The sequence below is a fragment of the Zobellella sp. An-6 genome, assembly GCF_052487945.1.
Map to the genome: position 1 here is coordinate 506489 of NZ_CP199259.1, position 56504 is coordinate 562992.

The following is a 56504-nucleotide window of genomic DNA, read 5'->3' on the forward strand; positions in this document are numbered from 1 at the left end:
CGTCCGCCTGGTGCTGGCCGGCGCCACCTTGTCCAGCCTGCTGCTGGCGCTCACCTCCCTGCTGCTGCTGTTCGACCAGCGCACCGCCGACGAGATCCGCTTCTGGGTCATCGGCAGCGTGGCCGGGCGCAGCCTGGATCATCTGTGGCAGATACTGCCGTCCCTGGCCCTGGCCCTGGCGCTCACCCTGGTGGTGGTGCGCCCGCTGGCGGCGCTGGCCCTGGGGGAGAACGTGGCCCGGGGCCTGGGCCACAAGCCGGGGCGGGTGCGCCTGCTGGCGGTGCTGATCGTGGCGCTGCTGGTGGGTTCGGCCACCGCCGTGGCCGGGCCCATCCTGTTCGTGGGCCTGGTGGTGCCCTTTGTGGCCCGGGCCCTGGCCGGGCCCGATATCCGCCGCACCCTCTGGCTCTGCCTGCCGCTCGGCCCCATTATCGTCATCGCCGCCGACACCCTGTCGCGGCTGCTGGTGGCGCCGGCGGAGCTGCCCATCGGCGTGCTCACCGCGCTGATCGGCGCCCCCGTGCTGCTGGCGGTGGTGCGCGGCCGGCGCCGGCCTTCTTTGTGATCGAGGTGTTCCATGACCCTGCCATCCCGGCCCCTGCCGCTCCATGATCACTGGCCGCTCCGCGGGCGGCTGGGCGGGCGCGAGTTCAGCCTGCTGCTGTCCCGCCGCGGCCTCTGGGTCAACCTGGTGCTGCTGGCGTTGCTGGCCGCCGCCGCCACGGCGGCGCTCGGCCTCGGCAACGTCAGCCTGAGCCCGGCCGAGGTCTGGGCCGCCCTCCGGGGCGAGGCGCCGCCCCTGCACCGGCTGGTGGTGCAGGAACTGCGCCTGCTACGGGTGCTGGCGGGCATGGCCACGGGCGCGGCCTTCGCCCTGGCGGGCTGCCTGATGCAGACCCTGGCGGGCAACCGCCTGGCCACGCCCGGCATCATCGGCATCGACAACGCGGCCACCGCCTTCGCGGTGGCCTCGGTGGTGGGGGTGGCCGGCTCGCTGGCGCCCTCCGCCATGTCCCTGGTGGGCGCCGTGACCGCCACCGTGCTGGTGTTCGGCCTGGCCGGCGGCAGCGGCACCCGGGGCTATCGCTTTATCATCGTCGGGTTGGGGGTGGGCGCCATCGCTGGCGCCGTCACCCAGCTGATGCTGAGCCGGGTGGCCATCGACCAGGCCAACGTCGCCTTTCCCTGGACGGTGGGCAGCCTCAACGCCCGCTCCCCCGAGGCCACGGCCCTGCTCGGCGCCGGCCTGCTGCTGGGCCTGGTGCTGGCGCTGCGGCTGGCGCGGGCGCTGCAGGTGCTGCAGCTGTCCGAGCCGGTGGGCATCGGCCTCGGGCTCAGGCTCAAGGTGGTGCGCGGCCAGTGCCTGGCGCTGTCGGTGGGGCTCACCGGCCTGGCGGTGGCGGTGGCCGGCCCGGTGGGGCTGGTGTCGCTGCTCGGCCCCGAAATCGCGCGCATGCTGTGCCGCCACCGGGGCGTGCCCCTGCTGGCCTCGGCCCTGGCCGGGGCGCTGCTGATGCTGCTGGCCGACCTGGCCGGGCGGCTGCTGCTGGCGCCGCTCGAGATCCCGGTCGGCATCGTCACCGCCGTGGTGGGCAGCCCCTATCTGTTGTGGATGTTGTTGAGTCCTTCCTTCAGGAGTCGTTCTTGATGAATGCTGCCGTCCCCCTGCAAACCCTGCTTGGCCATCAACAGCAGGCCACCCTGTCGGCCCATGAGCTGGTGGTGGCCCACGATCGCCAGGTGATCATCGACGGCCTGGCGCTGCGGCTGGCGCCGGGCCAGGTCACCGCCATAGTGGGGCCCAACGGCTGCGGCAAGTCGACCCTGCTCGGCGCCCTGGCCCGGGTGCTGCGCCCGCGCGGCGGCAGCATCTTGCTGGACGGGGCCGACATCCATCGCCGGCCCGGCCGGGAGATCGCCCGCCGGCTGGCGCTGCTGCCCCAGCACACCTCGGCGCCCGAGGGCATGACGGTGCTGGATCTGGTGCGCTTCGGCCGCCAGCCACACCAGGGCTGGCTCAGCCAGTGGTCGGAGGAAGACCAGCACATAGTGGCCGAGGCGCTGGCGGCGGCGGATCTGGCGGGGCTGGAGCAGCGGGTGCTGGATCAGCTCTCCGGCGGCCAGCGCCAGCGGGCCTGGATCGCCATGGCCATCGCCCAGTCCACCCCGCTGCTGTTGCTGGACGAGCCCACCTCGGCGCTGGATCTGGGCCACCAGATAGAGGTGTTCGAGCTGATCCGCGCCCTGGCGGGCCGGGGCAAGACGGTCGCCATGGTGGTGCACGATCTGGCCAGCGCCTGCCGCTATGCGGACCAACTGGTGGCCATGCGCGACGGCCGCATCGTCGCCCACGGCCATCCCCGGGACATCCTCACCCCGGCCCTGGTGCGCGAGCTGTACGGGGTGGAGTGCGACATCATCCAGGATCCGGCCAACGGCAGCCCCATGCTGGTCAATGTGCGCCGAGCCCGACGCTGACCGTCACCGGCGTCAGAGCGCCTCGGCCACTTCCTCCAGCTGCAGGCGCAGGCTCTGCAGGCCGCCGCCGGACAGGTACCACAGGGCCGGCGACAGGTAACCCAGCTTGACCGACTCGCCGCCCGCGGCGTCCAGCTCCCCGCGCAGGGCGGCCGGGTCGAGCGCCCCGGTGCCGATGGCCGCGCTGCGATCCACCACCAGCAGCACATCCGGCGCGGCCTGGGCGATCTGGGCCGGGGTCAGGGGGGTGAAGGTACGGTTGCCGCTGCTGCGGCTCTCCACCCCGGCGGGCAGCGCGGGGGCCTCGAGCCCGAGCAGCCCGCTCACCACGGGATCGTTGCGCAGCGAGTACCTGCCGTCGTTGTGGGTCACCACCAGCACCCGGGAGTCGGTGTCCATGCCGTTGCGCAGCTCGGCGATATCCCGCTCCAGCTCCGCCAGCGCCTGGTCGGCGGCGGCCGAGGCCTCGAACTCACCGGCCAGGGTGCGCACCTTGTGGCTGAAGCCCTCCCAGTAGCCCTCGCCGGCCAGGCTCATGTCCCGCACCGGGGCCACCGCCTCGAGCCGTGCCTGCAGGTCGCCCTGGCGGCCGGTGATCAGGATGAGGGAGGGGGCGGCCGCCGTCAGCGCCGCGAAGTCCGGGGAGCGCAGGCCGCCGATGTCGACGTAGCCGTCCGCGGCATAGCGTGCGAGATAGCCGGGCAGGGCCTGCTTGGGCACCGCCACCACTTGCTCACCCAGGCCAAGGGCGTCCAGGGTATCCAGGCTGCCGTGATCGAAGCTCGCCACCCGCTCGGCGGCCAGCGCCATCTGCCCGGCCAGCAGCAGGCCGGTTGCCGACAGTACTTTTATCAGATCCATTTCGTTCTCCTTTGCGTTGATCTTGCGTTATCGAACAATCAATAACGATTCTCATTATCTCATGGATCGCCGGAGGCGGCGCCGGCTGCCGGTGGTACATGATGTTGCAAAAATGGAACGGGATGGGTATCGGCCGGGCCGCAGGCCAGCCGGTTTGGGGCGCAAACATGGGGCCATCGACCGACAAATCCTCGTGGTTCTCCGTAGTCACTCCCGCCATGGCGGAGCCCGGTGCACTATGTCCTGGATCTCCGCCGTCGGCGATGGCGGCAGTGAAGCACCGGTGGTCCAGGGGAATGGCCGGCGAATAAGCAGGGGACGACTGTGTCAGCCGTCTGGAATGGGGCTTTAGGCCCCATTGTTCGTGCCTGTCATTCCCCGGGCCACTGATAAACCCCCCGGTTGAGGCCGTCGCGGATGGCCGAGATCACCTTGCCGGTGTGCAGGGTGGCGCCGGTGTAACCGTCGAGGTCCGTCACCACCCGCTCCGGCTGGTAGAGATCGAAGAACTGGTGCAGCGGTTTGCCGGTCAGGTAGTCGGCCACCTGCCGGTACTGGCGGGTCACCGGATAGAGGGGGGCGTCTTCGGCCAGGGCCAGGTAGTCGACGCCGCCGTAGGCCAGGTGACGGTATTCCAGGGCGGCCAGGTGGCCGTCGCGCAGCTCGAACTGCACCGCCACCTGCATTTCCCCCCTGTCCAGGAAGCTGCCCCGGTAGCGTCCGTCCAGGTAGGTGCCGGGCGCCAGTCCGAGCAGCAGCCTGCCGTCCGGGAGGGCGGCCGTATCGATGGGGGCCGGCGGCATGCCGGGCTGGGGAGCCGCCATGCCTTGCAGCTCGCCGATCAGGTAGCCGGCCAGCAGCCGGGAGGCGGCGCCGCTGTGGGCCACTCCGGGCCGCTTGTTGTGCCAGCCTTCGCTGGCGTCCTTGCCGCACCAGGCCAGCACCACCTCCTCCCGGCTGGGATGGTCGGGGATATAGGCGGTGATGTCGTACACCTTGCCGTCGATGGCCTTCCAGCAGCTGTCGCGGCTGTTGTGCCGGGCCAGCTCTTCCCGGCTGATGGGCGCGGCGCGGGGCGGCTCGCTGGCGCCGGCCCGGGTGCCGCTCAGGGCGTGGCTGATCACCAGGGTGGCGATGGCGGCGCAGAAGGCGACCAGGGCGGTGTAGGCTATCTTGTTGAGGTTCATAGGAAATCGAAGGCCTCCGTATGGATGTGGGCGCGCGGCACCCCGGCCCCGGCAAGCAGCCGGAGCAGGTGGTGGATCATGGGCGGCGGGCCGCAGATCAGCAGCTCCCGCTCCCGGAAATCGGGGCACTGTTGCGCCAGAAAGCCGAGCTCGAGCGGGCCCTGCTCGGAAAAATAGTGGGGCACCAGGCGCAGGGCGGGATGCCGGGCGGCGATCCCGGCCAGCTCCTCCAGGTAGTAGGCGCGCTCGGGGCGGTTGGCCAGGTAGCAGAGCACCACCTCTTCTTCTTTGCCGGGGTCGGCGGCCAGTTCCCGGGCGGCGGACACGAAGGGGGTGATGCCGATGCCGCCCCCCAGCCAGAGCTGTTTCCGTCCGGGGGCGGCCTGCTCGAAGAAGGCGCCGTAGGGGCCTTCCAGCAGCACCCGGCTGCCCAGGGCGACGGACTGCAGCGCCCGGCTGGCATCCCCCAGGGCCTTGATGCCCAGCTTCAGTGCCGGTGCTCCCGGGGCCGAGGACAGGGTATAGGGATGTTCCTCGCCCCGGCCTGCGGTGAGGCCGTCATCCAGGGGGCTGAGGTAGACGAACTGCCCGGCCCGGTGGCGGAGCGGGCGGCGCTCGGGGCTGAGGGCGAGCTCCACCACGTCGGGCGCCAGGGATCTGACCTCGGTGACCCGGTAGGGCCTTCTCGCCAGCCGGGGCGAGAGCCCCTTGCGCCAGAGCAGGGCCAGGGCCGCCAGGGCGGCGAGCAGCCACCAGGGCCAGGGGCTGGCCAACGGGGGCAGGGTGTGCGCCAGGGCCAGCGCCAGGGTGGGGACGGACAGCAGATGCAACCGCTTCCAGCTCTGGTAGCGGATGGGCCCGAAAAACTGGAAGGTGGGGGCCAGGAAGATCACCAGAGCGAGCAGGGCCAGCCAGCCGGTCCAGGTGAGCCAGTCGGCCGGGGGCGGAAACAGCAGGGCCACCGCCATGGCGAGGGAATGGGGCAGGGCGGCGAAGGCGAGCAGCAGCACGTGCAGCAGGATCAGCATAAAGGCGCCGAAGCCCAGCCGGCGGTGCAGCCGCCACAGCCGGGGCAGGCCGCCGAACCCGGTGTCCAGGGCGGGCAGGCGGACGCTGAGGGCGGCGGCCACCAGCATCATGGCCAGCCCCAGTATGCCGCAGATCCGCCCCGCCAGGGCCAGGCCACCGGCCCAGCCGCCGGTATAGCCGCTCCACAGCCGGGGCAGGGCAACGGCCAGGGGCAGCAGTATCAGGGCGAGGGCGAGGAGTTCGCCGGGGGCAAGGCGCTGGCGCATGGTCGGGATTTCCTGTCCGGTGGTGCCGTGGGGCGTGGCCGGCGCCCGGGGAAGCTAGATATAACCATAGCATTTTCAGGGAGAAGCGGGTTCAAGCGGGATCTGGAAATGCTGGTGTCTCGCTTGCTCTCTTGTCTCGCCTGGGCGATGCCCCGGGTCTGCCAGCAAGCAGAGAGTAAAAACGCCCGGCACCTTGCGGTGCCGGGCGTGTTCTTGGCGTTAACGGCGGCGTCTTAGCCGTTCAGGGCGGCCAGGTCCTGGTTCAGGGTGGCGCTGGGGCGCATCACCTTCTCTACCGCGGCCGGGTCCACATGATAGTAGCCTTCCAGCCCGGCGGGCTTGCCCTGGACCGCGTTCAGCTCTTCCAGGATCTTGGCTTCGTGCTCGCCCAGGGCCTTGGCCAGGGGCGCGAAGTGGGCGGCCAGTTCGGCGTCGTCGGTCTGGGCGGCCAGTTGCTGGGCCCAGTACAGGCCGAGGTAGAAGTGGCTGCCGCGGTTGTCCAGCTCGCCGGCGCGGCGGGACGGCGACTTGCCGTTGTCCAGCAGTAGCTCGGTGGCCTTGTCCAGGCACTTGGCCAGGATCTTGGCGCGCGCGTTGCCCTCCTTGATGCCCAGCTCTTCCAGCGACACGGCCAGGGCCAGGAATTCACCCAGGGAGTCCCAGCGCAGGTGGTTTTCTTCCATCAGCTGCTGCACGTGCTTGGGCGCGGAGCCGCCGGCACCGGTCTCGTACATGCCGCCGCCGGCCAGCATGGGCACGATGGACAGCATCTTGGCGGAAGTGCCCAGTTCCATGATCGGGAACAGGTCGGTCAGGTAGTCGCGCAGCACGTTGCCGGTGACGGAGATGGTGTCCTGGCCGCGCTTCATGCGCTCCATGGAGAAGCGGATGGCTTCGTTGTAGGACATCAGGCGAATGTCCAGGCCGTTCAGATCGTGCTCCTGCAGGTAGGCTTCCACCTTCTTGCGCAGCTCGTTGTCGTGGGCGCGCTCCTCGTCCAGCCAGAACACGGCCGGGGTATTGGAGTTGCGGGCGCGGGTGACGGCCAGCTTGACCCAGTCGCGGATGGCCGCGTCCTTGGTCTGGCAGGCACGCCAGATGTCGCCCTTCTCCACCTGGTGCTGCATCAGCACCTGGCCGTTTTCATCCACCACGCGCATGGTGCCGTCTTCGGCCAGTTCGAAGGTCTTGTCGTGGGAGCCGTATTCCTCGGCCTTCATCGCCATCAGGCCCACGTTGGGCACCGAGCCCATGGTGCGCGGATCGAAGGCGCCGTTGGTCTTGCAGAAGTTGATCACTTCCTGGTAGATGCGGGCGTAGGTGCTCTCGGGCATCACCGCCTTGGTGTCTTTCTGCTTGCCGTCGCGGCCCCACATCTGGCCGGAGTTGCGGATCATCGCCGGCATGGAGGCATCGACGATGACATCGCTCGGCACGTGCAGGTTGGTGATGCCCTTGACGGAGTCCACCATGGCCATTTCGGGGCGGTGCTCGTAGCAGTCGTGGATGGCCTGCTCAATCTCGTCCTGGGTGGACTGGGGCAGGGTCTTGATCTTTTCCAGCACGCTGTTCATGCCGTTGTTGGGGTTGACGCCCAGCTCGTCGAACAGCTCGCCGTACTTCTCGAATACCTCGCGGTAGAACACCTTGACCGCGTGGCCGAATACGATGGGGTGGGACACCTTCATCATGGTGGCCTTGACGTGCAGGGACCACATCACGCCGCTTTCCTTGCAGTCCTGCAGGGTCTGCTCGAAGAAGTCGCGCAGCTTGCTGCTGCTCATGAACATGCTGTCCAGCACTTCGCCTTCCTGCAGGGCCAGTTCTTTCTTCAGCTCGACCTGGCCGGCCTGGTTGACGAATTCGATGCGCACGGTCTGGGCCTTGTCCATGGTCACGGACTGTTCGCTGGAGAAGAAGTCACCGCCGTTCATGTAGTCGGCGTGGGAGCGGGAGGCCTTGCTCCAGGCGCCCATGGAGTGGGGATACTTGCGGGCGAAGGCCTTGACCGCGGCCGGGGCGCGACGGTCGGAGTTGCCCTGGCGCAGCACCGGGTTGACCGCGCTGCCGAGGATCTTGGAGTAGGCGTCGCGGATGGCTTTTTCTTCGTCGGTCTCGGGGGCCTCGGGGAAGTCGGGCACCGCATACCCCTGGGACTGCAGCTCCTTGATGCAGGCGCGCAGCTGGGGTACCGAGGCGCTGATGTTGGGCAGCTTGATGATGTTGGCATGCGGATCCTGGGTCAGTTGGCCCAGTTCGGCCAGGCCGTCGACCACGCGCTGCTCCGGGCTCAGGCGCTCGGGGAAGGCGGCCAGGACACGGCCGGCCAGGGAGATGTCGCTCAGGGTGACCTTGATGCCGGCGGCGCTGGTGAAGGCGCGCACGATCGGCAACAAGGAGTAGGTTGCCAGGGCCGGGGCTTCGTCGGTCAAGGTGTAGACGATGGTCGATTCTTTCGTTGTCATTATTTCGCTATTTCCCTGCTTGATAGGTGGGGGATCAACGGCTCGGCGCGGGCACCCACTTGTGGTGGGCACCGGGCGCCGGCCAACGCCGCTGGATTGAATTTCCGACCGGCATTGTATGACGTTCGCGCACAAGACTTAAGGGGGTTGCGTGAATTCTGTCGACTTGTTCGACTAATTGATGGTTGCTTAAGCAATATAAAGGCATTTTTATGCACCCCTTGCGGGGGTATCACGCTGCTCCGCGCCGGCTCCGTGCCTTCCGTCGCGGCCAGGCAGACCCGCTCCCTTCCCTCGGCCCTGGCCGGGCAGAGGGCGGCATCGATCCTTTGCAGCAGGGCTGCGACGCCGTCCGTCGGTTCGGCGGTACCGGCCCCGGTGGTGCGATTTATCTGAGGTAGGGCAAGGTTCTGCTCTGGGGTTCGTATTATCATCCCCCGCCTCGTCATGGCGCCGGACGGCAATAGGGCCGGGGGCTCCTTGAGGGGAGGGGGCAAGATGCGGAATTGGGGATGTTGTTCAGGGTGATAAAGGCGGAGCCGATGAGAAAAACCTGGTGGCCGCTCTGGCTGTGGCTGCTGTGCGTACTCCTGATCCTGGTGTGGGGCCGGCCGCTGGTGCGGCACGAGTTCGAGCGCAGCCTGGGGGAGAGCATGATGGCACTGGCGGCGGGCATGGCACGCCAGCTGGTGCTCGGCCGGGAACAGGTGGCGGAGCTGCTGCCCCTGGATTATGCCGCGCTGCAGCAGCATCCGCTGAACCGGGCATTCGAGCGGGATGCCCGCGAGCTGATGGCGCTGGCCGATATCCGTTACATCTATGTGGAAGTGGCGCTGGGGGCTGCGACACCGTTCCGGGTGGAGCCGGGCGAGGAGGCGGTATTCAATGCCGCCGCCGGCACCCCGCTCGATATCCTCTATCTGCTCGATGCCGTGACCGAGGAAGAGGCGGTGCGGCAGGAGCGGCCTTTCCCGGAGAAGGAGAGGTACGGCCTGCTCGGCGAGCGGAACAGATCGCTGTTTGCCGGGCGCAAGCCCGGCTGGCTCGTCAGCGAGGATCGCTGGGGCAAGTACATCACCGCCTATGTGCCCCTGCACCTGAGTGACGGCGATTTCCTGGGCATGCTGGGGGTGGACTACGACTACGGCAGCTACAACCGGACCCTGCTGCTGTACGAGTCGGTGCTGCTGCTGCCCCTGCTGCTGAGCGGTGGCGTGCTGCTGTTCCAGTTGTTCCAGTTGAAAAGCAGCATCAGGGCCGAAAAACAGGCCCGGGGAGAGGCCCTCCAGGCCTACAGGGATACCCTGACCGGCATCTGGAACCGGCGCGGGATCTGGCGGCTGCTGGAGCGGCAGTGGCGGCTGGCGCGGGCGCACCATCACGGCGTGACCCTGCTGCTGGTGGACGTGGATTACTTCAAGGAATACAACGACAACTACGGCCATCCGGCCGGTGACCGCATGTTGCAGGCGGTCGCCGGCATGCTGGCGGAGCTGGCCGGGGAGTACCAGGGGGTGGTCGGGCGCTACGGCGGCGACGAGTTCATGCTGTTGTTCGCCAACCTGATCCCGGGGGAAGAGCACAAGCTGGGCCAGGAGATCCTGGCCCGCTGCCGCACTTTGGCGATTCCCCACGCCTTTTCCCCCATCTCCGACCGCCAGACCCTGAGCGTGGGCGCCGTCACCCTGGCGCCCGGACAGGAGGTGGCGATGGACACCCTGGTCGAGCTGGCGGACAGGGCGCTTTACCAGGCCAAGCGCCATGGCCGCAACCGGGCCTGCTGCCATCAGGAGCCGAAACGGCGGGCCGGCTGAACGGCCCACCGGGATCAGCGGTACAGCCAGTGGGCGATGCGCGGCACCAGCCGGGGCATGACCAGGTAGATCACCAGGCCGACGATGACGCCGGCGCTGATGGCGTGGCGGATGCCCCACAGGCCCAGGGGCGGCACCTGCTCGAACAGGGGCGACAGCACCGGCGGCACCACCATGGTCAGCACCCAGATCACCAGGCTGGTGACCAGCCATTGCTTCCAGCGGGTCGGCTGTTTGGGCGGCGGGTTGAGGGGCTGGAACCAGTTGTCGATGCCGGAGGAGATCTCCACCTGGTCCGGCAGCTCCAGATAGTGCTCCGCTTCCTCGAGCAGGGCCTGGCGCTCGCGGGACTGCACCCAGGCCTCGGCCTCCGCCCGGCTGGCGAAGCGCACCGCGATATCGTACTGGGTATGGCCGCAGGTCGGCTTGAAGATATTGACGCCCTGGTGGCCGGAAAAGCCGGCGGCCACGTCGATGGTCTTTCTCAGCCAGTGCTCGTAGTCACCCAGCGCCTGCGGGCGCACCCGGTGGCGGATCAGGACCGACACGCCGGCCGGTATGGTATGGGGTTGTTCCGTCATGCCGTGCTCCTTCTTCAGGGCAGCTCGGGTGCCTGCAATGGCTCTCCGTCGTAGCCCTCGACCTTGCCGAAGCGTTCAGCGCCCGTGTTCCAGTCGGCCAGGGCCCGGGCGATGTCGTCCCTGCTGTGGCCGACGAAGTTCCACCAGATGTAGATGTCCTCGTCCAGCGGCTCGCCGCCCACCAGCAGCACCCGGGCGCCGGGGGCCAGGGTCAGGGTGACCTGTTCCCGGTGCAGGCCCAGGTAGGCCAGCTCGTTCTCCGCAAAGTTTTCTGCGCCGAGCGCCAGCTGGCCTTCCAGCACGAAGAGGCCGTATTCGAACTCCGGGCGCAGGGGGAGGCTCAGCTCCGCCCCCCGGGGGCTGTGCAGATCCATGCCCAGCAGGGGCGAGAAGCTGAGGGTGGGGGCCTTGTGGCTCAGGTAGTCGCCCACCAGCAGGGTGAAGTCGACGCCGTCCTGCGACCAGGCGGGCAGCCTGGGGTAGTGGTCGAAACGGGGCGGGGTGTCCTTGTCGGCCTCGGGCAGGGCAATCCACAACTGGGCGGCGTGCAGCCGGCCCTGGCCGGGCACCGACTCCTCGGTATGGGCGATGCCGTGGCCGGCGGTCATCAGGTTGACCTGGCCGGGGCGGATCACCTGCCGGTGGCCCAGGCTGTCCCGGTGCAGCACCTCGCCTGCCAGCATCCAGGTAAAGGTCTGCAGGCCGATGTGCGGATGGGGCCCCACCCGCATGCCGGGCTCGCCCGGGGCGAAGTCGGCGGGGCCGGCGTGATCGAGGAAGCACCAGGCGCCGATCAGCCGCCGTTGTTTGGACGGGACGGCGCGGGCCACGGGGATGCCGCCCACGTCGGCGAGGCGCGGCGCGATGCGCTGTATCTGGCGCTCGCCCTCCAGCAGCGGGCAGTCGCGGGAAGAGCCGAAGCTCGCCGACCATTGGATGTTGCTCATGGGACCTCCGGAAAGGGGTTGGTCAGGGTGCGTTGTCACCGGTCCGATAAGGTTAGCGCCTTATCGGGCCCATGACCGATTATGGCCGTGTCGCCGCGGCTAATACCAGTCGCCGCTGTCCCGGATCTCGCCAATCAGCGCCAGCAGCCGCGCCCGCACCGCCCGGGCCGCCACGCTCAGGGGCTTGTGGCGGGCATGGGCCAGGTAGATGCGGCGTTCTATTTCCGGCTCGGTGATCGGCAGCGAGGGCAGGGGCTGGGGTGCGTCGGCCACCCGCCGGGACAGCACCGAGTAGCCGGCGCCGGCCTCGACCAGGGCCTTGATCTGGTCCAGGGCGTCCATTTCCAGCACCACCCGCAGCGGGCGGTGCAGCAGCAGGGCCGCGCTTTCCAGCTCTTCCCGCAGGCGGTGGGGGCGGCCCGGCAGGATCAGCGGCAGCGCCAGCAGCTCGGCCAGGGGCAGGCGGTCGCGCCCGGCGAAGCGGTCGTCGCCGGGCGGGAAGATCAGCCGCAGCCGCTCCCGGGCGACCTCCTCGGCGGCCAGGCCCGGGTGCCCCTCGCAGTCGAACAGCAGGCCGAGATCCAGCTTGTCGTCCTGCAGCCATTCCTGCATGTGGCCCGAGAGCCCTTCGGTCAGCCGCAGCTGTACCTCGGGCAACCGCTGGCGCACCTGCAGCGCCAGCGGCACGCTGAGCAGGGGCCCGAGCGAGGTGGGAATGCCGACCACCACGGGCCCGGAGGGGCTGGCCTCGATGCCGCGCACCTCGTCGCGCAGCCCGGCGGCCTCGGCCAGCAGCGCCTTGGCGCGCCGCACCAGGTGCCGGCCGCTGTCGGTGGGGCAGATGCCCCGGGCCGAGCGGACCAGCAGGGCGCAGCCGAACTCCTCCTCCAGCTCCCGCACATGCCGGCTCAGGGCCGGCTGGGCCACGTACAGCAGCTCCGCCGCCCGGGAGAAGGAGCCCGATTCCACTATGGTCACGAAATAACGCAGTTGCCTCAAATCCATGGCGAGCCAGATCAAATTGTTAACTCTCGTATACCAATTATATCTTTTTAGTCTGGCGATAAATGCGACAAGCTGGGCAGAACAGGGACAGACAAGGAGAACGGCAATGCGACCCATGACATGGGAAGACCCCTTTTTACTGGATGAACAGCTGACCGACGAGGAGCGGATGATCCGCGACGCGGCCCGGCACTACTGCGAGGAGCGGCTGGCGTCCCGGGTGATCGCCGGCTACGCCGAGGAGAGTTTCGACCCCGAGATCCTGCGGGAAATGGGCGAGATGGGCCTGCTCGGCGCCACCCTGCCGGTGGAATACGGCTGCGCCGGCGCCAGCCACGTGGCCTACGGCCTGGTGGCCCGGGAAGTGGAGCGGATCGACTCCGGCTATCGCTCCGCCATGAGCGTGCAGTCCTCCCTGGTGATGCACCCCATCTTCACCTTCGGCAGCGAGGAGCAGAAGCAGCGCTTCCTGCCCCGGCTGGCGAGCGGCGAACTCATCGGCTGCTTCGGGCTGACCGAGCCGGACGCGGGCTCGGATCCGGGATCCATGCTGACCCGGGCCCGCCAGGTGGACGGCGGCTACCTGCTGAGCGGCCAGAAGATGTGGATAACCAACAGCCCCATCGCCGACCTGGCGATCGTCTGGGCCCGCTCCGACGCCCACGAGGGCAAGATCAAGGGCTTTATCGTGGAGCGCGGCACCAAGGGCTTCAGCGCGCCCGCGATCAAGGGCAAGTTGTCGCTGCGGGCCTCGATCACCGGCGAGCTGGTGCTCGACGACGCCTTTGTGCCGGACGCCAACCTGCTGCCCGGGGCCAGCGGCCTGGGCGGGCCCTTCAGCTGCCTGAACAAGGCCCGCTACGGCATCGCCTGGGGAGTGATGGGCGCCGCCGAGTTCTGCTGGCAGGCGGCGCGCCGCTATACCCTGGACCGCAAGCAGTTCGGCCGCCCCCTGGCCGCGACCCAGCTGGTGCAGCTGAAGCTTGCCAACATGCAGACCGAGATCGCCCTGGGGCTGCAGGCCGCCCTGCGGGTGGGGCGCATGATGGACGAAAACAGCTGGTCGCCGGAGGTGGTGTCCCTGATCAAGCGCAACAACTGCGGCAAGGCGCTGGACATCGCCCGGGTGGCCCGGGACATGCACGGGGGCAACGGCATCTCGGAGGAGTTCCAGGTGATCCGCCACATGATCAACCTGGAAACGGTGAACACCTATGAGGGCACCCACGACATTCACGGCCTGATCCTGGGCCGGGCACAGACCGGACTGGCGGCGTTCTAGCGCCGGCGGCAAGGAGGCGTGATGAACGCATTGCACGGACTGAAGGTACTGGACTTGAGCCGGGTGCTGGCGGGGCCCCTGGCCGGCCAGCTGCTGGCCGACCTGGGCGCCGAGGTGACCAAGGTGGAACGGCCGGGGGAGGGGGACGACACCCGCCGCTGGGGCCCGCCCTTTCTCTCCGATGAAGACGGCGCCGCCACCCCGGAGAGCGCCTACTACCTGAGCGCCAACCGGGGCAAGGCGTCGGTCACCATCGACCTCACCCGGCCCGAGGGCCAGGCGCTGGTGCGCCGGCTGGCGGCCGGCTCCGACGTGGTCATCGAAAACTTCAAGCGCGGCGGCCTGGCCCGCTACGGCCTGGACTACCCGGCCCTGAAGGCGCTCAATCCCCGGCTCGTCTACTGCTCCATCACCGGCTTCGGCCAGGACGGCCCCTACGCCGACCGGCCCGGCTACGACCTGCTGGTGCAGGGCATGAGCGGCCTGATGAGCATCACCGGCGAGGCGGACGGCGAGCCCATGAAGACGGGGGTGGCGATCACCGATCTGTGCACCGGCCTCTACGCCGCCCTGGCCATACTGGCGGCCCTGGCCCACCGGGAGCGCAGCGGCGAGGGGCAGCACATCGACCTGGCGCTGCTCGACGTGGCCACCTCCCTGCTGTCCTACCAGGCCAACAACTACCTGGTCGGGGGCCGGGTGCCGGCGCGCATGGGCAACGCCCACCCGAGCATAGTGCCCTATCAGGTGTTCGCCACCGCCGACGGCCACCTGCTGCTGGCGGTGGGCAACGACGGCCAGTTCAGTGCCTTCTGCGAGGCGGCGGCCTGCCCCGGTCTGGCGAGCGACGAACGCTACGCCGGCAACCGCGCCCGGGTGGCGCACCGGGAGGAACTGATCGCCCTGCTGGCGACAGTGCTGCGCGGCCGGACCACGGCCGACTGGCTGCACCGGCTGGAGGCGGCGGGCGTGCCCTGCGGCCCCATCAACACCGTCGACCAGGTGTTCGCCGATCCCCAGCTCCGCCACCGGGGCATGGTGCTGGAGCTGGACCACCCCCTCGCCCCGGGCCTGCGGCTGCTGGGCAACCCCATCCGCCTGTCCGGCACCCCGCTGGCCTGCCGGCGCGCGCCGCCCCGGCTCGGGGCCGACACCGGCCGGGTGCTGGCGGAGCGGCTCGGACTGGACGAGGCCGAAATCCGCCGCCTGCGGGCGGAGGCGGTGATTTGAGGCATGGCGCGGGCCGGCATGGCCGGCCGCCGTTTTTGGGATTGAAACCGAGGTATTGCGATGAAAGTACTGGTAACCGTTAAGCGGGTCGTCGATTACAACGTCAGGGTCCGGGTCAGGCCCGATCACAGGGGCGTGGAGCTGGCCAACGTCAAGATGGGCATGAACCCCTTCTGCGAGATCGCGGTGGAAGAGGCGGTGCGGCTCAAGGAGCAGGGCCTGGCCCGGGAAGTGGTGGTGGTATCGGTGGGTCCGGCCCAGGCCCAGGAGCAGCTGCGCGCGGCCCTGGCGCTGGGCGCCGACCGGGCCCTGCTGGTGGAGGCGGACGCCGAGCCCGGCGCCCTCGCCCTGGCCCGGCTGCTCAAGGCGGTGGTCGACCGCGAGCGGCCCGATCTGGTGCTGCTGGGCAAGCAGGCCATCGACTCCGACAACAACCAGACCGGCCAGATGCTCGCCGCCCTGGCCGGCCTGCCCCAGGGCACCTTCGCCTCGGCCCTGGCCTTCGCCGACGGCAAGGTGCGGGTGACCCGGGAGGTGGACGGCGGCCTGCAGACCCTGGAGCTGGCCCTGCCGGCGGTGATCACCACCGACCTGCGGCTCAACCAGCCGCGCTACGCCTCCCTGCCCAACATCATGAAGGCCAGGAGCAAGCCCCTGGAGGTGCTCGCCGCCGCCGGGCTCGGCGTCGAGCCGGCATCCGGCCTGACCACCCTCAGGGTGGAGCCGCCGGCGCCGCGCCGGGCCGGAGTCCGGGTAGGCAGCGTGGCCGAGCTGGTCGACAAACTCAAACACGAAGCAAAGGTGATCTGATGGCTATTCTGGTTATTGCCGAACACAACCATCGCCGGCTGGGCGAGGCGACCCTCAACACCCTGGCGGCCGCCCGCCAACTGGGCGACGACCTCCAGGTGCTGGTGGCCGGGGCCGACTGCCGGGAGGCGGCCGAGGCCGCCGCCGGGATCCCGGGGGTGGCCCGGGTGCTGCTGGCGGACGCGCCCTGGTACCGGCATCCGCTGCCCGAAAACCTGGCGCCGCTCGTCGCCGGGCTGGCCGGGGACTATTCCCACCTGCTGGCGCCGGCCAGCGCCAACGGCAAGAACCTGATGCCGCGGGTGGCGGCGCTGCTGGGGGTGGATCCCGTGTCCGACATCACCGCCGTGCTCGACGCCGAGACCTATCAGCGACCCATCTATGCGGGCAACGCCATCGCCACCGTGCGCTCTAACGCCGCCGTCAAGGTGATCACGGTGCGCGCCTCGGCCTTCGAGCCGGTGGCGGCACAGGGGGGCGACGCCGCCATCACGGCCATCGACAGCCCCGCCGACAGCGGCCTGTCGCGGGTGATCGGCGAGGCGCTGAGCCGGTCCGAACGGCCGGAGCTGGGCGCGGCCCGGGTGGTGGTGGCGGGCGGGCGCGGCCTGCAGAGCCGCGACCATTTCGAGCTGCTGTATCGCCTGGCCGACAAGCTGGGGGCCGCGGTCGGCGCCTCCCGCGCGGCGGTGGACGCGGGCATGGTGGCCAACGATCTGCAGGTGGGCCAGACCGGCAAGATAGTGGCGCCCCGGCTGTATATCGCGGTGGGCATTTCCGGTGCCATCCAGCACCTGGCGGGCATGAAGGACTCGGGCGTGATCGTCGCCATCAACAAGGACGAGGAGGCGCCCATCTTCCAGGTGGCGGACTACGGCCTGGTGGGCGATCTGTTCGAGCTCCTGCCCGAGCTGGAGCGGCTGCTGTAGGGGGCTGTAACACGACGAGCCGGATGCCATCGGCCAAAGCGCACAACTCCGCCGGCACGCCGTAAATCCATCCATGGAGGCTCCGCCGCGCCCTCCCTGGCGCGGAGGGCCGGCGGAGCTGCACCCTTTGTCCTCCTCAACACATTAATGTCGCCTGCTCTGTCTTCGCCGGGCTCTGAACCCGTGAAGATCATGAGCAGCTGTTAAGACGGCACAGAACAACAGGGAGAGCGGTATGCAACGGGAGTTTATGGAATTCGATGTGGTCGTGGTGGGGGCCGGGCCGGCGGGGCTGGCGGCGGCCTGCCGGCTGGCGCTGGACGCCAGGGCCGAGGGCCGCGCCATCAGCGTCTGCGTGGTGGAGAAGGGGGCCGAGGTGGGCGCCCATATCCTGTCGGGGGCGGTATTCGACAGCCGGGCGCTGGACGAGCTGTTCCCGGACTGGCGCGAGCGGGGGGCGCCGCTGCACACCCGGGTGGCGGAAGACGATCTCTACCTGCTGCGCGACGCGCGCCGGGCGCGGCGGCTGCCCGCCGCCCTGGTGCCGGAGTCCATGCACAACGGCGGGCACTATATCGTCAGCCTGGGCAACCTCTGCCGCTGGCTGGCGGAGCAGGCCCAGGCGCTGGGGGTGGAAGTCTATCCCGGCTTTGCCGCCGCCGAGGTGCTCTACCGGGAGGACGGCGCCGTGGCCGGCATCGTCACCGGCGACATGGGCCGGGGCCGGGACGGCGAGCCCGGGCCCGGCTTTATGCCGGGCATGGAGCTGCGCGCCCGCTATACCCTGTTCGCCGAGGGCTGCCGGGGCCACCTGGGCAGGCAGCTGATCGCCCGCTTCGGCCTGGACCGGGGCCGGGATCCCCAGCACTACGGCCTGGGGCTGAAGGAGCTGTGGGATCTGGACCCGGCCAAATACCGGCCCGGCCGGGTGATCCACGGCGCGGGCTGGCCGCTCGGCGGCGAGGCCGGCGGCGGCTTTTTCCTCTACCACGGCGAGGGCGGGCAGGCGGTGGTGGGCCTGATCGTCGACCTCGACTACCGCAATCCCTGGCTGAGTCCCTTCGAGGAATTTCAGCGGCTCAAGACCCACCCGCTGCTGGCGGCGCAGCTGGAGGGCGGCCGGCGGGTGGCCTACGGTGCCCGGGCCATCGCCAAGGGCGGCTTCAATTCACTGGTGAAGATGACGATGCCGGGGGCCCTGCTGATCGGCTGCGACGCGGGCACCCTGGACGTGGCCCGCATCAAGGGCAGCCATACGGCGATGAAGTCGGGCCTGCTGGCGGCGGAAGCGGTGGGGCGGGCGCTGGCGCAGGGCGATGAGGGCGGCCGGGAGCTGGCCGATTTCGAGCGCCGCTACCGGGACTCCTGGCTGTTCGACGAGCTGTACCGAGGCCGCAATGCCGGTCCGGCGCTGCGCCGGCTGGGGCCCTGGGCGGGCGGGGCCTTCAACTGGGTGGAGCAGAGGCTGTTCGGCGGTCGGCTGCCCTTTACCCTGCACTGCCGCCGGCACGACGCCGAGGGGCTGCAGCCGGCCGCCGCCAGCCGCAAAATCGACTATCCCAGACCGGACGGGGTGCTGTCCTTCGATAGGCTGTCGTCCGTCCACCTGGCCAACGTCGGTCACCGGGAGGATCAGCCCTGCCACCTGCGGCTGGCGGATCCCGCCCTGCCGGTGCGCGACCACCTGCCCCGCTACGCCGAGCCGGCCCAGCGCTACTGCCCCGCCGGCGTCTATGAAATCGTCGCCGGGCCCGCCGGCGAGCGGCTGCAGATCAACGGCCAGAATTGCCTGCACTGCAAGAGCTGCGACATCAAGGATCCGGCCGGCAACATCCACTGGACGGCGCCGGAAGGGGGCGGCGGCCCCCGTTATCCCAATATGTAGGGAGTTGGCACCGGCTTACTTGCCCGAGGTCAGGGTGCTGTAGCTGGTGATCAGGTTGCGGTAGTCGGGGATGTGGTTGGAGAACAGGGCGCCCAGCCCCTCGATGTCGTTGCGCCAGTCCCGGTGCAGCTCGCAGGCCACGCCGAACCAGGTCATCAGCTGGGCGCCGGCGGCGGCCATCCGCTCCCAGGCGGCGTCGCGGGTCAGCGCGTTGAAGGTACCCGAGGCGTCGGTCACCACGAACACTTCAAAGCCTTCCTCCAGCGCCGACAGGGCGGGGAAGGCCACGCACACCTCGGTGACCACGCCGGCGATGATCAGCTGCTTCTTGCCGGTGGCCCTGACCGCGGCCACGAAGTCCTCGTTGTCCCAGGCATTGATCTGCCCCGGGCGGGCGATATAGGGCGCGTCGGGGAAGGCTTCCTTCAGCTCGGGCACCAGGGGGCCGTTCGGACCCTGCTCGAAGCTGGTGGTGAGTATGGTCGGCAGCCCGAAGTACTTGGCCGAATCGGCCAGGGCCAGCACGTTGTTCTTGAACCTGTCCGGATCCATGTCCCGCACCAGGGACAGCAGGCCGGCCTGGTGGTCGACCAGCAGCACGGCGGCGTTGTTCTTGTCCAGACGAACGTAGGGCTTGCTCATGGTTTTGCTCCTCGATGGTGGTGTGCCTGATGGCACGGTGGCCCGGCGGCGGCGTCTGGCCGCCGCCGGGCGGATTCAGCTCATGGCGCCGAAGCGGCCGCTGTTGAAGTCGTCGATGGCCTGGCGGATCTCGGCCTCGCTGGTCATCACGAAGGGGCCGTAGCCGACCACGGGGTCGCCCAGGGGCTTGCCGCTGAGCAGCAGCAGGGTCGCCTCGTCGTTGGCCTCCAGGCTGATCTGCTCGCCGTCGGGTTCGAACAGCACCAATTGCGCTTCCCGGGCCAGGCTCTGGCCGTTGATCAGCACGGCACCCTTCAGCACCACCAGGGCCGTGGTCCAGCCGGCGGGCAGGCTGAATTCCTGGTAGCCGTCCCGCTTCAGGCGCAGATCCCACACCTGCATGGGGCTGAAGGTCCGGGCGGGCCCCTGGCGGCCGGCGAAGTCGCCGGCGATCAGCCTCAGCCGGCCGGCGCCGTGGTCCAGAGCGATATCGGGAATGGCCCCGCTTGCGATGGCCTGGTAGCCGGGCGGGGTCATCTTGTCCCTGGCGGGCAGGTTGACCCACAGCTGCACCATCTCCAGATCGCCGCCGCTGCGGGTGAAGGCCTCGGAGTGGAACTCCTCGTGCAGTATGCCGGCCCCCGCCGTCATCCACTGCACGTCGCCGGGGCCGATGACGCCGCCCTTGCCGGTGGAGTCCCGGTGGGCGACCTCGCCTTGATAGACGATGGTGACGGTCTCGAAGCCCCGGTGCGGGTGTTCGCCCACCCCCCTGGGCCGCTCGGCCGCGGGAAAATGGGCCGGCCCGGCGTAGTCCAGCAGCAGGAAGGGGCTCAGTTCGGCGCCATGGCTGTGGTAGGAAAACAGCGAGCGGACGGGGAAACCGTCGCCCACCCAGTGGGCGCGCGGCGCGCTGTAGATGCCGGCGATGCGTTTCATGATGCTCTCCCGCAAATGGATGATGTAGGAAATTCTAGTCGTGGGACGAAAAAGCGGTAGACGGTGGATTTGAGAATCAGTGTTCTATATAAGGAACGATAGGGCAGAAGAAGGAGGGAGAGACCCATGCAGGATCTCAACGATCTTTATTACTTCGCCGCCGTGGTCGATCACGGCGGCTTCTCCCCGGCGGGGCGGGCCCTGGGGATCCCCAAGTCCAAGCTGAGCCGGCGCATCGCCCTGCTGGAAGAGCGGCTGGGGGCGCGGCTGCTGCAGCGCTCCACCCGCCACTTCTCGGTGACCGAGGTGGGGCAGCGCTTTTACGGCCACTGCAAGGCCATGCTGGTGGAGGCGGAAGCGGCCCGGGATCTGGTGGCCTCGACCCAGGCGGAGCCGAGGGGCGTGGTGCGCCTGAGCTGCCCCATCGCCCTGCTTCATGCCCATGTGGGCCAGATGCTGGCCGGTTTCATGGGGCGTTATCCCCAGGTGACCCTGCACCTGGACGCCACCAACCGGCGGGTCGATCCGGTGGGCGAGGCCATCGACGTGGCCATCCGGGTGCGGCCGCCGCCGCTGGAAGACTCCGAGCTGGTGCTGCGTACCCTGGCCGACCGGGCCCAGTGCCTGGTGGCCAGCCCGGCGCTGCTGGCGGAGCGGGGCGAGCCGCGGGTACCGGCGGAGCTGGGCCGCTTGCCGAGCCTTGCCCTGGGCGCACCCCAGGAGCTGTACGGCTGGGAGCTGTACGGCCCGGACGAGATCCAGGCCCAGATCCTGCACCGGCCCCGCTTCGTGACCACCGACATGCTCGCCCTGCGCGCGGCGGCCCTGGCCGGGGTGGGGGTGGTGCAGCTGCCGGTGATGATGGTGCGCGAGCCCCTGGCCGCCGGTGCCCTGGTCCGGCTGCTGCCGGCCTGGCAGCCGCGGCGGGAGATCATCCACGCGGTCTACCCTTCCCGCCGCTGCCTGCTGCCCTCGGTGCGGGCCCTGCTCGACCACCTGGCCGAGGGCTTCGCCGCCATGGACGAGGAATGAGGGAGGTGTAAAAACAACACCGGCGCCCTGGGGCGCCGGTGTTGTGCGGTGAGCTCGATCAGGCCTTGCTGGCCGAGGCCTCGCTGGCGGTGTCGCGGTCGCGGCGGGGGAAGCGGATTTCCTCTTCCTTCTCGCCGGAGTGGGGGTCGTTGAAGCGGGCCACGTCCATGGCGCCTTCGCTCTTGCCCACGATGCAGGTCACCACCGAGTCGCCGGTGATGTTGACCGCGGTGCGGATCATGTCGAGCAGGCGATCCACCCCGATGATCAGGGCGATGCCTTCGACCGGCAGGCCGACCTGGTTCAGCACCATGGCCAGCATCACCAGGCCCACGCCGGGCACGCCGGCGGTGCCGACGGAAGCCAGGGTGGCGGTCAGGATCACCATCAGGTAGTCGCCGAAGGTCAGGTCGATGTTGAACGCCTGGGCGATAAAGGCGGTGGCCACCCCCTGCATGATGGCGGTGCCGTCCATGTTGATGGTGGCGCCCAGGGGGATGGTGAAGGAGGCGACCTTGTTGTCCACGCCCATGCGGCGGGTGGCGGTTTCCATGGTCACCGGTATGGTGGCGTTGGACGAGGCGGTGGAGAAGGCGAACATGATGGCGTCTTCCATCTTCTTCAGGAAGGTCACCGGGCTCAGGCCGGTAAAGGCCTTGAGCAGCAGGCCGTAGGTCACCAGGGCGTGCAGCAGCAGGGTGCCGGCCACCACCAGGAAGTACTCGGCCAGGTTGACGATGGCATCCAGTCCCAGGCTGGTGAACAGCTGGGCCATCAGGCAGAACACGCCGTAGGGGGCGATGTTCATCAGCAGGGTCACCAGCTTCATGATCACTTCGTTGAAGTCGTTGAACAGGGCGGTGATACGCTCGCCTGGCTTGCCCGCCAGGCTGATGGCGATGCCGAACAGCACCGCGAACACGATGATCTGCAGGGTGTTGCCCTGGGCCATGGAGTTGATGGGGTTGGTGGGGAACATGCCGATGATCACCTCGCCCAGGGACGGGGCTTCCTTGGCGGCGAAGGTGCTGGCGGTGGTCAGATCCACGCCCTGGCCCGGCTGGAACAGGTTGCCCAGCAGCAGCGCCAGGGTGATGGCGATGGCGGTGGTGGCCAGGTAGAAGGCCAGGGTCTTGCCGCCCAGGCGGCCCAGGGTGGACAGATCCTTCAGCGAGCTGGTGCCGCACACCAGGGACACGAAGATCAGCGGTACCACCAGCATCTTAAGGCTGGCGATAAAGATCTGGCCGCCCACCTGCAGCAGGCCGTTGACCAGGTAGTCGTGCACCAGGGCGACATCCGCCAGCAGGGTGCGGAAGATAAAGCCGGCCAGTATGCCCAGGCCCATGCCCAGCAGGACGCGGCCGGTGAGGGACAGTCTTTTCTTGTCGGTTGTCATCAGGTGGATTCTCCATATCCGATGTGGAACAGCAAAAACGGCATCGGCGTCGATGCCCGAACTGGGGCCGCCATGACCGGAAAACCCGGCGGCGGGCGGTCGGTACCGCATCCCGGGTATGAGCAAGTAGGATGCCAAGTTTGTATTTTCTGTTTAACTGTCTGTTACTAAAGGATTAAATGGCGGAAGTCCGGTCCGGGGGCGGGGTGGGAGGGGGTATAACCAGGGTTATGCGTTACCGGGGGTTTTTATCAAATATCTTTGTTATCAATAAGATGGGTGCCATTCCCTGGTTATAGTCTTAACCCTGGTTATAGGGGTTTGGGCGGGGTCAGTCCTCCCCGCCGCTTTTCTTCAGCCGCTTGCTCAGGGCCGGCTGGGAGATGCCGAGCAGGCGGGCGGCCAGGGACTGGTTGCCCTGGGCCCGGCGCATGGCCTCGGCCACCAGCAGCTCGCCCGCCTCCTGCAGGGTGGGCAGGGGCTGTACCTGGGCGAACAGCGGCTGTTCGGCCGTGTCCGCCGCCGGAGTGGGGCTGTCCTGGGCCAGGGCCTGGCGAAACACCTCCATCGACAGCATATGGCTGCGGTGCCGGCTCATGGCGTCGAACACCAGGGCGCGCAGCTCGCGCACGTTGCCGGGAAAGGCGTAGTTGGCCAGCAGCACCGCCAGCTCCCTGGGCACGGTGGGCACCTCCTTGCCCAGCTCCTCGGCGGCTTCGGCCAGGAAGTGGGCCAGCAGCAGGGGCAGGTCGTCCTTGCGCCGGCGCAGGGGCGGTATCTCCACCTGGTGGATGCGCAGCCGGTAGTAGAGATCCTTGCGGAAGCCGCCGTCCAGCTGCTTTTTGGCCAGATCCTGATGGGTGGCGACCACGATGCGGGCTCGCAGCCGCTTGGGCCTGTCGCTGCCGAGGGGGTAGTACTCGCCTTCCTGCAGCAGGCGCAGCAGCTTGACCTGGGAGGCCTGGCTGAGGTCGCCGATCTCGTCCAGGAACAGGGTACCGCCGGCGGCCTGCTCTATCATGCCGGCCCGGGCCCGGTCGGCACCGGTAAAGGCGCCGCGATGATGGCCGAACAGGGTGTCGGCGAAGACGTTGTCGTCCAGTCCGGCGACGTTGACGCTGACCATGGGCCCCGCCGCCCCGCCGAGGCGGTGGATGGCCCGGGCGATCAGCTCCTTGCCGACCCCGCTCTCGCCGCAGATCAGCACCGGCTGGCGGCTGGCGGCAATGGCCTCCAGGTACTGAAACACGGATCTCATGCTCTTGTCCTGGGTGACGATGTCGGCGAAGGCCTCGGGTTTTTCCAGGGTGTCGGTGAGGAAGCGGCGGCGCATCTCCTGGTTCTCCAGGCGCATTTCCTGGGCCTGGATGGCGCGCTGGATACCGCCGATCAGCCGGTCTTCCTCCATGGTTTTCACGAAGTAGTCGTAGGCGCCTAGGCGGATGCAGCTCACCGCCGTTTCCAGCTGATTCAGGCCGCTGATGATGATGGCGCCGAGGTCGGGATGCTCTTCCTTGATGCGCGCCAGCAGCTCCTCGCCGGACAGGTGCGGCATGGTCAGGTCGAGCAGCACCAGGCCGATGGGCTCCCGGGCGATGGTGGCCATCACCTCGCGGCTGTCGGTGCAGCGGTAGAGGTGGTTGATGCCCTGGCGCTCCAGGGCGATGCTCAGGCTGCGCAGGAAGGGGGCTTCGTCGTCCACCAGCAGCACCCCGAAGCTGGGATAGCGGTTATTGGTGATCACTCTGGTTTCCTTTGAGCGCGGGCAGGGTAAGGGTGGCGGTGGTGCCCTGGCCGGGGGTGGAGTCGTATTCCAGCCGGCCGCCGTGCTCCTGCACTATGCCGGTGGACACCGCCAGGCCCAGGCCGATGCCGCCCTGCTCGCGTTTGGTGGTGAAAAAGGGATCCCGCAGCCGGGACAGGTGCTCCGGGGCGATGCCCCGGCCCTGGTCGCTGACTTCCAGGACGAGTTCATGGGAGCCGGCGAGGTAGCGGGTGCTCACCCTGATGGCCTGATCCGGGCCGGTGAGCGCCTGGCAGGCATTGACGATCAGGTTGATCACCACCTGCTCGATGCGCTGGCCGTTGCCGCGAAAGGGCGGCAGCCCCTCGCCGTAGCTCACCTCGAAGTGGTGGCTGGCCTGGCGGATGCTGGTGTCGACCAGGCGGATGGCGGTGGCCACCACGGCGTTGAGATCCACGGTTTCGTTGAGCTCGCCCGGTCCCTGGCGGGCGAAGTCGCGCAGATCATCGACGATGCGGCGGATGCGATCGGCACTGGTGAGCATGTCCTCCAGCATGGCCGGGATCTCGTCGCGCATGCGGCTGTAGGGCAGGCCGCCGAGGTAGAAATCGCCGTGGTGGTGGTAGTGCGCTTCCAGGATCTCCTCCGCGTCCAGGTAGGCCTCCTTCAGCACCGGCAGGTTGAGCAGCAGCAGGCCGCTGGGATTGTTGATCTCGTGGGCCACCCCCGACACCAGTATGCCGAGGGAGGCCATCTTGTCGGCCTGCAGCAACTGCTGCTGCTGGCGCTCCAGCTCCCGGCTGCGGCGGTCCACTTCCCGGCGCAGGGTCCGGTTCCAGATCATGATGGCGGCCAGCCCCAGCAGCAGCAGCAGGGAAACCAGGGCGGCGGCCAGGCCGATCTTCTTCCAGGGCAGGCCGGGGCTTTCCAGCGGACCCAGCCACTTGTCGTACAGGGCCTGCTGGCGGCCGGTGTTCTTGAGGATGGCCAGCCCCTCGCTGAAACGGGCCAGCAGCGCCTCGTTGCCCTTGGTCACCATGTAGCCGTAGCGGTGGGGCGGGAAGGGATGGCCGACCGGCGCCAGGTTGGACAGCTCCAGCTCCCGGCCGAGATAGAGGCCGGGCAGGTTGGCCACCAGGGCGAAGTCGTGCCGGCCGGAGGCCAGCAGGCGCAGGGCGTCGGAATGGGTATCGACCGGCACGGCCAGGGCGTCGGGCGCGAGCTGGCTGAGTTGCTCGTGCATGATGCTGTCGCGCTGCACTATCACCTCCCGCCCGGCCAGGTCGGCCAGGGTGATATTCGCCGCCTCGCCCCGGCGGGCGAACAGGGAGTGGTTGATCAGCGCATGGGGCGGGGAGAAGGCGAACCAGCGGGCCCGCTCCGGGGAAAAGACGGCGCCCTGCAGCACGTCCAGCTCGCCGTCGAGCAGGCGCCGGCGCACCTGCTGCCAGTGGCCGAGCTCGATCTCCACCTTCATCCCCATCACCTCGGCGATGGCCAGGGTCAGCTCGGTATTGTAACCGTCGGGCTCCCCCTGCTCGTTGATGAATTCATAAGGCGGATAGTTGAGGTCGCCACCTACCCGTATGACCCCGTCCTGGGCGGCGGCCGGCCAGGCCATGACCAGCCAGAGCAGGGCGGTCCAGGGGCCGGCCGGCCGGAGCAGGCCGGCCCTGGTTTTCTGACCCTGTTCAAGTCCCGTTTCGTTCATGCCGTCCGCCCGCTGCTACAAAGGCGACAGTATACCATCACTCGGGCGGAACTGGCCGGGGGCTCAGTCGTCGCTGGTGGCGGCAATCTTGTGGATGCTGAGGTCGGCGCCGTTGAATTCCTGCTCCTTGCTGAGCCGCAGGCCGGTCACGGCCTTGATGCCGCCGTACACCAGCAGGGCCCCGATCAGCGCCACGGCGATGCCGGCCAGGGTGCCGATCAGCTGGGACACCAGGCTGACCCCGCCCAGGCCGCCGAGGGCGGACTGGCCGAAGATGCCGGCGGCAATGCCGCCCCAGGCGCCGCACAGGCCGTGCAATGGCCAGACCCCGAGCACGTCGTCGATCTTCCATTTGTTCTGCTGCAGGGTGAACAGCCACACGAACAGGGCGCCGGCCACGGCGCCCACCGCCAGGGCGCCGATGGGGTGCATGATGTCGGAGCCGGCGCACACCGCCACAAGCCCGGCCAGGGGGCCGTTATGGATAAAGCCCGGGTCGTTCCTGCCCAGGATCAGCGCGGCGATGATGCCGCCGACCATGGCCATCAGCGAGTTGATCGCCACCAGGCCGGAGATGCCGTCCAGGGTCTGGGCCGACATCACGTTGAAGCCGAACCAGCCGATCGACAGTATCCAGGCGCCCAGGGCCAGGAAGGGGATGTTGGAGGGCGGAAAGGCCACCAGCCGGCCGCCCTTGTAGCGGCCCTGCCGCACGCCGAGCAGCAGCACCGCCACCAGGCCGATCCAGCCGCCCACCCCGTGCACCACCACCGAGCCGGCGAAGTCGTGGAAGGCGGCGCCGAAGCTCGCCTCCAGCCAGGCCTGGAAGCCGAAGTTGCCGTTCCAGATCAGGCCTTCGAAGAAGGGATAGACGAAGGCCACGGTCAGCGCCGAGGCGGTGAGCAGGGGCCAGAACCGGGCGCGCTCGGCGATGCCGCCGGAGACGATGGCCGGGATGGCGGCGGCGAAGGTCATCAGGAAGAAGAACTTCACCAGCTCGTAGCCCTGGCCGGCGGACAGGGTTGCGGCGTCCTGGAAGAAGGTGACGCCGTAGGCGACCCAGTAGCCGACGAAGAAGTAGGCCACGGCGGAAAAGCCGAAGTCGGTCATGATCTTGGCCAGGGCGTTGACCTGGTTTTTGTGGCGCACCGTGCCCACCTCGAGGAAGGCGAAGCCGGCGTGCATGGCGAACACCATCACGGCCCCCATCAGGATGAAGAGGGTGTTGGCGCTCTGCGCCAGGCTGTCGATGGCGCTGCTGATATGGTCCATTGGTTCCTGTCTCCTGCAACCCGGTTGCCGTGGGGCAACCCGTGCACCTTGGTGGTGCGATATTGATGCGAGCTATCCAAAGTGGTGCATGCTGGTCCGGCACGTCGCCGTTACCGGTCGTCCCTATTACGGGCCGCCTTGAGCAACATACTGATATAAAAGTAAAAATTTTACCGTTGGCACCATCTTGGTGCGGGGCCCCGTTGTTGGGCCCCGTGACGCACAGGATTTAGCATGAACCATGCCAAACAGTGGCGGATCCGGCGGGTCCCTTAGCCGCCGGACCGGCGGCGGGCCAGCCAGTGGTCGAGGGAGACGACGCCGGCCCCCCGCGCCATCAGCAGCAGCAGCACCGTGGCCCAGACGCCGTGGGTCGGGTAGGCCCCCGGGTAGACCAGCAGCTGGATCACCGCCGTCATCACCAGCAGCGCCAGGGCCGAGAGCCGGGTGGCGAGGCCGAGCAGCAGCAGCGTCGGGAACAGGTGTTCGGCCAGGGCGGCCAGGGTGGCGGCCAGCTCCGGCGGCAGCAGCGGCAGCCGGTATTCGTCGCGGAACAGGATCACCGCGAGAGGCCTCATCCGGGGCCAGCCCAGCTGGAACTCACCGGCGACGAGGTCGATGGCCAGGCCTTCGATCTTGGTCTGGCCCGATTGCCAGAACACGGCGGCGATGGCGAAGCGGCCGAGCAGGGCCACCAGGGAATGGGGAATGCGGCCCAGCCACAGGTTGCAGCGCTGTACGGGGTTCATGACGAGGCTCCGGCGGGGTAAAAGGCGGCGACGGCCTGGTGCTCCAGCAGGAGCGCCAGGATGGGGCCCGGCTCGAAATCCGGATGCCGGTGCAGGGTCTGCTCCAGGGCCGCGCCGAGTGGCAGTCGCCGCAGCAGGGCGTCGACAAAGGCGGTGTCCGCATCACTCGGCGATATCACCCGGACCGAGAGCCCGGGGCGCAGCAGCAGGGCATTTTCCGGCCGGCAGGGGTCGACCGAGGCGATGGGCAGCTGGCCCTGGTGCGCCCGCCACAGGGAGACGACCCCGTAGCCGGAGCGCAGCAGCCGGACCGAGGGTTGCAGCCGCAGGCACTGGCCGGGCAGCCGCTGCTCATCGGTCAGCAGGGCGGCCAGTGCCGCCCTGTCGAGCGGGGCCGGATCGGCGGCGTGCAGGGCGTCCAGCCAGGCCAGCTCCAGCCGGGCCATGTCGGCCAGGTAGGGCACCGGCGCGGCGGGGGGAAACCGCTCGATAAAGGCCGGCAGGGTGCGGCCGTAGTCGGTGAGCAGCGGCGAGGCCGGCGGCTGCTCGCCGATATAGACCCCGGCCAGGGCGCGGAAGAAGTCCTCGCCGACCAGTTGCCGGCACACCGGGAAGGTGGCGGCCAGGGCCTCGGTGAGCGAGGCCCGCACGTTGTTGCGATAGACCGCGAAGCGCGCCTGCCGGCCGGGCCGGTCGGCCACCTCGGCGGGCACGGGCAGCCCGGGATCGAACAGCGCCTTGACGAAGCTGTGGTGCATCTTCAGGACTCCATGGGGGCGGTCAGCAGGGCCTCGGCCCGGCGGGCTTCGACCAGCAGCTCCGCGAAGGCGGGGATCTGGTTGTCCCGCTCGATCAGGGTGGGCAGCGGCCCCGTGCGCGCGAGCAGACGGCGATAGAGCGCCCACACCGGTTCGGCGATGGGGGCGCCGTGGCTGTCGATCAGCAGCCGGGCGCCGGCGTCGTCCCATTGTTCGTCGAAGCCGGCCAGGTGCAGTTCGCCGACCCGCTCCAGCGGCAGGGCCGCGATATAGGCGAGGGCGTCGTGGCCGTGGTTGACCGCCGACACGTAGACGTTGTTCAGGTCCAGCAGCAGGCCGCAGCCGCTGATGCGCACCGCCTGGTTAATAAAATCGGCCTCCTCCAGGCTGGAGTCGGCAAGGGTCAGGTAGGTGGCGGGGTTTTCCAGCAGGATGGGGCGTCGCAGGCAGTCCTGGATCTGCCCGATATGGTCGCACACCCGTTGCAGCGAGGCCGGGGTGTAGGCCAGGGGCAGCAGGTCGTTGGCGAAGTGGCCGCCGTGGCCGGTCCAGGCCAGGTGCTCCGACACCGCCTCGGGCTGGTAGCGCGCCACCAGCCGCGCCAGCCGGGCCAGGTGCTCACGGTCGAGGGCCTCTTCCCCGCCGATCGACATGCCCACGCCGTGGATGGAGAGCGGGTAGCGGGCGCGGATCCGTTCCAGGTAATGGTGGCGCGGGCCGCCGGCCACCATGTAGTTTTCGGCGTGAACCTCGAAAAAGGCCAGGGGAGGGCGCTCGGCCAGTATGGTGTCGGCGTGCTGGAGCTTGAGTCCCAGCCCGACGCCGGCCGGCAGGCGGGAGGCACCGGCATCCCGGCCCCGAGGCGATGTCGGTGTCATGGTGCCTCCCATTGGCTCAGGCCTTGGTTTCTTCGAAGGCCTCGAGCTGGCCGTAGCCGGTGGGCGAGGTGGGCGAGGCGGTTTCCAGGCAGGTGCCGGCGGGCACCAGTTTCCAGGCATTGCCCTGGTAATCCACCTTGGAGGTGCCGGCGCAGGTGGTGCCGGGTCCGGCGGCGCAGTCGTTCTGGCCCTTGAGGGCGACGCCGTAGCATTTTTCGGTTTCGGCGCCGTCCTGGGCCAGTGCCGGCACGCTGGCGGCGGAGAGGGCGGTACCCAGGGCAAAGGCGAGGGCGGTGGCGGTGGTTGCTTTGTTCATGTTGCGCTTCCTTCTGAACGGTCGGTGTATGGCAAAAAGATGTGGCGTGATTGCCGTCATCTGAAGAGTAGACGCAAGCGGAGACGGGGTTCTTACAAAAATATCGGAAATTATTGGGCGGGCGCGTGGCCGGGCTGGGGGATTTCTTCGACTTCCACGATTTTCGAGCGGCTCATCACCACCTTCCAGCGCTGGATCAGCGGCGGATTCTGGCCCTGCACCTCGCGTGTGACCAGGTTGATCAGGTAGCGTTTCTCCACCGGCTGGCGACTGACCTGGTTGTCCTTGAGTTGGTAGACGTGATGGGCGCCCTTTTCCATCAGCCGGGCGAGCAGGGCCAGGTCGAGTTGCAGCACTTCCCGGGTCTGCTCGTAGCCGCTGAGGAAGCGGGTGGGCAGCATGCGCGAGTGGCTGCCGTAGTGCATGATCACCTCCTCCCGCTGGCTGATGTTGGCCCGGCGGGCGGCCTTGATGGCGGCGTCGAGGCGGGAGGGAGACTGGTAGTCGAACCATTCCAGCTGGCGCCCGACCAGTTGATTACTGTGCACGTCGAAGTACCGTCGCCGCCACTTGGGCCGGCCCTTGCGCAGCCAGCGCCAGAGGGTGGCGCGCAGATCCTCCTTGAAGATCTCCCGCAGGGCGTAGAGCAGGGCCAGGACGAAGATCACCATCAGCGAGATGCCGCCCAGGGTTTCGCGCACCTCATAGGCGGCGAGCGATACCGAGGTCATCACCACGGCGGTGACCGCGGCCTTGAGCAGCTTCTGCTCGCCGCCGCCCAGCTCCCGGGTCTGCTCCTTGAGGGTCACCGGGTATTCGATCAGCCTTCGCAGCAACCGCATCTTGTTGGACAGGCGCGACAGCGCCTCGCTGTCGTGGCTGGCATTGTACTGCCGGGCGTCCCGGTGGCGCCGCTCGGCGCCGCAGGCATCCAGCAGGCGGGGCTTGAGCAGCTTGTAGTCGTCGTTGCGGGGCAGGTGGGCCACCAGCGACAGCAGCCGCTGCTCGGTGAACCAGGACAGGTAGTTGTCGATGTTGGCGTAATACTTGAGCAGGCTCTCGTCCGCCGGCACGTTGCGCCGCAGCCGCCGCAGTATGTCTTCGGCCAGGGCGATGACCTCCTCCACCTCTTCCCGGCCGGCCGCGTCCTTGCCGTTGCGCAGCTCGTGGCAGGACTGCTCCAGACCCACCACGTACTGGTAGGCGTAGAGGCTGAGGCTGAGCCGGTACTGCTCGGCGGTGAGCCTGCCCCGGCGGGCCAGGCGGCTGTGCACCAGGGGCAGGTGCTGGCGATCGCTGAAGTAGGTGCGCTTGACGTGGATGGCGCCGTGATAGAACTCCTCTTCCGGCACCACATGGCTGTTGAGCCCGAGCTCGCCGGGAATGAAGAGGTAGAGATCCAGCCTGTGCTCGGTGGCCTCCCGCAGGATGCGGGAAATCTTCAGGGAAAAGCCGTCTTTGCGCTCAACGGTGATCACGGGGCTACCAGAAAGGCGAGTAATGACAAGATGTTAACTTATTTTGACGAGGCTTGCCCGGGCCGTGCCGGACGGCCCGGGCGGGACATCAGTCCAGCCGGCTGCCGCAGCCGCGGTATGGCTGGCCGTCGAGGGTGACCAGCACCCGGTAGGGGAATGCCTCGCCGCTCATGTCGTCCTGGCAGTCTTCCTGGCTGACGCTGACCTCGATCCGGTGGTCGGCGCTGGCCGCCCGGTAGCCGGCGTCGTTCGGCAGGGCTTCGGGTGTCGGCAGCAGCAGCTGGTTCTCGCCGTAGTTGTAGCTGAAGCGGATCTGCTGGCCGGCGCTCACTTCCAGCAGCCAGCCGGGCTCGTTGCCGGTGGCCCGCAGGGTCACGCCGCGCAGGCGGGCGTCTTCGCGCAGGCCGGCGGCCCTGTCCTCGAGGCAATCCGGGTAGCTCCGCCCGCCCACTTCCAGCAGCGCGGTGTCGCCCTTGTTCCACACCCGCGCCTGCTCGTTCTCGAAGCGGGCACCGCTGGCGGAAACGACCTGGGGCAGCTCCTGGTAGGGCAGTTCGAAGCTGTCCGGCAGCCAGAGGCCGAGCCGGCCGTCATGGTACTGGACCACGAACTCGAAGGGTTCGCCCTGTGCCGGGGTGCAGCGGTACACCATGGTGGCGGGGCCGGCCGGGGGCGCTTCCACCCGTTCCAGGCGGAGCTCGATGTTGTCGTCCGGCTGGTCCTGGGTCAGCACGCCGTGGTGCTCGGTGGTGGTCCACAGCAGGGTGCCGCCGGCATCGCGGATCTCGCCGCGCACCGCGTAGCGGTGGGCCTCGTCGATGGCGGCGGCATCGTATTCCAGGCGGAAGGGCAGCGGCACCTGTTTGCCTTCGGTGGCGAAGCTCTGCTCCGCCAGGGTCTCGGCGGGGGCGTCGGCCAGGCTGACGTCCTGCAGCATGACGGTGACCCGGGCATCGTCCGGCAGGGCGATGCGCGGCAGATAGACGAGGTTGCCGGAGAGGCTGGCCGTGTCGGCCTGGGGATCGGTGGCCTGCTCTTCCGAGCAGCCGGTCAGGGCGAGGGCAAACAACAGCGCCAGGGGCGCCAGGCGTAAGGTGTACATATGGTGTTCCCGTGTTGAAAAAGGACGCTCCTGCCGGACCATGACGGTGGGCGGGCTCCTTCCCTGGGCGTCGCGTATCTGTTTGACCGTTAAAATCTAGTCCCAAACCGGCCCCCTTGTCCATGGCGGCGGGGGCCGCTTTCACCGGGAAGAGGCCGGGGGAGGATCGCCACCGCCAGCTTCTGACCCGCAACGCCTACAGCCGCTGGCGCCGCTCGCTCAGGTAGCGCATCCGGTACAGCCGCCAGTCGCCGCCGGCCCGGTGACACAGGCCGTAGCGGAAGCTGGCCGGCAGGGCGGGCCAGTCGTAGCGCAGATCGCTGAACCAGACACAGCGTTCGGCCTCATGCCGTTCCAGCCGGTACAGGTAGGGATAGCGGGCGAAGTCGCGAAAGGGCCGCAACGCCGGGTGCCGCCAGGCCTGCGCCACCTCCGCCTGCCAGTCCGGGTCGGCGCTGCTCGGGCCATAGGGCTGCCAGCGGGCTCCGGGTCCGGCCTGGTAGCCCTGTTGCCAGCCGGGGTAGCCGAGCCGGGAGGAGACCAGGACGGCGACGGGATCCGGCGCCAGCCGCAGGTAGAGCGACCGTTGCCGGTGGGGGTCGATCAACTGCCAGTACAGGGGGGAAAAGGGCTGGGGAATGGCCACGGGCGCGCCGCCCTGGTAGAGGGCCAGTTGCTTGAGTCCGAACAGCAGGCCCAGGTAGGCGAGTGGCGGCAGCAGGACGACTCGCCGCCCCGGCCGCCGGTACAGCACCGCCAGGCAAAGGCCCAGCAGCAGGGTGAAGTAGCCGTCGATCACGAACAGCAGGTCGGCGCTGAAGCGGACCGCGCTCAGGGGGGAGAGCAACTGGGTGCCGTAACCGGTGAGGGCATCGAGCAGGTCGTGGGAGAGGATGCCGATAAACAGGAGCAGGAACAGCTCGCGGCACCGGGCACGCAGGGCCGGGTGCAGCCGCAGCACCAGGGCCAGCAGGCCGGCCCAGAGCGGCGCCAGCAGCAGGGAGTGGGTCGGCCCCTGGTGCCAGTAGGCGAGGAACTCCAGCGGCCACCGGGGGAAGAGCGCGTAGTCGATGTCGGGGAAGAGGCCGCCCAGGGCGCCCACTCCCAGCCGCTGGCCAGGGCCCAGGGGGCAGCGACGCGGTGAGGGCAGTTGTGCCAGGGTGGCGCCGAGCAGGGCGTGGGTCAGGCCGTCCATGGCCGCTCAGCACCGGGGGCAGAGCCGGGTAAACCGTTCGAGCAGGCCGCGCAGCAGGGTGCGGGTGGTGTTGAGGTTGTCGCTGCCGTCCACCAGGAAGCTGGCGACGGCGGTGAGGTAGATGGAGGTGAGGGTGAGCTCCCCCAGGATGCGGCCGAGGCCGGTCGGCCGCCACTGGGCGGCCTCGATGAACCACTGCACGGTGCGGCTGACCCGGGTGATGCCGTGGGCCTGCAGGTGGAAGTGGCCCGGCTCCAGCTTGTAGGCCAGCATGTCCCTTACCAGCGGCCGGTAGGGCGCCAGGTAGTCCAGCCAGGCCATGATGCGGATCAGCAACCGCTCCGCCAGGGCTTCGTCCTCGTCCGGGGGCAGGCCCAGCATGGCGGCGTCGGCCCGGTCGAACAGGGCCTCGGCCAGGTCGTCCTTGGAGCGGAAATGGCGGGCGATCTCGGCCAGGCTCAGTTCCCTGGCGTCGGCCAGCGCCTGCAGGCTGAAGGCTTCCCAGGAGCCGTGCAGGGCGAGGTGCAGGGCGGCGTCGAGAATGGCGTCGTGCTCGGCGGAAAAGGTCGACATGGGCGTGTCCGCGTTAGGGTGGCAACTGCCTACAGTATAGCCGCCCGGCACGTCCTCTTTGGGAGGACAACGGAGCGGCCGATGGGGCTCAGGGCAGGGCGGCCTGCGGATCCAGGTTGAGCTCCCGCACCTCGGCGGTGGCCAGGGGCTTGAGCTCCCGGTGGCGGCCCAGGGGCAGCCCCTGGGCCAGGCTCAGCAGGATTTGCAGGGTATCGCCGTGGCTCACCAGCAGCAGGGTCTGGTCCCGGTGTTGCTGCTCCAGCTGCGCGATCAGCCGCCAGCCGCGTTCGGCCACCTGGTTCAGGCTTTCGACCCCGGCGTAATGGTGATCCGGGCTCAGCTCGTCCTGCTGCCACACGTCCGGGTAGCGCAGGTCCGGGCCGCCGTCCAGCGCGCCGAAGAAGCGCTCGCGCAGGGCGGCGTCCTCGTTCAGGGGACAGAGGAAGCGGGCGGCGGCCAACTCGGCGGTTTCCCGGGCGCGGGCGAAGGGCGAGCTGAGGATGCGATCCGGCCGGGGAAAGGGCCAGTTCGCCAGGGTGCAGGCCACCTGTTGCCGACCCTGGGGGGAGAGGCCGTAGCCGGCCTCGCCCTGCCTGGGATGGCTGATGATGAGATGGGCCTGGTTGGCCAGGCTGTGGCCGTGGCGCAGCACCAGATAGCGATTGTTCAGGGTCATTACAGCAACCTCTTGCGAATCTGTACCACCAGCCATTCGGCCAGCAGCACCACCACCAGTATGCTCACCAGTACCGTTGCCACTCGTTCCCACATGAACAGGTTCATGGCGTCGCTCAGCACCACCCCTATGCCGCCGGCGCCCACCAGCCCCAGCACCGCCGACTCGCGCACGTTAATGTCCCAGCGGAACAGCACTATGCTGAAGAAGGCCGGCATCACCTGGGGCCAGTAGCCCTTGAGCAGCACGCTGGCGGTGGAGGCGCCGGTGGCGCGCAGCGCCTCGATGGAGCCCATGTTGATCTCCTCGATGGCCTCGGCCAGCAGCTTGCCGACGAAGCCCACCGAGCGCAGGGCCACCGCCAGCACCCCGGCGATCACCCCAGGGCCGAACACCGCCACGAACAGCAGCGCCCATACCAGGGAGTTGACCGAGCGGGAAGAGACCAGGAAGAAGCGGGCCAGCCAGTTCAGCCAGGGCGAGGCCACCACGTTGCGGGCGTTGAGCAGCGCCAGCGGCACCGCCAGCAGCAGGCACAGCAGGGTGCCCAGGGTGGCGATGTGCAGGGTCTCCATCAGGGCCGCATGGATGGTGGTCGGGTAGGCGGCCCATTCCAGCGGCCACATGCGGGCGAACATGTCCGCCATCTGGGCCGGGGCGTCGAACAGGAACTCGGGGATCACCTCCACGGTGCGCACCGACACCAGGAAGGCGGCCACCACCACCAGGTAGACCAGATAGCGGCTAAGGCGCTGCAGCGGGGTGAAGCGCTGCCAGTGACGTTGGGACTGGGACATGGGCGATTGCTCCATCGACGGGGTGTGGCTGCTCATTGGAAGATCCTCCGAACCGCGTTGGACAGGGCCTCGCCCACCAGGATCAGGGCGATGATGGTGAGCAGGATGGCGGTGACGAAGTCGTAGTCGAAGCGCTGGAAGGCGGCGAACAGGGTGCCGCCCAGGCCGCCGGCGCCGACCAGGCCGACCATGGTGGAGTTGCGCAGGTTGGAGTCGAGCTGGTAAGTGGAAAAGCCGATAAAGCGGGAAAACACCTGGGGCAGTACCGCGAACAGGATGACGCTGACGAAGCCGGCGCCGGTGGCGCGGATGGCTTCCACCTGTTTGAGCGAGATCTCCTCTATGGCCTCGGCGAACAGCTTGGCGATAAAGCCCACCGAGGCCACCACCAGGGTGAGGATGCCGGCCAGGGCGCCGAAACCCACCGCCTTGACGAAGAGGATGGCGATGATCACCGGGTGGAAGGTGCGGCACACGGCGATCAGTATCCGTGCCGGCGAGCTTACCAGGGCGGGCATCAGGTTGCGGGCGGCGAACAGGCCCACGAACAGGGAAATGAAGATGCCGGCCACGCTGGCGATCACCGCGATTTGCAGGCTTTCGAGCAGATCGTGCAGCAGGATTTCCCAGCGGTCGAAGTTGGGCGGGAACATGCGGCCCAGCAGGCGGCTGCCGTGGCCCAGCCCCTCGAGGAAACGGGCCCAGTTGAGATCCATGGCGCCGACACCGTACACCACGTAGGCGGCCAGGGCCAGCCAGCCGAAGCGGAGGGCCCAGCTTTGCCGGAAGGGGTTGGATCGGGTTACACCAGCCATGATTCCCCCCCGTAGATCTGCTTGAGATGGGCGTCGGTGATACCGGCGGGATCGCCGTCGTACACCACCTGGCCGCCGCTCATGCCGATCATGCGCCGGGCGAAGCGCTGGGCCAGCTTGACGTCGTGGATATTGACCAGGGTGGGAATGCCCTGGCTGGCGGCCAGGGTGTCCATCAGCTCCATGATCTCCACCGCCGTCTTGGGATCGAGCGACGAGGTGGGCTCGTCCGCCAGCAGGATATAGGGGGCCTGCATCAGGGCGCGGGCGATGCCCACCCGCTGGCGCTGGCCGCCGGACAGGCTGTCGGCCCGCTGCATGGCGAAGTCGGCCAGGCCCACTTGCTCCAGCAGCTCGAAGGCCCGCGCCAGATCCTCCCGGGCGAAGTTTCTGCGCCAGGCCTGCCAGGCGCTCATGTAGCCGAGTCGGCCGGTGAGCACGTTTTCCAGTACCGTCAGCCGCTCCACCAGGTTGTATTCCTGGAACACCATGCCGATATGGCGGCGCAGCCGGCGCAGCTCCTTGCCCCTAGCTGCCGCCAGATCCGCCTGCCGGAACAGGATCTGGCCCTGGCTCGGGGTGATCAGCCGGTTGATGCAGCGCAGCAGGGTGCTCTTGCCGGTGCCGGAGGGACCTATGATGGCGATGATGCCGGGTTCGGTGATGTCGATGTCGATCTGGCGCAGTATCGGCTTGCCCGGGGTGTAGGCGTGGCTGAGCTGCTTGATCTGCAGATAGGAGGTGGTCATCGCGTTCTTCCTTGCTGATTATCGGGTTGTTCGGGCAATGGCTGTCCGCAGGCTGTGCCCGCAGGCACAGCCGTGGTAACGCCGTTATGGGTTAAACGGGATGGCGGTTACTGTTGGGCCTGTTGCGCCAGGGCTTCGGCCCGTTGCTTGGCGGCTTCGGCGGCTTCCTTCTCCGCCAGTTGCTGCAGGCCGTTCTTGGTGTAGGCGGTGCCGGTGGCGTGGGCGATGTCGCGGATGATCTGCCAGTCTTCCTTGTAGGTGATGGGGTAGAAGCGATCGGCGCCGCCGAAGGTCTCCTGCATCTCGGCCGGGAAGCGGTAGCTGTCGAAGGCGTCCTTGATCCTGGCCACCAGATCCGGGTGCAGATCGTGGGCATAGCCGAAGGCGGAGGTGGGGAAACGGGCGCTGGTGTAGATGGTGCGGAAGTCCTCGCCCTTGACCCGGCCGGCCTCGACCATGCGGTCGTAGACGTCGGAGGCCACGGGGGCGGCGTCGTAGTCGCCGGACAGCACGCCCATTACCGACTGGTCGTGTTTGCCGGAATAGACCACCTTGTAGTCTTCGTCCGGGGTCAGGCCGATCAGCGGGAACAGGGCGCGGGGCGCCAGGTTGCCGGAGTTGGAGGACACGGCGGTGTGGGCCACTGTCTTGCCTTTCACGTCGTCCATGGTCTGGATGTCGCTGTCGGCGCGTACCAGCATCACCAGGTTGTAGCCCTGGAAGGCTTCCTCGGTGCCCTTGACGGCGATGGGCACATAGCCGGCCAGGTTGACCGCGTAGCCGGTGGGGCCGGTGGAGAAGCCGGCGATATGCAGCCGGCCGGAGCGCATGGCCTCGACCTGGGCCGAGTTGGAGTGCACCGAGTAGTAGATCACCTTCTTGCCGGTTTTTTCCGCCAGGTAGTTCTGGAAGTCGGCGAAGGCATCGCGGTAGACGGCGGGATCCTCCACCGGGGTATAGGTGAACACCAGGGTGCCCGGATCCTTCCACTGCTTGGGATCGGCGGGGGTGTCGGCCACCATGTCGCCGTTGCTGTCGCAGTACATGTCGTCGAGCACGCCGCGGGGGCAGTCCTGGGCCTGGGCGGCGACGCCGAAGCCGAGCAGGGCGGAGGCCAGCAGGCCGGTGAGCAGGTTTTTGGTCATGGTTTTCGTCCTTATCTTGTCGATTATTCCGTATGGGCGGTGCCCGGTGTTGCCCTTTCCTTAAGGCAATATGGGTGCCAATGTTTTTAATCTTTTATTTTCAATGAATTAACTTTTCATTTTTGGTTTGATAACCGGCTTTGGGACATCCCTGTCCCGCCGGTTTTGTTAAAAAGGGACAGGGCTGTCCCTTGCCGCGACCGGGATCCCGCTACGAGTCGCGGCCATCAATCCCCGTCACCTCCGCGAAGGCGGAGGTCCATGTCAGACGGCACTGGGCTCCCGCCTTCGCGGGAGTGACAGACAACGCAGCCCCCCAATGCCGTGGCAGGCGAGTTGTCAATCGTGTGATGGACAACAACTATCACAGGGGTCACTTCGCCTGCCGTTCCAAAAAGGCGACGGCCCTGTCGGGGAAGTCGGTAAAGACCCCGTCCACCCTGGCCTGGTTGTAGAAGACGTCGAGCAACTGCTCGAAGTTTTCGGCGTAGGCGGGCAGCCGGCCTTGGTCCAGGCGCAGGGTGTAGGGATGTACTTCCAGACCGGCTTCCCGGGCCCGGGCCGCCAGGCCGGTCAGCTCGATGTTGCCGGGGGTGGAGCCGTCGGCCACCACCATCGGCATCCAGGGGCCGATACCGTCCGCGTGGCGGGCCAGGGTGGCCATGGCGTCGGGCTTGAACAGCCAGTCGTAGTCATAGGGGATCCACTGGCCCTGGTCGTCCTGCTCGAAGGTTTCGTTCCAGTCGGTATGGGCCAGCAGCATCACCAGCTTGATGTCCATGCCGTATTCCGGCAGCAACTGCTCCTTGATGCGCTTGAGTTCGTTGTAGTCGAAGGTCTGCAGGTAGACCTTGCTGTCCCGCCCGGTGTAGCCGTAGCGCTTGAGCACCTCCAGGGTGGCGCGGGCGATGTCCTTGCCGTGCTGGTGGTGCAGCCAGGGCGCCTTGATCTCCGGGTAGATGCCGATGTCGTAGCCGAGGCTCTTGTTGAGGCCCTGGATCAGCTCGATTTCCTCCTCGAAGGTGGGAATGCGAAAGCTGGACTGCCACAGGGGGAAACGCCCGGGATAGACGGCGCTCTGTTTGCCGTCTTCGTCCTGGTTGAACACCTCGGTGGCCTGCAGCTGACGGATCTCGTCCAGGGTGAAGTCGATGGCGTAGTAGCGGCCGTCTTCCCGGGCGCGGCCGGGGAAGCGTTCGGCCACGTCGCTGACCCGGTCCAGGTAGTGATCGTGCAGTACCACCAGGCGATCATCCTTGGTCATCACCAGGTCCTGCTCCAGGTAATGGGGCTTCATGGCGTAGGCCAGGGCCTTGGCCGCCAGGGTATGCTCCGGCAGGTAGCCGGAGGCGCCCCGGTGGGCCACGACGATCTGCTCGGCCTGCAGCCAGGGGGAGCACAGCAGGGTGGTGGCCAGCAGGCCGCTCAGCAGGGGTTTGGTCATGAGGTCAGTCCTTCATCGTTGATTGAGTCCATAGGTGAATGCCCGTTTGGGCCCACTCCCTATGGCAAAATCGATGCCACGATTTTTTCTTTTTATATTTCATTATGTTATTAAATCGTGATGACAGGCGAGGAGGACTTTGGGACAGGGTTGTCCCAAAGTCCGGGGAGGCTCAGCCGCGGTAGTCCCATTTGTCCAACTGGTACTTCTTCATTTTGCGGTAAAGGGTCTTGCGGGTCAGGTTGAGGTGTTCGGCCGCCTTGTTGATCTGGCCCTGGTGGCGGCGCAGGCTGTCCATGATCAGCCGGCGCTCGTAGCCTTCGAGCTGTTGTTCGAAGTCGGCGTCGCCGTCACCGTCGGAGGTCGGCTCGGGCTGGTCCAGGTTCAGCCCTTCGCCGGCCACCCCCAGCACGAAGCGCTCGGCCACGTTGCGCAGCTCGCGCACGTTGCCGGGCCAGTCGTGTTGCTCCAGGCGGGCGAGCTGGCTGGGCCTGAGGCCGGGCAGGGGCCGCTGGTATTTGTCCGCCGCCTGCCGGGTGTGGAACCGGAACAGCTCGGCCAGATCCTCCTTGCGTTCGCGCAGCGGCGGCAGGTGCAGGCAGGCCACGTTGAGCCGGTAGTAAAGGTCGGCGCGAAAGCGGCCCTGTTCGCTGAGTTCGGCCAGATCCGCCTTGCTGGCGGCGATCACCGTGATCCGTACCGGTATGGGTGTGGTGCCGCCGACCCGCTCTATGGTCCGCTCCTGCAGCACCCGCAGCAGGCGGATCTGCGCCGCCAGGGGCATGCTTTCGATCTCGTCCAGGAACAGGGTGCCGCCGTGGGCCACCTCTATCTTGCCGATGTGGCGGCGCTGGGCACCGGTGAAGGCCCCGGCCTCGTGGCCGAACAGCTCGCTCTCCAGCAGGTGTTCGGGCATGGCACCGCAGTTGATGGCCACGAAGCGCTGGTCCCGGCGCGGGCTGGCGTCGTGCAGGGCGCGGGCCGACACGTCCTTGCCGGTGCCGGTCTCGCCGTAGATCAGGGTATCGACCTGGGCCGCGGCCAGCACCCGGATCTGCTCCCGCAGCCGCTGCATGGGGGCCGACTGGCCGAGCAGGGTGCGGGCCAGGGGATCCTCGCCCTCGGGCAACGACTGCGGTTGCAGGCTCAGTCGGCGCTGCGCCATGGCGCTGTGCAACCGCTCCAGCAGCGCCTCGGGTTGCAGGGGTTTTTCCAGGAAGTCATAGGCGCCCTCCTTCATCGCCTGGATCGCCATGGGGATGTCGCCGTGGCCGCTCATCAGGATCACCGGCAGCTCCCTGTCCCTGGCCTGCACCCGTTGCAGCAGCTCGAGGCCGTCCAGCCCCGGCATGCGCACGTCGGTGAGCAGCACCGCCTCGCGCCCCGGCCTCAGCTCGGCCAGGGCGCGGCGGGGATCGGCGTAGGCCCGCACCCGGAAGCCCTCGAGCTCCAGCATTTCGGTCAGGCTGTCCCTGACCATGGCTTCATCGTCGATCAGCAGTATTTCCATGTTATGCCCTGTTGAAACGCAGGTTGAAGGTGGTGCCCCGGTCGGGGATGGAGCTCAGGCGGATCTGGCCACCCAGGTCCTGCATGATGTTGTAGCTGATGGCCAGGCCCAGCCCCAGGCCCTTGCCCGGGGCCTTGGTGGTGTAGTAGGGGTCGAAGATCTGCTCCAGCCGTTCGGGGGGAATGCCGCAGCCGTTGTCCTCCAGGCAGAGCTGCACCTGATCCCGGTACTGCCGCCAGTGGATGCGCACTTCGGGAGACGGCCGCCCCTCCAACGCGTCGAGGGCGTTGCCGAGCAGGTTGACCAGCACCTGCTCCAGGCGGATGGCCTCGGCCTGCACCAGGGTGTCGGCATCTCCTGCGATGCTTAGGGTCACCCCGCGCCACCGGGGCTGCAGCAGCTCGACCGCCGCTTCCACCACCGCCGCCAAGGCCACCGGCGACAGCTGGCCGTCGGCCTTGCGGGCGAAGCTGCGCAGGTGGCGGGTGATGGTACCGGCCTTGTCCAGCAACTGACGCAGTTTGCCCAGGCCCTGTTCGGCCTTGTCCGCTTCGTTGCGGGCCAGGTAGCGGCCCACCGAATGCAACTGGATGCTCATGGCGTTGAGCGGCTGGTTGATCTCGTGGGTGATGGCCACGCTGAGCTGGCCCAGGGCGGCGAGCTTGCCGGCCTGGATCAGCTCTTCCTGGGTCAGGCGCAGCTGGCGCTCGGCATGGAGCCGGTCCTCGATTTCCCGGGCCAGCCGGCGGCGGGCCTGCTCGGCCGCCAGTGCCGTCTGCTGGAAGTGGCGCAGATCCCTGGCCATGTCGGCCACTTCATCCCGGCCGCGAGTGCTGACGGGCGTGTCCAGCCGGCCGCTGGCGATGGCGCGCATGTCGTGCTGCAGCCGGATGATGCGGGCCAGCACGTTGCGGCTGACGTAGAGCCAGGAGATAGCGGCCACCAGCAGCAGGCTGAGCAGGGACAACAGCAGGGTGGCGTGGCTGGTGCGGGCCAGGGTGTGGGCCGAGCGGGCGATATCGTCGTCCACCTGGCGGTTGGCCGTCTCGCTGTAGTGGGCTATCTGGGTGGCGAGCTGACGCACGTGGCGCTGACTGTTGGCCACCAGGAACTGCTCCTGGTAACGCAGGTCCAGCTCTTCGTTCTTTAGCCGGAACAGCGGCCCTTCCCGGGACACCAGTTCCCGCAGCAGGGCCAGGGAGCGGCGTTCGTCGTCGGGCAGATCCCGGCCCAGGCCGTCCAGCTCGCCGGCCATCTGCTCCAGCCGCAGGAAGGTGTAGTCCAGCTCGTTGAAACTGGTGTCGTTGGCGATCTTTTCCGCCAGGGCGGCCAGGTAGTTGATGATGGGCAGCATGGCGGCCAGCTCCGGCGAGGGCGAGGCCGCCTGGCGGGCGAGCAGGCTGTCGCCGAGCCGGCGGTAGAGCGGGTGGATCAGCTGGCGTTGCCGCTGGCTTTCCCCGGCCAGCTGTTCCCGCCGGGCCACGGTGGCGTCGAGCAGGGCGATACTGTTGCGGATCTGGCCGGTGATCTCGATGAAGTAGCGGTTGTAATCCGGCAGGTGGCGCATCCAGTCTTCCATGCCGTTCAGCGCCAGTTCCAGCCCCTGGCGGGCCCGCTCCCGCTCCGCGCGGGACTCGGCGCTGACCAGCTGCGGCACCATGGCCACCACCTGCCGGCTCTGGTCGTTGAGGCGGGAGGCGGCATAGAGCCCCCCTATGCTGGTTTCCCGCAGCTGTTGCAGACGGGCTTCCAGCTCGCCGTTGCTGCGCCAGGAGAGCCCCGCCGCCAGTAGGGTAATGGCCGCCAGCAGCAGAAAGGCCAGCAGCAGCCGTCCGCCGATGCCGAGTCTGAATGGATGCACGGTGCCCCTGCCCCTGGATAACTGGTTCGATGTTGAATGATTGTTATAACGCCTGGGCGATGGTCGGACCAATAGCGGGGAGGGCAAAGCGGGAGCTTGCTCACGTCACCATAAAAAACCCCGCCTGGCGGCGGGGTGGAAAAGGCTAACGGAGCCTGAAAAGGGTTATTGCTGGGTGCTGCTCAGGGTCTTGCCCTGCTCGGTCCAGAACTTCTTGGCGCCGTCGTGCAGCGGGGTCACGATGCCGAGGATGCCGTCTTCCACCGTCATGGCCTCGGCGGCCTGGGACACGGAGTACATAAACTGCAGCCCTTCTTCGGAATAGATCTCCTTCAGGCTGTCGTAGACCCGGTCTTCGGACAGGTGACGGCCGGCCACCCAGAGGGCGGAGTCCTGAATGGTAACCACGTCGTAGTCCACGCCCGGGTAGGTGCCGGCGGGAATGGTGACGGTGGCGTAGTAGGGGTGATCATTGAACAGGGTGCCCTTCTCGGCGGCCTCGTTCACCTGCAGCAGGCGCACCTTGTTGCTGGAGGCGGCCTGGATCACCGAGGCGTTGGGGAAGCCGGCGAATACCCAGAGGGCGTCGATCTGGCGATCCCCCAGGGCGGAGGCGCCCTGGTTGTAACCGATGTACTGGGGCGTGATCTTGTCCCACAGCCCCACTCCTTCGAAGAAGCGCTGGGCGGAAGCGGCGGCGCCGGAGCCGGCCGGGCCCACGGCCACGTTCTTGCCGGCCAGCTGGGAAACGTCGGTGATGCCGGAGCCGTCCAGCACGATCAGGTGGGCCGGGGCGCCGTACAGGTAGGAGATGGCCTGGGCGTTGCGGTACTGGCGGGTGTCGTTGGTCAGCTTGCCCTGCAGGCCCAGGTACATGTCGCCGGAATAGACGATGCCGAAGTCGGCGTCACGGGAGTTGACCCGGCGCAGGTTTTCCACCGAGCCGGCGGACGCCATGTTGGATACTTCCACTCCTTCCATGGTGCGCGACAGCCGGGTGGCGATGCCGTTGGAGAAGTACTGGAAGGTGCCGCCATCCGGGCCGCCGGAGAAGGCCAGGCGCTCGGTCTGGGCCTGGGCCGCGGCGTTCATGCCGAAGGTGGCCACGGCGGCCAGGGTCAGGGAGGCCAGCGCCTTGGAGGGTTTGAACAGTTGCTTCAACATCATGGTTGTTTCCTCTTTGTTATGGTTTCTCGGGATCTTCCTGCGAGAAGGGGGAGCGGGCCTCTCAGCCGCGCTCGGGTACGGTTAATACGGGAATCGTGGACCTGCGGATCAGCCGCTCGGTGGTGGAGCCGACCAGCAGCTTTTCCACCCCGCTGCGGCCGTGGGTGCCCATCACGATGAGGTCGGCGCCGAGGGCCGTGGCCTGGGCCAGGATCTCCTCGGCGGCCGGACCCAGCACCACGTCCGTGGTCAGCTCGCCTTCGAAATCGGCGAAGAAGCGCTGCACGAAGTCGTGCATGTCGGCCATCGCCTGGGTCTTGACCTCCCGGGCGAACTCCTCCATCAGGCCGACGGGAATACCGCGCCAGTGCCGGTCCTGCAGCTCGGTGATCACGTGCAGCAGGTGCAGGCGGGCACCGTGTAGCCCGGTCAGCTGGCCGGCCAGCTCGGCGGCGTGGGCCGAGCCTTGGGAGAAGTCGGTGGCGTAAACGATCAGATTAATCTGGGCCATGGTGGCCTCCTCAGCTGATATTGGAGTGGTTGACCTTGACCGCTGGGGCGGTGCTGCCTTCCCGCTGCAGCCACCACACCAGGGCGATCACCGCCAGGCCGGCGATATCGGAGAGGAAGGTCGGCCAGTACAGCAGCAGGGTGCCCGCGCCCAGCAGCAGCCATTCATACAGCTTGGTCCTGCGGCGCAGGTAGCCCATGGAGAAGGCGCCGAAGGCGATGGTGCCCAGGGTGGCGGAGACGAAGGCGGTGATGATCTCCAGGGTGGTGCCGTCGAGCAGCATGGCCGGCACATAGGCGAACAGCAGCGGCATCACGTACAGCATCTTGGCGAACTTGAACGAGGTCCAGCCGGTCTTCCAGGGGTCCGAGCCGGCGATGGCGGCGCCCGCATAGGCGGCCACGCACACCGGCGGGGTGATGTTGGAGTCCTGGGACAGCCAGTAGACGATCATGTGGGCGGCGATGGCCGAGACCCCGAACTCGCCCAGGGCCGGCACCGCCAGCACGGCGACGATCAGGTAGGCGGCGGTGACCGGCACGCCCATGCCCAGCACCAGGGAGGCGATGGCCACCAGCACCAGGGCCAGGAACAGGCTGTCACCGGCCATGGAGATGATGAGGTCGGAGAACTTGAGGCCCATGCCGGTGAGCGAGATGGTGCCGACGATGACGCCGATCACGCCGATGGTGGCGCCCACGATCAGGGTGTTGCGCGCGCCCACCTGGATGGCATCCCAGATCTCCCTGGGTCCCATGCGGGTTTCCTTGTTGACCCAGCTCACCGCGATGCAGGACAGGGTGGCCCAGAAGGCGGAGTTGCCGGCGGAGCGGCCGGTGAGCAGCAGCACCGTGATGATCACCAGCGGCAGGGCGTAGTACCAGCCGGCCTTGAACACCGTCTTCCAGTGGGGGATTTCCTCGCCCTGGATGCCCACCAGGCCGTGCTTCTTGGCCTCGAAGTGCACCATGCAGTACACCGCCAGGAAGTAGAGGATGGCGGGCCCGATGGACAGGATCATGATGGTGGAATAGGGGGTGCCGGTGAGTTCGGCCATCAGGAAGCCGCCCGCACCCATGATGGGGGGCAGGAACATGCCGCCGATGGAGGCGGCGGGCTCGATGGCGCCGGCCACGTGGGGCTTGAAGCCCGCCCGCTTCATCATCGGGATGGTGAAGGCGCCGGAGGACACGGTGTTGGCGATGGCGGAGCCGGACACCGAGCCGAACAGGGCGGAGGAGATCACCGCCACCTTGGCCGGGCCGCCGGTGGAGCGGCCGGCCAGGGCCAGGGGCAGGTCGATGAAGAACTTGCCGGCGCCGGACTTCTGCAGGAAGGCGCCGAAGAAGATGAACAGGATGACGTAGGTGGCCAGTACGCTGGCCATGACCCCGAACACCCCGTTGGTGGTGAGGAACAGGGCGGTGGCCAGGCGCTCGAAGCGGAAGCCCCGGTGGGCGAACAGCTCCGGCAGGTAGGGCCCGAACAGGGCGAAGGCGATCATGCCCACCCCGATCAGGGTGATGGACCAGCCCAGCACCCGGCGGCAGATCTCGAGCGACAGCAGCAGGCCGACGATGCTGATCAGCATGTCCACCTCATTCTCGGCCCCGGCCCGGTAGTTGAGTGCCTCGAACTGGCTGATCCAGTAGATGACGGTGCCGGCCACCATCAGCGCCAGTATCACATCGCTGGCGGTGGGGCTGTTGTGGTTGCGCTTGTTCAGCCACTGATCCAGCGGCAGCAGCACGGCGGCGAAGGGCAGCACCAGCCACAGGCTGTAGTGCAGCTTGTCCAGATCCTGGGCGATGGCCGTGGCCAGGCCGTCGTATTCCCAGGTTTCCCGGAACAGGGTGAGCTGCTGGTAGAAGGCGGTGGGCGAGTCGTAGATCAGGAAGCAACTGACCAACACCGACAGCAGGGCCGCGCTGATCAGCGACAGGCCGCCGTGGGCGGTGCGGCTGCCGGCGGGGTAGAGCAGGAACACCAGGACGAAGGTGATCAGGACGTACACGCCCAGGTGGTACTCGGTGCTGAGGGCGGCCACCCCGGCGCCGTAGAAGTAAATGGCGACCATGGCGGCGGCCAGGGCGGCCACCAGCCAGGCCCAGGGCCCGGTGAGCTTGCGCTCGGTCTTGGCGTCTTTTTCCATCAGCTCCTTGAGCTTCTTGCGCTCTTCGGGGCTGAGGCTGTCGAGCTGCTGTTCTTCGTTTGACATGGTTTACCTCTGTTTTTGCTCCGGCCCTGGCGGACCGGTCGGCTTTCCCTGCCACTGTTCACGTTCTGTAACCGGAAGGTGATCAGGCTGGCGTTGCTGTTAACATGTGATTTGCAAAAAAGAGACCAACTTTATGTGATTGCCCTGAAATGGTGCCATGGCGTTACATTCACACTACAAGAGCAGACATGGTGGTTAACTTTTACCCTTTCCATAGGATGAAAATGGGTGGAAATCCGCCATTTGTCGAATGATGGTGGGTGCTTTTCCCCCCATGTCACGATCGCCGCATGATTGAACCGGGAAAATATCGTTCAGATGGCAGGAAAAAAGGGAGATTAGCCGGGGAAATGGTGTCTTGGTTTGTCTGGAGACGGAGCTGGGCAAGCGCAAGGCGACTCGCTCAATGCGGTCTCGTCGGGTGAGGTGACACCATTATTCCGCAAGGCATGCATCCATGGGCGGATTTCCACCCATGGGCCCGGGAGCAAACGAAATGGTGCCGGGTATAGTAACGGGCATTATCGATCAGCCCTGCTCGGCCTTATAGTCGTTCTTGTCCAGGCCGTGCTTTTTCATCTTGTCGTACAGGGTCTTGCGCGGCAGCCGCAGACTCTCAAGGGTGTCCTTGATGGAGCCGCCGTGGCGGGCCAGCTCGGCCTGGATCAGGGTCTTTTCGAAGTGATCGACCCGGGCGGCCAGCCCCAGGGTGGTGCTGGGCTCTTCGTCGAGGATCGGCTTGTCGTCGAAGTCGAAGGTGCAGGCCTCGCCCAGCAGCACGTAGCGTTCCGCCAGGTTGCGCAGCTCGCGCACGTTGCCCGGCCAGTCGTGGCTCATCAGGCTGTGGATTCGCTCCGCGGAGAGCGGGGGAATTTCCCGCTCGTAGAGGGCGGAGGCGAGCAGGGCGAAGTGCTGGAACAGCATGGGGATGTCCTGGGCCCGGGCCCGCAGCGGCGGGATGTCGATGCGCACCACGTTCAGCCGGTAGTAGAGGTCTTCCCGGAATTCCCCGGCTTCCGCCTGCACCCGCAGGTCCGCCTTGGTGGCGGCGATGATGCGAATATCGAGCGGGATCAGGGTATTGGAGCCGAGCCGTTCGATGGCGCGCTCTTCCAGCACCCGCAGCAGCTTGATCTGCAGGCTGATGGGCATGCTCTCGATCTCGTCGAGGAAGAGGGTGCCGCCCTGGGCGTGCTCGAACTTGCCGATGCGCCGCTCCTTGGCATCGGTAAAGGCACCCTTCTCGTGGCCAAACAGTTCCGACTCGATCAGGCTCTCGGGCATGCCGCCGCAGTTGATGGCCACGAAGTTGCGCTCCCGGCGCGGGCTGTGCTCGTGGATATAGCGGGCCAGCAGATCCTTGCCGGTGCCGGTTTCGCCCATCAGCAGCACGTCGGCCGGGGTTTCCGCCACCGCCTGCACCAGCCGGCGCAGCTGCTTGATGGCCTGGGTGTTGCCGATGATGCGCGGGCCGGGGGCGCTCTGGGCCTGCAGCTCCTGGCGCAGCTGGCGGTTTTCCAGGGTCAGGGCCCGCTTCTCCTGGGCACGGTGCACCACGTCCAGCAGCAGGTCGGCGGAGAAGGGTTTTTCGATAAAGTCGTAGGCGCCGTTGCGGATGGCGCTGACCGCCATGGAGATGTCGCCGAAGCCGGTGATCAGGATCACCGGAATGTCCGCGTCCACCTGCCGGACCTGCTGCAGCAGCTCCAGCCCGGTCATGCCCGGCATGTTGATGTCGGTGATCAGCACCCCGGCAAAATCCCGGTCGATCAGGGCCAGGGCCTGCCCGGCATTGGCCAGGGCGATGACTTGGTAGTCTTCCAGCTCCAGGGTCTGGCCGGCCGACAGCCGGACATGGGGATCGTCGTCCACCAGGATGACGGTGTGTTCGCTGTTCATCGGGGCTCCTGTTCGTGCTCTCGGGTCCGTTTCAGGGTCAGGGTGAAGAGGGCGCCGCCGTCGGGGTGGTTGCGTGCTTCCAGCCGGCCGCCCAGGCTCTGGACGATGCGGTGGGAGATGGACAGCCCCAGCCCCAGGCCGGCGGACTTGGTGGTGTAGAACGGCTCGAAGATGTGTTCCAGGGTGTGCTCCGCCAGGCCGGGGCCACGATCCCGCAGGGTCAGCTGCACCTCCTCGTCGGTGGCGCTCAGGCCCACCTCGATGCGGGGGGACGGCTGACCGGCCATGGCCTGCAGGGCGTTGCTGATCAGGTTCACCAGCACCTGCTCCAGCCGGCCGATATCGCCGCACACCCAGACCCGCTCCAGATCCCGGGGCCAGTCGATGCGGGCGCCCTGCTGCTCCAACTGGCTGCCCATGATCACCATGACTCCCTGGCGCAGGTGCTGCAGGTTGACGCTCTGTCTGAGATCGCCGTTCTGGCGGGCGAATTCCCGTAGCGGCTGCAGTATGGTGGCCATGCGCCCGGCCAGGCCGGCGATCTCCTCCAGGTTGGTGGCTACCGACCCGGCCTTGCCCCGCTCCAGCAGCTTGCGACCGTTGTCCGCATAGTGACGGATGGCGGTGAGCGGCTGGCTCAGCTCATGGTTGATGCCGGCGGAAAGCTGCCCCAGCACCGCCAGCTTCGCGGTCTGGATCAGCTGGTTCTGGGTCTGGTGGTGCTGCTCCATCTCCTGCTGCAGCCGCCGGTTGGCTTCGGTCAGCTCGCGAGTGCGCTGTTCGACCCGCAGCTCCAGGGCCCCGTGGGCCCGTTGCAGTTCGGCCTCGTAGCGTTTCTTCAGTCGGTGCCGGGCCACCAGGAACAGCGCCAGGGCGGCGACCACCAGGTAGAAGGTGAGCCCCACCGCCAGGGTGCGGAAAACGCTGGCCTCCAGCGGGCGCAGGCTGGCCAGCACCGCCACCCTCATGCCCGCCTCGGGCAGCAGCCGGCTGACCAGCAGGTAGTGGCCGGTCGGCCGTGGATCCAGGCCATCGGACTGGGGCGGCTGATCGATCAGGGTGAGCAGCAGGTCGCCCTGGTCCGAGGCCTCCCGCCGCACTATGTCGAGGGGCAGCAGGGGCGCGCTGCCGTAGCGCTGGCTGACTCTGATGCGGGCGACATCCTCCTCGGACAGCAGGCCGGTCAGCGCCGGTGGCCGGCCTGCTGCCAGGGCCGGCACCGGGCGCAGGGTGTGGTTGCCGTACTGGCGGCTGGCCAGGATCTGTTCGGGCTCCGGCAACTGGCCCAGGGTGCGGAAGCGCCAGTGGGCGCGGGTGGAGATGAAGATGACCCCGTCCTCGTCCATCACCAGTATGTCCTGCAGCGGGTCGCTCCAGTCTTCCTCCACGTCTTCCAGGTCCACCTTGACCACGGTCACCCCGATGATCTCTTCGCCCTGCATCACCGGGTGGGAGAAGAAGTAACCCCGCACCCGGGAGGTGTTGCCCAGGGCGAAATAACGGCCGGGTCCGCCTTCCATCGCCTGCTGGAAGTAGGGACGGAAGCTGTAGTCGTTGCCGGTGAAGGGACGGGGCTGGTCCCAGTTGCTGGCGGCCAGGGTGATGCCGTTGGTGGCGATCAGGTAACTGTCGGTGGCGCCCATGGTGTTGTTGACCCAGGCCAGGTAACGATTGGCCTGGTCGGTTTTGTGCGGATTGTCCGGATCCTGCAGCAGGGCGATCAGCTGCTGCTGGCTGGCCAGCAGCCGGGGCAAATCCTTGTGCCGGTCGAGCTGGTGCTGCAGGCTCAGGATATAGCGGTTGAGGTTGGCGTCGGCCTGCTCACGGATCTGGGCCATGGCCTGCTGGCGGGCGGTGTTGTACAGCAGGTGGGCGAGCAGGGCCATGCCCAGCAAGAGCAGCAGTAGCAACAGGTTTCGCCTGCCGGTGCCGGCAGCGGAGAGGGTGGCATAGGTTCGTTTCATTCCCGACCATTATGCGCCCAGGGAAGACGGATGGGAATCCGTCCCGTGGCCGGACTTGAGTCGGGGCCGCCATTGGGGCGACAATGGCCTTTTCCCCGGGAACCGTACCCATGGCATTTCGCATCCGCTACCACTACCGCAAGCAACAGAAAGAAATCGGCTACGCCAACGACAAGCATCACAGCCTCTACGACGCCATCGCCGCGGCCGAAGGACTCAACCTGGCCGAATTCCACCGCATGGAAGCCCAGCTCGCCAATATCAGCCGCAACGACAAGAAGACCCTGAAGGAATTTCGCGAGGAATACTTCCGCAAGCTCGGCTTCAGCCAGGTCACCATTTTCCGCGAAGAATAAAGGCCAGCCGCGGGCTACACTATTTGGCCCATTTGGCCTTGATATCCCGGGGGGCCTGCTCCAGGGCGTGCAGCAGCGCCTCGGGGCTGTCCGCCACCAGCAGCAGGCGGCGGTAGTCCGGGTGCACGAAGCCCTGGGCGATGGCGTGATCCACGAAGGTCAGCAGGGGATCGTAAAAACCGTCGATATTGAGCAGTCCCACGGGTTTCTGGTGGAAGCCGAGTTGGGCCCAGGTCAGGGCCTCGAACAATTCCTCGAAGGTGCCGAAGCCGCCGGGCAGGGCGACAAAGGCGTCCGCCAGCTCGGCCATACGCGCCTTGCGGCTGTGCATGTCCGGCACCACTTCCAGGCTGGTCAGGCCGGGATGACCCAGCTCGGCGTCGACCAGGCTCTCGGGGATGACCCCGTGCACCCGCCCCTTGGCCGCCAGGGCGGCATCGGCCACCGTGCCCATCAGGCCGACGGCGCCGCCGCCGTAGACCAGGGCGAGATCCCGGTCGGCCAGCAGGGCACCCAGGGCTTCGGCCTGCTGTCGGTAGAGGGGGCTGCTCCCCTGGCTGGAGCCGCAATATACACATACTGAAGAAAGGCGCATCTTGTTGTTCCCGTGGTTGTTTGAACCTTGTTGTTATACCGCCGGCCGGCAAGGGCTGGCCTCGCGGGCGCAACATTATACAAAACAAGATGTTATTAAACAGCTCGGGGCGGCTCCCTTTTCCTGCCGGGACGGAAAGCGCGTGGACAGTGCCGAATGGCTTTGCCATTATAGGCGGGGATAAAAACAGCTAACGGACTATCTGTGGATCAAATTCAGACCTTTTTCGGCTATCACCAGGCCTTGATGCGGCTGCAGCAAGGCCGGGACTTCGGCGGACGGGACAAGCGTGGCAAACTGGAAGCCCTGAGCGCCCTCTGCGGCGAGTTGCTCGGCGTGGACGAGGTCAGTGTCTGGACCACCTGTATCAGCGGCAACAGCCTGAACCGGGTCTTGTCCTATCGTCGGGGAGGAGGGCTCGACAGCAGCCCCCGCAACCTGAGCCGGGAGCAGCTGGGCGACTATTTTTCCGCCCTGTCCGCCGCCGAAATCATCAGCGTCGAGGAGGTCTCCTCGGATCCGCGTACCCGCAGCTTCAGTCACTGTGAGGCGGACGGCGGTGGCGTCGCCTCCCTGCTGGATGCGCCCATCTTCGACGGTTGCCGGCTCGGTGGCGTGATCTCCCTGGCGGCCGGGCAGCGGCGTCGCTGGAGCCTGGCCGACATCGCCTTCGTCACCGCCATCGCCGACAGCATCAGCCTGATCAACTCCCACGAGGCCTGGCTGAACAGCCGCAAAGAGCTCGATTATGTGACCCACCATGACGACTTCACCGGTCTGTTGAACCAGCGTGCCCTGCGCAACCATATCAAGCGGCTGATCGAGCAGGGCGGTAAGGTCTTTCCCGAGCCTTTCGCCCTGCTGTGGATCGATATCGACCGGCTCAATGCCATCAACAACGGCATGGGGCTGCACGTGGGCAACGAGGTGGTGAGCGAGATCGCGGCCCGGCTGCGGGGCATGCTGCTGCCGGGCAAGGAACTGGTGGCGCGGGTGGGGGGAGACGAGTTCGCCATGCTGTACCGCTTCCCCAAGGACGTGGGCACCATGCACGAGGCGGTGGATGCCATCCTGGACACCATCGCCCATCCCATCCGGGTGGGCGAACAGAAGATCCAGGTCAGCGCCAGCATCGGCATTTCCTTCTTTCCCTACGACGGGGACGATACCGCCACCCTGATCCGCCACAGCGAATCGGCCATGTACCATGCCAAGGCCAGTGGCCGGCGCCAGGCCCAGTATTTCAACCAGGATATTTCCGCCTCGGCCAAGGCCCGCTTCCTGCTGGAAGGACAGTTGGCCGAGGCCATCGCCAACGACGGCCTGAGCGTGCTCTACCAGCCGATAATGGCCAACGACGGCCGGCGCCTGGTGGGGGCCGAAGCCCTGGTACGCTGGCGGCACGAGAGTCTGGGCTTTATGTCGCCGGCGGAGTTCCTGCCCCTGGCCTACGAGGCGGGCCTCATTGCGGCACTGGATCAGTGGGTGCTGGAACGGGTATGCAGGGACATTCAGGAGTCCCGTCGGCTTGAGGCGGCGTTGCCGCCGGTGGCGGTCAACCTGTCGGCGGATGCCATCATGGATCCCTCCCTGCCCGACAGGGTCTGGGATATGCTCGAACGATACCAGGTGATGGGGGAACAACTGGAGCTGGAGGTGATCGAGGACGCCATCAAGGGCGACTCCAAGGTCCTGCGCCAGACCCTGGAAGAGCTGGTGCGCATGGGTATCAAGCTGTCCATCGACGACTTCGGTACCGGTTACTCCTCGTTGTTCCGGCTCAAGAGCCTGCCCTTTACCAAGCTGAAAATCGATCGCTCCTTCATCAACGACCTGCCCCGGGATGTGGACGACTGCGCCATCACCCTGTCCATCCTCGGCCTGGCCCGGGGGCTGGGGCTGGAGGTGGTGGCCGAAGGGGTGGAGAACCGGGAGCAGGAAGCCTGGCTGCAGGAGCAGGGCTGCGATTACCTGCAGGGGTTCAAATACCACCGGCCGATGAGTATCGAACGACTGCGTGAGCTGCTGGTTCCGGCCTGAGAATGGGGACGGTGGCGGGAAAAATGTTTCGCGGGATGGCCGGTTGGAATCAATTTACAGCCTCTTCCGGCTTCCTGTAGAATCCGGCTCGCACAATTTTTCCTCTTCTTGCGTGGTGATATGACGACAGCGGACCAAGGTTCAGATGATGCCAACGATGTGGGCACCCGGCTCAAGGCGGTCCGCCTGCTGCGCAATATCTCCCAGCGGGAGCTGGCCAAGCGCACCGGTGTGACCCACTCCAGCCTGTCGCTGATCGAGCAGGGCAAGGTCAGCCCCTCGGTCAGTTCGCTGAAGAAGATCCTCGACGGCATTCCCATCACGGTGGGCGAGTTCTTCACCCTGGACTTGCAGAACACCGATCAGATCTTCTATACCGCCGACGAGCTGCAGGACGTGGGCACCGGCAGTCTGTCGCTCAAGCTGGTGGGCTACAATCGCAAGAACAGGGCCATGTCCTTTATCATCGAAACCTATCCGCCCGGGGTGGATACCGGCCACGACATGATGGCCTACCGGGGTGAGGAAGCCGGGGTGGTGATCGAGGGCGAAGTGGAGCTGATCGTCGGCGCCCAGTGCCGGCTGCTGAAGGAAGGGGACAGCTACTATTTCTCCACCACCCAGCCCCACCGTTTCCGCAATATCAGCGACCAGCCCTGCCGGATCGTCAGCTGCTCCACCCCGGCCAAGCATTTCTGACTGCCAAGAGGGCGCCGCCCGGGCGCCCTCAACCTTAAGAACCTGTTCAAAGTCTGCTGCGCGTCGGCCCTGCTGCGTTAAAAACAGGCTCGGAATGCTCATTTACAGCTCGTAAACTCCGCTTCCTCGCCTGTTTTTGCCTTGCATGGCTCTAGCTCGCGAGACGTTGAACAGGCTCTAAGACACCGCTTTCTGCTCCTTCACCGCCCTGGCCGCGCCGGGCAAGGGCCCCCGGTAGAGCACCAGGCCGACGCCCAGCAGGAAGGCGCTGCACGACACCCACTGGGCGGCGGACAGCCGCTCGCCGTAGATGAGGTAGCCGCCGGCCAGCGCGAATACCGACACCAGCAGGGTAAGCGGCGCCATCTGGCTCATCGGATATTTGAGCAGCATCTTGTTCCACACCCAGTAGCCGAACAGGGTGGTGGGGTAGGCCTGGAACAGCACCGAGATCCAGGCCTCGGCGTTCCACTGCCGGTAGGTGATCTCAAGCACCTCCACCCCGTTGAACAGCACACTCAGGCCGATCAGCGGCAGCGGCGCGAACAGCATGCCCCAGATGTTGAAGGCGAAGGGCGAGCGGGTGCCCGACTGGCGCACCATGACCCCGGCCAGCGGCCAGCAAATCGCGGAGATCAGGATAAAGGCCACCCCCGCCGGGGTCACGTTGCCGTTGGTGTAGAGGATGGACACCACCAGGCCCACCAGCGCCATCCCCATGCCGAACCACATGCGCGGGGAGATGATCTCCTTGTAGAGCAGCACCCCCACCAGCACAGTGGTCAGCACGTCGAGCTGCAGCAGCACCGACGCCATGCCCGACGACAGGCCGAAGGTGATGGCGCACGAGGCCATGCCCCAGATGCCGGTGCCGAACAGCAGGCCGTAGCCCATCAGGTAGCGCCAGGGCACCTTGGGCCGGCGAATAAAGAAAATGATGGGAAAGGTGGCGCAGGCGAAGCGCGCCGCCGCGATCAACAGCGGATCCATCCCGGTGACCCCGAGCTTGATCATCGAAAAGTTGAATCCCCAAATCGCCATCACCGATACGATAAGCAATAAATCCCGACCCTGCATAGCTCCCGTTCCCCCTGTTGATATGTGACGGAGCCAGTGTCGCTTGCGGGCAGAAATCGGTACAGATACAATTTTTGGAAATTTAATGGGTACAGATGAGGTGGGCATGGCGAAATACCGGGAGCTGGCGGAGAAATTCATCGGCGACATCCGGGCGGGCAGGCTCGCTGCCGGCGATCGCCTGCTGTCGCTGCGGCAGTTCGCCCGGCAGCAGGGGGTCAGCCTGTCTACCGCCGTCAGTTGTTACGCCGAGCTGGAGTCCCTCGGCTGGCTGGAGGCAAGGCCCAAGGCGGGTTTCTTCGTCGCGCCGCGCCGCCCCGCCACCCAAGGGCCCGAATGGACGTCGTTCGAAAGCCGGCTCGCCACCCCCGTGGTACCCTATCGCCACCCCGCCACCCTGAGCGGCCCCCTGGGCACCTCGCGC

The 56504-nt window shown here is 67.4% G+C and carries 50 protein-coding genes (2 of these 50 running past the window's edge); 14 read left to right on the forward strand and 36 right to left on the reverse strand.

All coding sequences use genetic code 11. From position 1 onward, the window contains the following. The 3 genes in view from ACT7DK_RS02280 to ACT7DK_RS02290 are tightly spaced (at most 12 nt apart) and all read left to right on the forward strand, a layout consistent with a single transcriptional unit that may run on beyond the window. Positions 1–565: the 3' portion of a FecCD family ABC transporter permease gene (locus tag ACT7DK_RS02280; RefSeq protein ID WP_445395923.1), read on the forward strand. It extends 479 nt beyond the left edge of the window; the window shows 565 of its 1044 coding nt (coding positions 480–1044); its start codon lies beyond the left edge, outside the window; it ends in the stop codon at positions 563–565. Between the two features lie 12 nt (positions 566–577). Next, positions 578–1648 carry a FecCD family ABC transporter permease gene (locus ACT7DK_RS02285; RefSeq protein ID WP_445395925.1) on the forward strand — a complete coding sequence of 357 codons (1071 nt, stop codon included), beginning with the start codon at positions 578–580 and terminating at the stop codon, positions 1646–1648. Next, on the forward strand, positions 1648–2478 hold the full coding sequence (locus ACT7DK_RS02290; protein ID WP_445395927.1) for an ABC transporter ATP-binding protein: 831 nt from the start codon (positions 1648–1650) through the stop codon (positions 2476–2478). The genes ACT7DK_RS02285 and ACT7DK_RS02290 overlap by 1 nt, the downstream gene beginning before the upstream one ends. Before the next feature lie 12 nt (positions 2479–2490). Here the strand turns inward: ACT7DK_RS02290 and ACT7DK_RS02295 are convergent, their stop codons facing one another. The 4 genes from ACT7DK_RS02295 to ACT7DK_RS02310 all read right to left on the reverse strand — a co-directional run bounded on the left by ACT7DK_RS02295 (position 2491) and on the right by ACT7DK_RS02310 (position 8286). After that, entirely contained in the window at positions 2491–3339 is an 849-nt protein-coding gene (locus tag ACT7DK_RS02295) for an ABC transporter substrate-binding protein (RefSeq protein WP_445395929.1), read from the reverse strand. 371 nt (positions 3340–3710) lie between these two features. Continuing rightward, on the reverse strand, positions 3711–4526 hold the full coding sequence (locus tag ACT7DK_RS02300; RefSeq protein WP_445395931.1) for a cytochrome b5 domain-containing protein: 816 nt from the start codon (positions 4524–4526) through the stop codon (positions 3711–3713). Further along, positions 4523–5821 carry a ferredoxin reductase family protein gene (locus tag ACT7DK_RS02305; protein WP_445395933.1) on the reverse strand — a complete coding sequence of 433 codons (1299 nt, stop codon included), beginning with the start codon at positions 5819–5821 and terminating at the stop codon, positions 4523–4525. Before ACT7DK_RS02305 ends, ACT7DK_RS02300 begins: the two co-directional genes overlap by 4 nt. Positions 5822–6054: 233 nt before the next feature. Next, positions 6055–8286, reverse strand: coding sequence for an NADP-dependent isocitrate dehydrogenase (locus ACT7DK_RS02310; protein WP_445395935.1), 2232 nt, complete (start codon positions 8284–8286; stop codon positions 6055–6057). 542 nt (positions 8287–8828) lie between these two features. Here ACT7DK_RS02310 and ACT7DK_RS02315 point away from each other — a divergent pair. Continuing rightward, positions 8829–10100 (forward strand): diguanylate cyclase domain-containing protein, encoded by a 1272-nt coding sequence (locus ACT7DK_RS02315; protein WP_445395937.1) that lies wholly within the window; start codon positions 8829–8831, stop codon positions 10098–10100. Positions 10101–10114: 14 nt separating this feature from the next. On the opposite strand, the gene ACT7DK_RS02320 is transcribed toward ACT7DK_RS02315, so the two are convergent. From ACT7DK_RS02320 to ACT7DK_RS02330, 3 genes are all read right to left on the reverse strand, one after another. After that, the gene (locus tag ACT7DK_RS02320) at positions 10115–10681 is read right to left on the reverse strand and encodes a hypothetical protein (protein WP_445395939.1); all 567 of its coding nucleotides are present in this window, start codon (positions 10679–10681) and stop codon (positions 10115–10117) included. Positions 10682–10695: 14 nt separating this feature from the next. Further along, positions 10696–11628, reverse strand: coding sequence for a pirin family protein (locus ACT7DK_RS02325; protein WP_445395941.1), 933 nt, complete (start codon positions 11626–11628; stop codon positions 10696–10698). A 99-nt stretch (positions 11629–11727) separates the two neighbouring features. Then, a complete protein-coding gene (locus tag ACT7DK_RS02330; RefSeq protein ID WP_445395943.1) occupies positions 11728–12633 on the reverse strand; it encodes a LysR family transcriptional regulator in 906 nt (301 codons plus the stop codon). A gap of 106 nt (positions 12634–12739) precedes the next feature. Between ACT7DK_RS02330 and ACT7DK_RS02335 the strand changes: the two genes are divergently transcribed. The 5 genes from ACT7DK_RS02335 (at position 12740) to ACT7DK_RS02355 (ending at position 18769) form a co-directional block, all read left to right on the forward strand. Further along, complete coding sequence (locus ACT7DK_RS02335) at positions 12740–13915, forward strand: acyl-CoA dehydrogenase (protein WP_445395945.1); 1176 nt, start codon at positions 12740–12742, stop codon at positions 13913–13915. A 21-nt stretch (positions 13916–13936) separates the two neighbouring features. Continuing rightward, positions 13937–15145 (forward strand): CaiB/BaiF CoA transferase family protein, encoded by a 1209-nt coding sequence (locus tag ACT7DK_RS02340; RefSeq protein ID WP_445395947.1) that lies wholly within the window; start codon positions 13937–13939, stop codon positions 15143–15145. Between the two features lie 60 nt (positions 15146–15205). Beyond that, complete coding sequence (locus ACT7DK_RS02345) at positions 15206–15955, forward strand: electron transfer flavoprotein subunit beta/FixA family protein (protein WP_445395949.1); 750 nt, start codon at positions 15206–15208, stop codon at positions 15953–15955. Further along, on the forward strand, positions 15955–16884 hold the full coding sequence (locus ACT7DK_RS02350; RefSeq protein ID WP_445395951.1) for an electron transfer flavoprotein subunit alpha/FixB family protein: 930 nt from the start codon (positions 15955–15957) through the stop codon (positions 16882–16884). Before ACT7DK_RS02345 ends, ACT7DK_RS02350 begins: the two co-directional genes overlap by 1 nt. Positions 16885–17119: 235 nt before the next feature. After that, the gene (locus ACT7DK_RS02355; protein WP_445395953.1) at positions 17120–18769 is read left to right on the forward strand and encodes a 4Fe-4S dicluster domain-containing protein; all 1650 of its coding nucleotides are present in this window, start codon (positions 17120–17122) and stop codon (positions 18767–18769) included. A 15-nt stretch (positions 18770–18784) separates the two neighbouring features. On the opposite strand, the gene ycaC is transcribed toward ACT7DK_RS02355, so the two are convergent. After that, complete coding sequence (gene ycaC / locus ACT7DK_RS02360; RefSeq protein WP_445395955.1) at positions 18785–19411, reverse strand: isochorismate family cysteine hydrolase YcaC; 627 nt, start codon at positions 19409–19411, stop codon at positions 18785–18787. Positions 19412–19486: 75 nt separating this feature from the next. Continuing rightward, positions 19487–20350 carry a pirin family protein gene (locus ACT7DK_RS02365; protein WP_445395957.1) on the reverse strand — a complete coding sequence of 288 codons (864 nt, stop codon included), beginning with the start codon at positions 20348–20350 and terminating at the stop codon, positions 19487–19489. Positions 20351–20476: 126 nt separating this feature from the next. Between ACT7DK_RS02365 and ACT7DK_RS02370 the strand changes: the two genes are divergently transcribed. Next, a complete protein-coding gene (locus tag ACT7DK_RS02370; RefSeq protein WP_445395959.1) occupies positions 20477–21382 on the forward strand; it encodes a LysR family transcriptional regulator in 906 nt (301 codons plus the stop codon). Between the two features lie 58 nt (positions 21383–21440). Here the strand turns inward: ACT7DK_RS02370 and ACT7DK_RS02375 are convergent, their stop codons facing one another. From ACT7DK_RS02375 to ACT7DK_RS02495, 25 genes are all read right to left on the reverse strand, one after another. After that, positions 21441–22781, reverse strand: coding sequence for a dicarboxylate/amino acid:cation symporter (locus tag ACT7DK_RS02375; RefSeq protein ID WP_445395961.1), 1341 nt, complete (start codon positions 22779–22781; stop codon positions 21441–21443). Positions 22782–23112: 331 nt separating this feature from the next. Beyond that, positions 23113–24525: a sigma-54-dependent transcriptional regulator gene (locus ACT7DK_RS02380; RefSeq protein ID WP_445395963.1), complete on the reverse strand. Its 1413-nt coding sequence runs from the start codon at positions 24523–24525 to the stop codon at positions 23113–23115. Further along, complete coding sequence (locus tag ACT7DK_RS02385; protein ID WP_445395965.1) at positions 24512–26236, reverse strand: transporter substrate-binding domain-containing protein; 1725 nt, start codon at positions 26234–26236, stop codon at positions 24512–24514. Before ACT7DK_RS02385 ends, ACT7DK_RS02380 begins: the two co-directional genes overlap by 14 nt. A gap of 63 nt (positions 26237–26299) precedes the next feature. After that, positions 26300–27508, reverse strand: a complete 1209-nt coding sequence (locus tag ACT7DK_RS02390; protein ID WP_445395967.1) for an ammonium transporter — start codon at positions 27506–27508, stop codon at positions 26300–26302. Positions 27509–27780: 272 nt separating this feature from the next. After that, positions 27781–28257, reverse strand: coding sequence for a DoxX family protein (locus tag ACT7DK_RS02395; protein WP_445395969.1), 477 nt, complete (start codon positions 28255–28257; stop codon positions 27781–27783). Next, positions 28254–29015 carry an HvfC/BufC N-terminal domain-containing protein gene (locus tag ACT7DK_RS02400; RefSeq protein ID WP_445395971.1) on the reverse strand — a complete coding sequence of 254 codons (762 nt, stop codon included), beginning with the start codon at positions 29013–29015 and terminating at the stop codon, positions 28254–28256. Before ACT7DK_RS02400 ends, ACT7DK_RS02395 begins: the two co-directional genes overlap by 4 nt. A 2-nt stretch (positions 29016–29017) precedes the next feature. After that, on the reverse strand, positions 29018–29893 hold the full coding sequence (gene bufB, locus ACT7DK_RS02405; protein ID WP_445395973.1) for an MNIO family bufferin maturase: 876 nt from the start codon (positions 29891–29893) through the stop codon (positions 29018–29020). Between the two features lie 16 nt (positions 29894–29909). Further along, entirely contained in the window at positions 29910–30209 is a 300-nt protein-coding gene (locus ACT7DK_RS02410; RefSeq protein WP_445395975.1) for a BufA1 family periplasmic bufferin-type metallophore, read from the reverse strand. 110 nt (positions 30210–30319) lie between these two features. Next, complete coding sequence (locus tag ACT7DK_RS02415; protein WP_445395977.1) at positions 30320–31687, reverse strand: hypothetical protein; 1368 nt, start codon at positions 31685–31687, stop codon at positions 30320–30322. Positions 31688–31775: 88 nt separating this feature from the next. After that, positions 31776–32789, reverse strand: a complete 1014-nt coding sequence (locus tag ACT7DK_RS02420; protein ID WP_445395979.1) for a YbaY family lipoprotein — start codon at positions 32787–32789, stop codon at positions 31776–31778. 196 nt (positions 32790–32985) lie between these two features. Then, the gene (locus ACT7DK_RS02425) at positions 32986–33984 is read right to left on the reverse strand and encodes a metal-dependent hydrolase (RefSeq protein WP_445395981.1); all 999 of its coding nucleotides are present in this window, start codon (positions 33982–33984) and stop codon (positions 32986–32988) included. A gap of 6 nt (positions 33985–33990) precedes the next feature. Next, positions 33991–34557 carry a TetR/AcrR family transcriptional regulator gene (locus ACT7DK_RS02430; protein WP_445395983.1) on the reverse strand — a complete coding sequence of 189 codons (567 nt, stop codon included), beginning with the start codon at positions 34555–34557 and terminating at the stop codon, positions 33991–33993. Between the two features lie 88 nt (positions 34558–34645). Further along, a complete protein-coding gene (locus ACT7DK_RS02435) occupies positions 34646–35233 on the reverse strand; it encodes a histidine phosphatase family protein (protein WP_445395985.1) in 588 nt (195 codons plus the stop codon). After that, a complete protein-coding gene (gene phnE / locus ACT7DK_RS02440) occupies positions 35233–36066 on the reverse strand; it encodes a phosphonate ABC transporter, permease protein PhnE (protein ID WP_445395987.1) in 834 nt (277 codons plus the stop codon). Before phnE (ACT7DK_RS02440) ends, ACT7DK_RS02435 begins: the two co-directional genes overlap by 1 nt. Continuing rightward, positions 36063–36845 carry a phosphonate ABC transporter, permease protein PhnE gene (phnE, locus tag ACT7DK_RS02445; protein ID WP_445395989.1) on the reverse strand — a complete coding sequence of 261 codons (783 nt, stop codon included), beginning with the start codon at positions 36843–36845 and terminating at the stop codon, positions 36063–36065. The genes phnE (ACT7DK_RS02440) and phnE (ACT7DK_RS02445) overlap by 4 nt, the downstream gene beginning before the upstream one ends. Further along, positions 36833–37594 carry a phosphonate ABC transporter ATP-binding protein gene (gene phnC, locus ACT7DK_RS02450; protein WP_445395991.1) on the reverse strand — a complete coding sequence of 254 codons (762 nt, stop codon included), beginning with the start codon at positions 37592–37594 and terminating at the stop codon, positions 36833–36835. Before phnC ends, phnE (ACT7DK_RS02445) begins: the two co-directional genes overlap by 13 nt. 107 nt (positions 37595–37701) lie before the next feature. Continuing rightward, a complete protein-coding gene (gene phnD, locus ACT7DK_RS02455; protein WP_445395993.1) occupies positions 37702–38739 on the reverse strand; it encodes a phosphate/phosphite/phosphonate ABC transporter substrate-binding protein in 1038 nt (345 codons plus the stop codon). Between the two features lie 373 nt (positions 38740–39112). Next, positions 39113–40183: a glycerophosphodiester phosphodiesterase gene (glpQ, locus tag ACT7DK_RS02460; protein WP_445395995.1), complete on the reverse strand. Its 1071-nt coding sequence runs from the start codon at positions 40181–40183 to the stop codon at positions 39113–39115. A 172-nt stretch (positions 40184–40355) separates the two neighbouring features. Then, positions 40356–41693, reverse strand: coding sequence for a sigma-54-dependent transcriptional regulator (locus tag ACT7DK_RS02465; RefSeq protein WP_445395997.1), 1338 nt, complete (start codon positions 41691–41693; stop codon positions 40356–40358). 1 nt (position 41694) lies between these two features. Beyond that, a complete protein-coding gene (locus tag ACT7DK_RS02470; protein WP_445395999.1) occupies positions 41695–43554 on the reverse strand; it encodes an ATP-binding protein in 1860 nt (619 codons plus the stop codon). A 165-nt stretch (positions 43555–43719) separates the two neighbouring features. Next, entirely contained in the window at positions 43720–44721 is a 1002-nt protein-coding gene (locus tag ACT7DK_RS02475) for a TAXI family TRAP transporter solute-binding subunit (RefSeq protein ID WP_445396001.1), read from the reverse strand. A gap of 61 nt (positions 44722–44782) precedes the next feature. Next, positions 44783–45232, reverse strand: a complete 450-nt coding sequence (locus tag ACT7DK_RS02480; protein WP_445396003.1) for a universal stress protein — start codon at positions 45230–45232, stop codon at positions 44783–44785. A gap of 10 nt (positions 45233–45242) precedes the next feature. After that, positions 45243–47450 carry a TRAP transporter permease gene (locus ACT7DK_RS02485; protein ID WP_445396005.1) on the reverse strand — a complete coding sequence of 736 codons (2208 nt, stop codon included), beginning with the start codon at positions 47448–47450 and terminating at the stop codon, positions 45243–45245. A gap of 528 nt (positions 47451–47978) precedes the next feature. After that, the gene (locus ACT7DK_RS02490; protein ID WP_445396007.1) at positions 47979–49349 is read right to left on the reverse strand and encodes a sigma-54-dependent transcriptional regulator; all 1371 of its coding nucleotides are present in this window, start codon (positions 49347–49349) and stop codon (positions 47979–47981) included. Continuing rightward, entirely contained in the window at positions 49346–51313 is a 1968-nt protein-coding gene (locus ACT7DK_RS02495) for a sensor histidine kinase (RefSeq protein WP_445396009.1), read from the reverse strand. The genes ACT7DK_RS02490 and ACT7DK_RS02495 overlap by 4 nt, the downstream gene beginning before the upstream one ends. 110 nt (positions 51314–51423) lie before the next feature. Here ACT7DK_RS02495 and ACT7DK_RS02500 point away from each other — a divergent pair, with 110 nt between their 5' ends. After that, on the forward strand, positions 51424–51669 hold the full coding sequence (locus ACT7DK_RS02500) for a DUF2960 domain-containing protein (RefSeq protein ID WP_445396011.1): 246 nt from the start codon (positions 51424–51426) through the stop codon (positions 51667–51669). A gap of 19 nt (positions 51670–51688) precedes the next feature. On the opposite strand, the gene ACT7DK_RS02505 is transcribed toward ACT7DK_RS02500, so the two are convergent. After that, positions 51689–52264: an LOG family protein gene (locus tag ACT7DK_RS02505; protein WP_445396013.1), complete on the reverse strand. Its 576-nt coding sequence runs from the start codon at positions 52262–52264 to the stop codon at positions 51689–51691. A gap of 204 nt (positions 52265–52468) precedes the next feature. Between ACT7DK_RS02505 and ACT7DK_RS02510 the strand changes: the two genes are divergently transcribed. Next, positions 52469–54304 carry a sensor domain-containing phosphodiesterase gene (locus tag ACT7DK_RS02510; RefSeq protein WP_445396015.1) on the forward strand — a complete coding sequence of 612 codons (1836 nt, stop codon included), beginning with the start codon at positions 52469–52471 and terminating at the stop codon, positions 54302–54304. Positions 54305–54424: 120 nt separating this feature from the next. Further along, entirely contained in the window at positions 54425–55003 is a 579-nt protein-coding gene (locus ACT7DK_RS02515; protein ID WP_445396018.1) for a cupin domain-containing protein, read from the forward strand. 177 nt (positions 55004–55180) lie between these two features. Here the strand turns inward: ACT7DK_RS02515 and ACT7DK_RS02520 are convergent, their stop codons facing one another. Beyond that, positions 55181–56230: an EamA family transporter gene (locus tag ACT7DK_RS02520; RefSeq protein ID WP_445396020.1), complete on the reverse strand. Its 1050-nt coding sequence runs from the start codon at positions 56228–56230 to the stop codon at positions 55181–55183. Here ACT7DK_RS02520 and ACT7DK_RS02525 point away from each other — a divergent pair. Then, on the forward strand, positions 56166–56504 hold the 5' portion of the coding sequence (locus ACT7DK_RS02525; protein WP_445396022.1) for an aminotransferase-like domain-containing protein. Its footprint extends 1062 nt past the window's final position; 339 of the gene's 1401 nt are visible here — the first part of the coding sequence; its start codon is at positions 56166–56168; the stop codon falls past the right edge of the window. The two genes, ACT7DK_RS02520 and ACT7DK_RS02525, sit on opposite strands and share 65 nt — an antisense overlap.

Coding starts and splice junctions, on each gene's coding strand:
- ACT7DK_RS02285 (WP_445395925.1), top strand. CDS start 578: ATGACCCTGCCATCCCGGCCCCTGCCGCTCCATGATCACTGGCCGCTC.
- ACT7DK_RS02290 (WP_445395927.1), top strand. CDS start 1,648: ATGAATGCTGCCGTCCCCCTGCAAACCCTGCTTGGCCATCAACAGCAG.
- ACT7DK_RS02295 (WP_445395929.1), bottom strand. CDS start 3,339: ATGGATCTGATAAAAGTACTGTCGGCAACCGGCCTGCTGCTGGCCGGG.
- ACT7DK_RS02300 (WP_445395931.1), bottom strand. CDS start 4,526: ATGAACCTCAACAAGATAGCCTACACCGCCCTGGTCGCCTTCTGCGCC.
- ACT7DK_RS02305 (WP_445395933.1), bottom strand. CDS start 5,821: ATGCGCCAGCGCCTTGCCCCCGGCGAACTCCTCGCCCTCGCCCTGATA.
- ACT7DK_RS02310 (WP_445395935.1), bottom strand. CDS start 8,286: ATGACAACGAAAGAATCGACCATCGTCTACACCTTGACCGACGAAGCC.
- ACT7DK_RS02315 (WP_445395937.1), top strand. CDS start 8,829: ATGAGAAAAACCTGGTGGCCGCTCTGGCTGTGGCTGCTGTGCGTACTC.
- ACT7DK_RS02320 (WP_445395939.1), bottom strand. CDS start 10,681: ATGACGGAACAACCCCATACCATACCGGCCGGCGTGTCGGTCCTGATC.
- ACT7DK_RS02325 (WP_445395941.1), bottom strand. CDS start 11,628: ATGAGCAACATCCAATGGTCGGCGAGCTTCGGCTCTTCCCGCGACTGC.
- ACT7DK_RS02330 (WP_445395943.1), bottom strand. CDS start 12,633: ATGGATTTGAGGCAACTGCGTTATTTCGTGACCATAGTGGAATCGGGC.
- ACT7DK_RS02335 (WP_445395945.1), top strand. CDS start 12,740: ATGCGACCCATGACATGGGAAGACCCCTTTTTACTGGATGAACAGCTG.
- ACT7DK_RS02340 (WP_445395947.1), top strand. CDS start 13,937: ATGAACGCATTGCACGGACTGAAGGTACTGGACTTGAGCCGGGTGCTG.
- ACT7DK_RS02345 (WP_445395949.1), top strand. CDS start 15,206: ATGAAAGTACTGGTAACCGTTAAGCGGGTCGTCGATTACAACGTCAGG.
- ACT7DK_RS02350 (WP_445395951.1), top strand. CDS start 15,955: ATGGCTATTCTGGTTATTGCCGAACACAACCATCGCCGGCTGGGCGAG.
- ACT7DK_RS02355 (WP_445395953.1), top strand. CDS start 17,120: ATGCAACGGGAGTTTATGGAATTCGATGTGGTCGTGGTGGGGGCCGGG.
- ycaC (WP_445395955.1), bottom strand. CDS start 19,411: ATGAGCAAGCCCTACGTTCGTCTGGACAAGAACAACGCCGCCGTGCTG.
- ACT7DK_RS02365 (WP_445395957.1), bottom strand. CDS start 20,350: ATGAAACGCATCGCCGGCATCTACAGCGCGCCGCGCGCCCACTGGGTG.
- ACT7DK_RS02370 (WP_445395959.1), top strand. CDS start 20,477: ATGCAGGATCTCAACGATCTTTATTACTTCGCCGCCGTGGTCGATCAC.
- ACT7DK_RS02375 (WP_445395961.1), bottom strand. CDS start 22,781: ATGACAACCGACAAGAAAAGACTGTCCCTCACCGGCCGCGTCCTGCTG.
- ACT7DK_RS02385 (WP_445395965.1), bottom strand. CDS start 26,236: ATGAACGAAACGGGACTTGAACAGGGTCAGAAAACCAGGGCCGGCCTG.
- ACT7DK_RS02390 (WP_445395967.1), bottom strand. CDS start 27,508: ATGGACCATATCAGCAGCGCCATCGACAGCCTGGCGCAGAGCGCCAAC.
- ACT7DK_RS02395 (WP_445395969.1), bottom strand. CDS start 28,257: ATGAACCCCGTACAGCGCTGCAACCTGTGGCTGGGCCGCATTCCCCAT.
- ACT7DK_RS02400 (WP_445395971.1), bottom strand. CDS start 29,015: ATGCACCACAGCTTCGTCAAGGCGCTGTTCGATCCCGGGCTGCCCGTG.
- bufB (WP_445395973.1), bottom strand. CDS start 29,893: ATGACACCGACATCGCCTCGGGGCCGGGATGCCGGTGCCTCCCGCCTG.
- ACT7DK_RS02410 (WP_445395975.1), bottom strand. CDS start 30,209: ATGAACAAAGCAACCACCGCCACCGCCCTCGCCTTTGCCCTGGGTACC.
- ACT7DK_RS02420 (WP_445395979.1), bottom strand. CDS start 32,789: ATGTACACCTTACGCCTGGCGCCCCTGGCGCTGTTGTTTGCCCTCGCC.
- ACT7DK_RS02425 (WP_445395981.1), bottom strand. CDS start 33,984: ATGGACGGCCTGACCCACGCCCTGCTCGGCGCCACCCTGGCACAACTG.
- ACT7DK_RS02430 (WP_445395983.1), bottom strand. CDS start 34,557: ATGTCGACCTTTTCCGCCGAGCACGACGCCATTCTCGACGCCGCCCTG.
- ACT7DK_RS02435 (WP_445395985.1), bottom strand. CDS start 35,233: ATGACCCTGAACAATCGCTATCTGGTGCTGCGCCACGGCCACAGCCTG.
- phnE (WP_445395987.1), bottom strand. CDS start 36,066: ATGAGCAGCCACACCCCGTCGATGGAGCAATCGCCCATGTCCCAGTCC.
- phnE (WP_445395989.1), bottom strand. CDS start 36,845: ATGGCTGGTGTAACCCGATCCAACCCCTTCCGGCAAAGCTGGGCCCTC.
- phnC (WP_445395991.1), bottom strand. CDS start 37,594: ATGACCACCTCCTATCTGCAGATCAAGCAGCTCAGCCACGCCTACACC.
- phnD (WP_445395993.1), bottom strand. CDS start 38,739: ATGACCAAAAACCTGCTCACCGGCCTGCTGGCCTCCGCCCTGCTCGGC.
- glpQ (WP_445395995.1), bottom strand. CDS start 40,183: ATGACCAAACCCCTGCTGAGCGGCCTGCTGGCCACCACCCTGCTGTGC.
- ACT7DK_RS02465 (WP_445395997.1), bottom strand. CDS start 41,693: ATGGAAATACTGCTGATCGACGATGAAGCCATGGTCAGGGACAGCCTG.
- ACT7DK_RS02475 (WP_445396001.1), bottom strand. CDS start 44,721: ATGATGTTGAAGCAACTGTTCAAACCCTCCAAGGCGCTGGCCTCCCTG.
- ACT7DK_RS02480 (WP_445396003.1), bottom strand. CDS start 45,232: ATGGCCCAGATTAATCTGATCGTTTACGCCACCGACTTCTCCCAAGGC.
- ACT7DK_RS02485 (WP_445396005.1), bottom strand. CDS start 47,450: ATGTCAAACGAAGAACAGCAGCTCGACAGCCTCAGCCCCGAAGAGCGC.
- ACT7DK_RS02490 (WP_445396007.1), bottom strand. CDS start 49,349: ATGAACAGCGAACACACCGTCATCCTGGTGGACGACGATCCCCATGTC.
- ACT7DK_RS02495 (WP_445396009.1), bottom strand. CDS start 51,313: ATGAAACGAACCTATGCCACCCTCTCCGCTGCCGGCACCGGCAGGCGA.
- ACT7DK_RS02500 (WP_445396011.1), top strand. CDS start 51,424: ATGGCATTTCGCATCCGCTACCACTACCGCAAGCAACAGAAAGAAATC.
- ACT7DK_RS02505 (WP_445396013.1), bottom strand. CDS start 52,264: ATGCGCCTTTCTTCAGTATGTGTATATTGCGGCTCCAGCCAGGGGAGC.
- ACT7DK_RS02515 (WP_445396018.1), top strand. CDS start 54,425: ATGACGACAGCGGACCAAGGTTCAGATGATGCCAACGATGTGGGCACC.
- ACT7DK_RS02520 (WP_445396020.1), bottom strand. CDS start 56,230: ATGTCGCCGATGAATTTCTCCGCCAGCTCCCGGTATTTCGCCATGCCC.